The organism is Streptomyces sp. F63 (assembly GCF_018070345.1).
In the GTDB taxonomy this organism is placed as follows: Bacteria; Actinomycetota; Actinomycetes; order Streptomycetales; family Streptomycetaceae; genus Streptomyces.
In genome coordinates this window covers 283568-341238 of record NZ_JAGPXX010000001.1, presented here as the reverse complement: position 1 = coordinate 341238, position 57671 = coordinate 283568, and the positions used below count along the sequence as shown (strand labels likewise).

Annotated in this window: 46 protein-coding genes and 1 tRNA gene (2 of these 47 running past the window's edge); 25 read left to right on the top strand and 22 right to left on the bottom strand. The window is 73.0% G+C overall.

The annotated features are described in order from the left end of the window. Positions 1–95, bottom strand: partial view of an FHA domain-containing protein gene (locus tag KBZ10_RS01515; protein ID WP_030543652.1) — the 5' end (the start) only. 427 nt of this gene lie to the left of the window's left edge; only the first 95 of its 522 coding nucleotides appear in the window; its start codon is at positions 93–95; its stop codon lies off the left edge, out of view. Between the two features lie 10 nt (positions 96–105). Then, the gene (locus KBZ10_RS01510; protein ID WP_210985600.1) at positions 106–918 is read right to left on the bottom strand and encodes a DUF3662 and FHA domain-containing protein; all 813 of its coding nucleotides are present in this window, start codon (positions 916–918) and stop codon (positions 106–108) included. A 416-nt stretch (positions 919–1334) separates the two neighbouring features. On the opposite strand from KBZ10_RS01510, the gene KBZ10_RS01505 reads away from it, so the two are divergent. Continuing rightward, positions 1335–1418 (top strand) — tRNA-Leu (locus KBZ10_RS01505). Here the strand turns inward: KBZ10_RS01505 and KBZ10_RS01500 are convergent. Both KBZ10_RS01500 and KBZ10_RS01495 read right to left on the bottom strand, forming a co-directional pair. Further along, positions 1400–1816: a hypothetical protein gene (locus tag KBZ10_RS01500; RefSeq protein ID WP_210985599.1), complete on the bottom strand. Its 417-nt coding sequence runs from the start codon at positions 1814–1816 to the stop codon at positions 1400–1402. The two genes, KBZ10_RS01505 and KBZ10_RS01500, sit on opposite strands and share 19 nt — an antisense overlap. Before the next feature lie 527 nt (positions 1817–2343). Continuing rightward, positions 2344–2970: a response regulator transcription factor gene (locus KBZ10_RS01495; protein WP_210985598.1), complete on the bottom strand. Its 627-nt coding sequence runs from the start codon at positions 2968–2970 to the stop codon at positions 2344–2346. 309 nt (positions 2971–3279) lie between these two features. On the opposite strand from KBZ10_RS01495, the gene KBZ10_RS01490 reads away from it, so the two are divergent. From KBZ10_RS01490 to KBZ10_RS01475, 4 genes are all read left to right on the top strand, one after another. Then, positions 3280–3423: a hypothetical protein gene (locus KBZ10_RS01490; RefSeq protein ID WP_210985597.1), complete on the top strand. Its 144-nt coding sequence runs from the start codon at positions 3280–3282 to the stop codon at positions 3421–3423. A gap of 123 nt (positions 3424–3546) precedes the next feature. Then, positions 3547–4797: a helix-turn-helix domain-containing protein gene (locus KBZ10_RS01485; protein ID WP_210985596.1), complete on the top strand. Its 1251-nt coding sequence runs from the start codon at positions 3547–3549 to the stop codon at positions 4795–4797. Positions 4798–4854: 57 nt separating this feature from the next. Then, positions 4855–5634 carry a thioesterase II family protein gene (locus KBZ10_RS01480; RefSeq protein ID WP_210985595.1) on the top strand — a complete coding sequence of 260 codons (780 nt, stop codon included), beginning with the start codon at positions 4855–4857 and terminating at the stop codon, positions 5632–5634. Beyond that, the gene (locus tag KBZ10_RS01475) at positions 5631–6302 is read left to right on the top strand and encodes a 4'-phosphopantetheinyl transferase superfamily protein (RefSeq protein WP_210985594.1); all 672 of its coding nucleotides are present in this window, start codon (positions 5631–5633) and stop codon (positions 6300–6302) included. The genes KBZ10_RS01480 and KBZ10_RS01475 overlap by 4 nt, the downstream gene beginning before the upstream one ends. Positions 6303–6384: 82 nt before the next feature. Here the strand turns inward: KBZ10_RS01475 and KBZ10_RS01470 are convergent, their stop codons facing one another. The 5 genes from KBZ10_RS01470 to KBZ10_RS01450 all read right to left on the bottom strand — a co-directional run bounded on the left by KBZ10_RS01470 (position 6385) and on the right by KBZ10_RS01450 (position 12106). Further along, positions 6385–7008 (bottom strand): AAA family ATPase, encoded by a 624-nt coding sequence (locus KBZ10_RS01470; protein WP_307847113.1) that lies wholly within the window; start codon positions 7006–7008, stop codon positions 6385–6387. Continuing rightward, a complete protein-coding gene (locus tag KBZ10_RS01465; RefSeq protein ID WP_210985593.1) occupies positions 6990–7850 on the bottom strand; it encodes a nucleotidyltransferase domain-containing protein in 861 nt (286 codons plus the stop codon). The genes KBZ10_RS01470 and KBZ10_RS01465 overlap by 19 nt, the downstream gene beginning before the upstream one ends. A gap of 2 nt (positions 7851–7852) precedes the next feature. Then, complete coding sequence (locus tag KBZ10_RS01460) at positions 7853–10225, bottom strand: lantibiotic dehydratase (protein WP_210985592.1); 2373 nt, start codon at positions 10223–10225, stop codon at positions 7853–7855. Next, positions 10222–11049: a hypothetical protein gene (locus KBZ10_RS01455; RefSeq protein ID WP_210985591.1), complete on the bottom strand. Its 828-nt coding sequence runs from the start codon at positions 11047–11049 to the stop codon at positions 10222–10224. Before KBZ10_RS01455 ends, KBZ10_RS01460 begins: the two co-directional genes overlap by 4 nt. 241 nt (positions 11050–11290) lie before the next feature. Beyond that, positions 11291–12106 (bottom strand): endonuclease/exonuclease/phosphatase family protein, encoded by an 816-nt coding sequence (locus KBZ10_RS01450; protein WP_210985590.1) that lies wholly within the window; start codon positions 12104–12106, stop codon positions 11291–11293. A 29-nt stretch (positions 12107–12135) separates the two neighbouring features. Between KBZ10_RS01450 and KBZ10_RS01445 the strand changes: the two genes are divergently transcribed. Genes KBZ10_RS01445 through KBZ10_RS01420 form a run of 6 tightly spaced genes read left to right on the top strand, consistent with a single transcriptional unit; the run spans position 12136 to position 17985 of the window. Next, complete coding sequence (locus KBZ10_RS01445; protein WP_210985589.1) at positions 12136–13104, top strand: NAD-dependent epimerase/dehydratase family protein; 969 nt, start codon at positions 12136–12138, stop codon at positions 13102–13104. Beyond that, on the top strand, positions 13101–13904 hold the full coding sequence (locus KBZ10_RS01440) for an HAD family hydrolase (protein ID WP_210985588.1): 804 nt from the start codon (positions 13101–13103) through the stop codon (positions 13902–13904). The genes KBZ10_RS01445 and KBZ10_RS01440 overlap by 4 nt, the downstream gene beginning before the upstream one ends. Before the next feature lies 1 nt (position 13905). Further along, complete coding sequence (locus tag KBZ10_RS01435) at positions 13906–15054, top strand: hypothetical protein (RefSeq protein WP_210985587.1); 1149 nt, start codon at positions 13906–13908, stop codon at positions 15052–15054. Beyond that, the gene (locus tag KBZ10_RS01430) at positions 15051–15791 is read left to right on the top strand and encodes an SDR family NAD(P)-dependent oxidoreductase (protein WP_210985586.1); all 741 of its coding nucleotides are present in this window, start codon (positions 15051–15053) and stop codon (positions 15789–15791) included. Before KBZ10_RS01435 ends, KBZ10_RS01430 begins: the two co-directional genes overlap by 4 nt. After that, positions 15788–16723 (top strand): ACP S-malonyltransferase, encoded by a 936-nt coding sequence (locus tag KBZ10_RS01425; protein WP_210985585.1) that lies wholly within the window; start codon positions 15788–15790, stop codon positions 16721–16723. Before KBZ10_RS01430 ends, KBZ10_RS01425 begins: the two co-directional genes overlap by 4 nt. Further along, positions 16720–17985, top strand: coding sequence for a glycosyltransferase (locus KBZ10_RS01420; protein WP_210985584.1), 1266 nt, complete (start codon positions 16720–16722; stop codon positions 17983–17985). Before KBZ10_RS01425 ends, KBZ10_RS01420 begins: the two co-directional genes overlap by 4 nt. Positions 17986–18074: 89 nt before the next feature. Here the strand turns inward: KBZ10_RS01420 and KBZ10_RS01415 are convergent, their stop codons facing one another. From KBZ10_RS01415 to KBZ10_RS01380, 8 genes are read right to left on the bottom strand one after another with little or no spacing between them, the layout of a single operon-like run. Then, a complete protein-coding gene (locus KBZ10_RS01415; protein ID WP_210985583.1) occupies positions 18075–19388 on the bottom strand; it encodes a class I adenylate-forming enzyme family protein in 1314 nt (437 codons plus the stop codon). Further along, positions 19385–20200, bottom strand: a complete 816-nt coding sequence (locus KBZ10_RS01410; RefSeq protein ID WP_210985582.1) for a hypothetical protein — start codon at positions 20198–20200, stop codon at positions 19385–19387. The genes KBZ10_RS01415 and KBZ10_RS01410 overlap by 4 nt, the downstream gene beginning before the upstream one ends. Next, positions 20197–21618: a beta-ketoacyl synthase N-terminal-like domain-containing protein gene (locus KBZ10_RS01405; RefSeq protein ID WP_210985581.1), complete on the bottom strand. Its 1422-nt coding sequence runs from the start codon at positions 21616–21618 to the stop codon at positions 20197–20199. The genes KBZ10_RS01410 and KBZ10_RS01405 overlap by 4 nt, the downstream gene beginning before the upstream one ends. Beyond that, complete coding sequence (locus KBZ10_RS01400; protein ID WP_210985580.1) at positions 21611–22855, bottom strand: aspartate aminotransferase family protein; 1245 nt, start codon at positions 22853–22855, stop codon at positions 21611–21613. Before KBZ10_RS01400 ends, KBZ10_RS01405 begins: the two co-directional genes overlap by 8 nt. Continuing rightward, entirely contained in the window at positions 22852–23901 is a 1050-nt protein-coding gene (locus KBZ10_RS01395; protein WP_210985579.1) for a hypothetical protein, read from the bottom strand. Before KBZ10_RS01395 ends, KBZ10_RS01400 begins: the two co-directional genes overlap by 4 nt. After that, the gene (locus tag KBZ10_RS01390) at positions 23894–24136 is read right to left on the bottom strand and encodes a phosphopantetheine-binding protein (RefSeq protein ID WP_210985578.1); all 243 of its coding nucleotides are present in this window, start codon (positions 24134–24136) and stop codon (positions 23894–23896) included. The genes KBZ10_RS01395 and KBZ10_RS01390 overlap by 8 nt, the downstream gene beginning before the upstream one ends. Before the next feature lie 6 nt (positions 24137–24142). Further along, entirely contained in the window at positions 24143–25258 is a 1116-nt protein-coding gene (locus KBZ10_RS01385; protein WP_210985577.1) for a 3-dehydroquinate synthase II, read from the bottom strand. Next, positions 25251–26051, bottom strand: coding sequence for a class I fructose-bisphosphate aldolase (locus tag KBZ10_RS01380; RefSeq protein ID WP_210985576.1), 801 nt, complete (start codon positions 26049–26051; stop codon positions 25251–25253). Before KBZ10_RS01380 ends, KBZ10_RS01385 begins: the two co-directional genes overlap by 8 nt. Positions 26052–26190: 139 nt before the next feature. On the opposite strand from KBZ10_RS01380, the gene KBZ10_RS01375 reads away from it, so the two are divergent. Further along, entirely contained in the window at positions 26191–27192 is a 1002-nt protein-coding gene (locus tag KBZ10_RS01375; RefSeq protein WP_210985575.1) for a Gfo/Idh/MocA family oxidoreductase, read from the top strand. Positions 27193–27239: 47 nt separating this feature from the next. Here the strand turns inward: KBZ10_RS01375 and KBZ10_RS01370 are convergent, their stop codons facing one another. The 4 genes from KBZ10_RS01370 to KBZ10_RS01355 all read right to left on the bottom strand — a co-directional run bounded on the left by KBZ10_RS01370 (position 27240) and on the right by KBZ10_RS01355 (position 31895). Beyond that, a complete protein-coding gene (locus KBZ10_RS01370) occupies positions 27240–27677 on the bottom strand; it encodes a MaoC family dehydratase N-terminal domain-containing protein (protein WP_210985574.1) in 438 nt (145 codons plus the stop codon). A gap of 7 nt (positions 27678–27684) precedes the next feature. Beyond that, the gene (locus KBZ10_RS01365; RefSeq protein WP_210985573.1) at positions 27685–28704 is read right to left on the bottom strand and encodes a thioesterase domain-containing protein; all 1020 of its coding nucleotides are present in this window, start codon (positions 28702–28704) and stop codon (positions 27685–27687) included. Positions 28705–28711: 7 nt separating this feature from the next. Beyond that, positions 28712–31381, bottom strand: a complete 2670-nt coding sequence (locus KBZ10_RS01360; RefSeq protein WP_210985572.1) for an amino acid adenylation domain-containing protein — start codon at positions 31379–31381, stop codon at positions 28712–28714. A gap of 94 nt (positions 31382–31475) precedes the next feature. After that, entirely contained in the window at positions 31476–31895 is a 420-nt protein-coding gene (locus tag KBZ10_RS01355; RefSeq protein ID WP_210985571.1) for a phosphopantetheine-binding protein, read from the bottom strand. A 201-nt stretch (positions 31896–32096) separates the two neighbouring features. On the opposite strand from KBZ10_RS01355, the gene KBZ10_RS01350 reads away from it, so the two are divergent. The 11 genes from KBZ10_RS01350 (at position 32097) to KBZ10_RS01300 (ending at position 54656) form a co-directional block, all read left to right on the top strand. Further along, the gene (locus KBZ10_RS01350; RefSeq protein ID WP_210985570.1) at positions 32097–34202 is read left to right on the top strand and encodes a PhoX family phosphatase; all 2106 of its coding nucleotides are present in this window, start codon (positions 32097–32099) and stop codon (positions 34200–34202) included. An 18-nt stretch (positions 34203–34220) separates the two neighbouring features. Then, positions 34221–35189: an ABC transporter ATP-binding protein gene (locus KBZ10_RS01345; RefSeq protein WP_210985569.1), complete on the top strand. Its 969-nt coding sequence runs from the start codon at positions 34221–34223 to the stop codon at positions 35187–35189. Next, entirely contained in the window at positions 35182–35964 is a 783-nt protein-coding gene (locus tag KBZ10_RS01340; protein ID WP_210985568.1) for an ABC transporter permease, read from the top strand. The genes KBZ10_RS01345 and KBZ10_RS01340 overlap by 8 nt, the downstream gene beginning before the upstream one ends. Further along, on the top strand, positions 35951–36733 hold the full coding sequence (locus KBZ10_RS01335) for an ABC transporter permease (RefSeq protein ID WP_210985567.1): 783 nt from the start codon (positions 35951–35953) through the stop codon (positions 36731–36733). The genes KBZ10_RS01340 and KBZ10_RS01335 overlap by 14 nt, the downstream gene beginning before the upstream one ends. A 128-nt stretch (positions 36734–36861) precedes the next feature. After that, complete coding sequence (locus KBZ10_RS01330; protein WP_210985566.1) at positions 36862–40662, top strand: AMP-binding protein; 3801 nt, start codon at positions 36862–36864, stop codon at positions 40660–40662. After that, positions 40659–46028 (top strand): type I polyketide synthase, encoded by a 5370-nt coding sequence (locus KBZ10_RS01325; RefSeq protein ID WP_210985565.1) that lies wholly within the window; start codon positions 40659–40661, stop codon positions 46026–46028. Before KBZ10_RS01330 ends, KBZ10_RS01325 begins: the two co-directional genes overlap by 4 nt. A 50-nt stretch (positions 46029–46078) precedes the next feature. After that, positions 46079–47071 (top strand): LLM class flavin-dependent oxidoreductase, encoded by a 993-nt coding sequence (locus KBZ10_RS01320; RefSeq protein WP_210985564.1) that lies wholly within the window; start codon positions 46079–46081, stop codon positions 47069–47071. Positions 47072–47803: 732 nt separating this feature from the next. Further along, positions 47804–50239 carry a cation-translocating P-type ATPase gene (locus tag KBZ10_RS01315; protein ID WP_210985563.1) on the top strand — a complete coding sequence of 812 codons (2436 nt, stop codon included), beginning with the start codon at positions 47804–47806 and terminating at the stop codon, positions 50237–50239. Between the two features lie 331 nt (positions 50240–50570). Further along, positions 50571–51041 (top strand): hypothetical protein, encoded by a 471-nt coding sequence (locus KBZ10_RS01310; RefSeq protein WP_210985562.1) that lies wholly within the window; start codon positions 50571–50573, stop codon positions 51039–51041. 1108 nt (positions 51042–52149) lie between these two features. Next, a complete protein-coding gene (locus KBZ10_RS01305) occupies positions 52150–53343 on the top strand; it encodes a PLP-dependent cysteine synthase family protein (protein WP_210985561.1) in 1194 nt (397 codons plus the stop codon). 50 nt (positions 53344–53393) lie between these two features. Further along, a complete protein-coding gene (locus tag KBZ10_RS01300) occupies positions 53394–54656 on the top strand; it encodes an MFS transporter (protein ID WP_210985756.1) in 1263 nt (420 codons plus the stop codon). Positions 54657–54889: 233 nt separating this feature from the next. Here KBZ10_RS01300 and KBZ10_RS01295 read toward each other — a convergent pair whose 3' ends face one another. Then, on the bottom strand, positions 54890–56392 hold the full coding sequence (locus tag KBZ10_RS01295) for a SulP family inorganic anion transporter (protein WP_210985560.1): 1503 nt from the start codon (positions 56390–56392) through the stop codon (positions 54890–54892). A gap of 397 nt (positions 56393–56789) precedes the next feature. Between KBZ10_RS01295 and KBZ10_RS01290 the strand changes: the two genes are divergently transcribed. Together KBZ10_RS01290 and KBZ10_RS01285 are read left to right on the top strand one after the other, a co-directional pair. Next, on the top strand, positions 56790–57191 hold the full coding sequence (locus tag KBZ10_RS01290; RefSeq protein ID WP_210985559.1) for a MerR family transcriptional regulator: 402 nt from the start codon (positions 56790–56792) through the stop codon (positions 57189–57191). Between the two features lie 362 nt (positions 57192–57553). Further along, on the top strand, positions 57554–57671 hold the start of the coding sequence (locus KBZ10_RS01285) for a ribonuclease J (RefSeq protein ID WP_210985558.1). The gene runs 1568 nt beyond the window's last position; only the first 118 of its 1686 coding nucleotides appear in the window; the start codon lies at positions 57554–57556; the stop codon falls past the right edge of the window.

Here is a 57671-nt window from a genome sequence, read left to right as displayed (position 1 = left end):
AGATCGCTGCGGATGACCTGTACGGCCACGATGACGAACAGCCACAGTACGGCGAGAAAACCCAGCCGCATGACCGTCAGGGTCAGCTCTGACATTGCCCCCGCTTCACCCTTCGGCTTGCCGGTAAACGATGGTGGTACTGCCCACGACGATTCGCGAGCCGTCGCGGAGCGTAGCGCGGGTGGTGTGCTGCCCGTCCACCACGATGCCGTTGGTCGACCCGAGATCCTGGATCACCGTGGGCGTACCCGTGCGGATCTCGCAGTGCCGGCGGGAGACTCCGGGGTCGTCGATGCGGACGTCGGTCTCGGTGCTGCGGCCGAGAACGAGCGTCGGGCGGGAGATCTGGTGGCGGACGCCGTTGATCTCGATCCAGCGGCGGGTCTGCGCGCCGGGCAGCGGGCCCGCTCCGGGCAGCCGCGACACCGGCGCCGGGCCGGGCGGTGGTGACGTGGGCATCGGCGGCGGGCCGCCGGGCTGCGCCGGATAGCCGCCGGGGTGCGGTGCGGCGGCGGGGCGGCGGCCGGCGGGGGCCTGGGACTCGCTGGAGGCGAGGGTGCGGCTGCGGACCCGGTACAGGCCGGTGTCGAGGTCCTCGGCCCGCTCCAGGTGGACCTGGACGGAGCCCATGAAGGTGTAGCGCTGCTGCTTGGCGTAGTCGCGGACCATGCCGGAGAGCTCGTCGCCCAGTTGGCCGGAGTACGGGCTGAGGCGCTCGAAGTCCGGCGCGCTCAGTTCGACGATGAAGTCGTTGGGTACGACCGTCCGCTCGCGGTTCCAGATGGTCGCGTTGTTGTCGCACTCGCGCTGGAGCGCGCCGGCGATCTCGACCGGCTGCACCTCGGACTTGAACACCTTGGCGAAGGTGCCGTTCACAAGACCTTCGAGACGCTGCTCGAAGCGCTTCAGTACTCCCACTGGGCACCTCCTTCCCTGACCCGTGCCGCAACGCGCCGCTGGTACTGCCTACTGATCGTATCCACGAGCCGCAAACACGACTGGTTCCACATCCCGCCCCTGCCCGTCAGTGTCGCCGCTCACAGGATCGTAGAGGCGGCCACCTACAGTGTCCCGCAACCTGCGGCGTGCTCGGGCGGCCGGGGCCGGGAAACCCGGCGCCCGGCAGAAGATCGCAGGACGGATGGGGAGAGAGCGGACGGACGGGCGGCGGGACGCGGACGGCGCGGGACCGGCGCCGGGTCGCGCGGGGGCGGCGGAACGCGTGTGAACTCACCCTGCCCGGCGTGCTAATCTTCTGGATGTCGGAAGGCGCTCACACACCACCGCCCCGAGAGGGACTGGGAGATGTGAGAGGATCATTCGGCAGCACCCATGCGCGGGTGGCGGAATAGGCAGACGCGCTGGATTCAGGTTCCAGTGCCCGAAAGGGCGTGGGGGTTCAACTCCCCCCTCGCGCACGCATGGACACCGACGAAGGTGTCTTTGTAACACCGACGAAACGGTCGGCATCGTCATCACGATGCCGACCGTTTCGCTTTTCCCTGCAGGTCAGGCGGGGTGTGGGGTTGGGCAGGATCCGGTCGACCGAGCGCAGGGTGGTCAGGCCGGCGGCGGCCATCAGCGTGGGCAGGTACATGCGGGCCTCGACGGCGTCGACGAGCCAGGTCGCACGGGCCCGGCCCATCACCAGCGGCGGTGTGCCGGGGGTGCGCTTGGTGCGGGCGAGGAAGTTGGTGACGGTGTTCGTGCCCCGGGCATGGCTCGCGGGGCGGAAGAGGTAGCGGGCCTGGCTCGGACGGGATGCCCGGGCGGTGGCCTCCGTGAGGACCGGGGCCCAGGCGTTGCGGCACAGCACGATCCGCTTTCGTCGTCCTCGGACCGAGAGGGCGACCGTGCCGTTGGACGCTTCGCGGACGTCGTGGGTACGCAGCGTGATGATCTCGGGTGAGTCCAGGCCGCAGCCGAGACCGAGGGCGAGCAGGGTCAGGGAACCGTAGCGGAGTTCGTCCGTGGGCTGGGCGCGGGCGGCGGCGTACAGCTGGGCCTGCTCCGGCTTCGGGTAGGGGCGGGAGGGGTCGGAGCCGGTGTACGCCGGGGGTGCACCGGCCGTGAGCGGCTACACCACTTCAAGGGATGCCATCTGGAGCACCGCAGACGTGGCTCACCCAACGCCCGACGGCCTACACCTGCGGCAGCGGGGGAGGCCACGTCCGATCCTCGGAACCGAGTCACCGGCTTCCGCCCGTAGGGCGAGGCGCTGCGGGGAGTGCTGAACGTCCGGTGCTGGCCCGGCACCGCCAATGCCGCGCCGGCCCCCCCCGCAGTAGGCGGTACCCGAATCAGATCTTCGTCGGGCCGTGTTCCAGCATGCGTCGCAGGGGCTCAGAGCAAGTTGCGCTGCGCCGCCACGTAACCGGCCTGGAAGCGGCTGCGGGCGTCGAGGGAGTCCATGATCCGGGCGACCGTTCGACGGTACGTGCGCAGAGCCATGCCCATTTCGCGGGCGGCGGCCTCGTCCTTGGTGCCCAGGGTCAGCTGGCGGAGTACCTCGCGGGAGATCGGGTTGAGGGCTCCCGCGTCCGGGAGGACGGTGTCGTCCTCCGGCAGGTCCGAGGTGAGCGAGCGGACCAGGATGGGGGTGAAGGGCAGGCCGTGGCCTATCAGCGCCCCGTCGTCGTAGTCGGCCTGGTTGCAGGCGAGGATGACGATCGACCGATCGATGATCGCCATGCGCGGGTTGCGGCCCGAGGTCGAGTGGATCTCCAGGCCTTCCATCGCCAGCGTCGCCAGGGTGTGCTCCGGCAGCCGGTCCGTACCGCGTACCGCCGACGGCACGTACATCCTCACCGCGACATCGGAGTCGCCGGTGATGCTGCGTGCCGCCGCGGTGTCCACCTGCTGTTCGAGCTGCTCCTGGCGGGCCGGTTCGTGCCCGGGAAGCGACAGCAGCACCTCTTGGCGCGCGCCCTGGATGGCGCGGCGGATCTGCGACGGCCCGGCGAAGTTCATCCTCATTTCACATACCCCCATGCGTATGGCTCGTGCTTCGGCCGCGCGGAAGCCCCGGGCTCCCCCCTCAGGAGTCGGACAGCGCCGCCGCTGCCAGGGACCTTAAAGATCAATTGCCATGACTGTCAATCAATTGACAACGCTTGGCAAGGTCGAGAAGCTGTGGTTGGGTGGAGCCTGCCGCCGGGGGGAAGGGGCGTCGCGAGGACGACTCCGCGACATCCGAGGGGCGTGCGCGATGCTGCGCCGCAAGCTGGTGGCTGGTTAAGCAAAAGGGGAGGAAAATCCATAAATTTCCAGGTTTTCAAGATGATGGCGGTCGTGGGCGCGCTCTTCGCCGCCGTGCTCGGATACGCGGCGCAGGGCGGTCCCGGCGGTGACGGTGGCGGCGTCGCGGTAGCTGCCGTCGACGTGCTGCAGTCCACCTGCGCCGGTCAGATCGACTGGCCGTGACGGTGCTGCCCAGTTGGTGTCGACTTCCTCGGCGTATGCGATTAGGCAAGTCGAAGTGACTGAAAATTGACAGAAGGTGGACCGAATTGACAAAAGTGTCGCGCGCCCGGCAGCCTGGTCGTCATGTCTAGTCGCCCCGACCGCGTCCCGGAGCAGCCGATGTTCGGGCGCCGTCTCCGAGCACTTCGCGTGGCCCGCGGTCTCTCGCAGGCGCAGCTCGCCGGTTCGGAGATCTCGGCCGCCTATCTCTCCAGGCTGGAGTCCGGAGCGCGGCCTCCGACGCCGAGGGTACTGTCCTACCTCTGCACCCGGCTGGACGTGACGCCCTCGGCTTTCCGCGTCTCCGCGGGCGGCCCACTGGCACGGGCGCTCGCCACGGTCACCACAGTGGGCGAGTCTCCTCAGCTGGCCGCGGTCCTGGAGAACGCCCTTCTGCAGGAGCAGGACGGCGACGCCGTCCTGCGCTGGCAGGCCCAGTGGCTGCTGGCCCGCTGCTACCAGATGCAGGGCAGGGCGGCCGAGGGGCTCCGGCAGGTCCACGAGCTGACCGAGCTCAGCGACGAGATCGACCTGCCGGACCTCCGGGCCCGGTCCCGGATCAGGCTCGCCCGCATGCTGCGCGACTCGGGCGACCTCGCCCGCGCCCGCGACCATGCGAGCGAGGCCCTGGTGCTGGCCGAGCAGGAGGACCTGCCGCGCCGCGACCGGGTGGAGGCGCTGATGACCCTCATCTCGCTCGACGCCGAGAACGGGCAGCTCGTGCAGGCGCGCGAGCGTGCCGACCGCCTGGTCGACACGCTCAACGACGAGATCCCGGTACGGCTTCAGGTGGAGGCGCTGTGGACGGCCGCCACCGTCTGCGTGCGGCACGGCGACCGCCCTGCGGCCGACGAGACGATGAAGAAGGCGCTCGACCGGATGTCGAGCAACGATGATCCGGTGCTGTGGATGCGGGTCCGGCTCGCCGCCGCGTCGATGTACCTCCAGATGGATCCGCGGGACACCCTTCAGGCGCGACTGCGCCTGAAGGAGGCGGGGTCGGTGACGGACGTCATGGGACTGCCGCTCCTTCAGTACGAGTTGCTCGTCCTGGAGGCCCAACTCGCCTTTCACGAAGGCGACTTCATCGAAGCGCGGGAGATCAGCAACGAACTCGCCGAGCGGGGCGAAGGCCTCGGCATGCGGGAGCGCGTACGGCTGGGAATCCTCGACAACCAGCTGGCCATCATCGAGGGCAACCGGGCGGACGCCGTGGCCGGCATGGAACGCATCGCCAAGGAGGCGCAGGAGACCGGCAGCGTCGAACTGCAGGCCGAGGTGTGGCGCGCGCTTGCCGAAGCCCTGAAACTCGCCGAGGGCAAGGGCCACCGCTGAGCGATTCCCGGACGAGAAGCGCGTTCGCCCCCCCCCACAGAAGGGAATCCCCACAGCATGGCCCCGCCCGCACAACCGTTCACCACGGTGAACCGCCCGTGGCCGGTCGACGACCCGGCCGGACGGCTGTTCCTCTTCCACCACGCAGGCGGTTCCCACCTGTTCTTCCGGGACTGGAACGGTCTCTTTCCGGCTGACTGGGACGTCGTCCTCATGGAGGCGCCCGGCCGGGGTGTCGGCGGCGGCCGGAGCACGCACGCCGGTGACCTCCACGCCCTGGTCCGGCATTTCCGGCAGCAGATGGAGCCCTATCTGCAGGCTCCGTATGCCTTCTTCGGACACAGCATGGGCGGACTCGTGGCGACCGAACTGGCACGGCGGCTACGGGCCGCCGGCGGCACCGGCCCCTGTTGGCTCGGACTGTCCGCGTGGGCCGCGGACGAGGTGCTCCCCGGCGGGCCCGGCCGTCATCTGCTGGGCGACGAGGAACTGCGCTCCCTGCTCGGCGCCGTGGGCGGAACCCCCGCGGAGATCCTGGAGAGCCCTACCCTGTGGCGGCTGTTCTCCCCGGTGATACGAAACGACTTTCAGCTCATCGACGGCTGTGATCCCGCCTGCTACGCGCCGCTGGAGGACCTGCCCCAGTCGCTCTTCGGAGGGGAGGAGGACGCCCTGCTGCCCCGCGACGCGCTGGTCGCACTGGCCGACCGCCTGCCCCGTCTGACCGGTCTGCACCTCCACCCCGGCGACCACTTCTACCTGCGCCCACGCCGCCAGGAGGTGGCCCGGCAGATCACCGCCGACCTGACCGGCGTACTGCGGGCCGTCGCCGCGTGATCGAGCGGATCCTGCCCCGGTCGGTGGCCTGCGCGGACACCACGCGCGACGAGGAGCCGGAGGCGTTCCTCTTTCCGGAGGAGGAGGCGGCCATCGCCCGTGCCGTCGCCAAGCGCCGCCGCGAGTACGCCGCGGGCCGGCACTGCGCCAGGCTGGCGCTGCGCGAGATCGGCCACCCCGACGCCCCGTTGCTGTCCGCGGAGAGGGGCGGACCGCGCTGGCCCGTCGGTGTCGCCGGGAGCATCACGCACTGCGACGGTTACCGCGCCGCTGCCGTCGCCCCCCTCGACGCGGTCGCCTCCCTCGGCATCGACGCCGAGCCCAACCAGCCGGTGGAGGCGCACATCCGCGAGTTCGTCCTCCTCCCGGCCGAGCAAGCGGCGCTGCGCGCCCTGACCCGCCGCAGTCCAGAGATCCACTGGGACCGGCTGATGTTCAGCGCGAAGGAGTCGGTTTACAAGACCTGGCACCCGCTCGCCCGTCGCTGGCTCGGTTTTCACGACGCCCAGATCGACTTCACCGAAGACGGCGGGTTCCGCGTACGGCTCCTGGTCGAGGGACCGCTCCACCGAGGGCGGTCCCTGACCGGTTTCGACGGGCGCTGGATGCACGCCGACGGCCTGCTGATCACGTCGGTCGTGCTGCCGGCCTCCCGTCGAGGACGGTGACCGGGCCGTTCGCCGCCGTGCCGCCGCCCTCCCCACGACCACGCAGGAGGGGCCGGGGCCGCCGCTGCGGCCCCGGCCCCGATCACGACAGCGTCGTAAGCGGTGGGACGGCGTCCGGCCGGGGGACGTGCTCCTTCAGGGATGCTTCGCGAGCGCGGCCGAGGATGCGGGTCACGGTCTCGTCCACGGAGAGCGCCCTGTTGTCCAGCCACAGGCCGGAGCCCCCCAGCTCCCCGCGCATCTCCTCCTCCAGGTGCAGCCAGTCGCCCAGGACCTGCTTGCCGCGTGCCGCGTCCCGGTGCAGGGCGACGGCGGAGCCGGGCGCCAGCACCACCAGCCGCAGAGGGACGGCCGGAAGCAGCGACCGGTACAGATCGAGCCGGGCCGTCGAAGTGACCACGTAGTCGACGACGACCTCGAAGCCCGCCTCCCGGAAGGAGGCGGCCAGCAGACACTGGTGCCGGATGTTCAGCTCGATCTGTCGCTCCGCCTCCTCGTCGTGCTCCGGGCGGGGCGGTACGGCCCCGCTGACGATCAGCCGCTGCAGCCGGTCGCCCTCAATGTGCACGCCGAGGGGGGCCGTCTCGGCGAGTGCGCGGGCCACGGTGCTCTTGCCCGCGCCGGGGATGCCGGTGACCAGCCAGACCGGCGGGGCCCCGCCGGCGGCGGAACCGGCCGGGGGGCCGCTCACACGTCCTTCGTCCACGACGCCAATTCGTCGTGGACCTCTGCCAGGCCGTCGACGGCCGCCTGCAGTACGCGCGGTTCGGTGGAGAGGCCGGTCAGCGCCGCTTCGACACGGGCCCGGTAGTCGCGGGGGACACGGGGCATCTCCGCGGCCTCGGCCAAGGCGCCCTTCTCGTTCAGGACGAAGCGGCCGTTGTGGGCGAAGACCACTTGGTTCATACAGACCACGGCCCGGTACAGCAGACCGGTGACCTGGACCAGGTCGCCGCGGCGGGCCGGGGAGTGGGCGTTGTGCAGGGAGAAGCCGGCCTCCCAGCCGAACTGGTTCACCGTCGCTTCCAGGAGGGATTCCGGGTACGGCGAAACGAGCGCGCGCAGGTCGGCGAGCCGGCCCTGCGGGTCATGGAGGGGCAGGTTGTGGCAGACCTCGCCCGCGTAGATCGTCGACACGAAGCCGTGGGGATGTCCCGGCTGATAGGCGGTGGTGACGATGCCCTGGGCGGCGTCCCGGACCACCTTCTCCACGCGGGCCTGGTCGCGTAGCAGGATGTCGGTCTTGATTCCGTCCACGACCAGCCACACGCCGCCGTTGATCCACGGCCCCCACTCGCCGTACGAGCCGTGCCCGGCCGGCTCACCGTGGTCGTCCAGGTCCGCGGCGGCGGCCAGGACCAGCTCGAAGTCGGGCCGCGTGGCGGGGTCGTAGTAGAGGCCGATGTCGATGTCCGAGTCCGGGCGGGCCACTCCGCGGGCCCGGGAGCCGCCGAGGGCGATGCCCGTGACGCCGGGCAGCGCGGCCAGCCTGTCCCTGATGCGGCCGAGGGTGGAAGCCGGCTCGGGCAGTTCGGGCGCAATGGGCATTGTCAGTTCTCCTGTCGTGACAGGCGGCCGTGGGTGTCGACGGCCACGGTACGCAATTCCGCTGTGAACCTGGCTCCGGTACGGTCCTGGAGCCAGGCCTCCTCGAGATCGGGCAACATCTCGGTGAGTCCGATGCCGGCTTCGGGGTCCTCCGCCGTCTTGCGGATGATCTTGGCGAGCATGTTGACCAGAGCGATCGACCTGAAGTCGGCGAACGCCGGTTTGTCCTCGGCCGGGGACTTGTAGAAGACGCGTTCCGGCAGCCCCTGCTCGGCACGCCAGGCCCGTGCGGCCCGGAACCGTTCGGGCTCCGACTTGACGGTGGCCCAGGAGAGGTCGGCGGCCTTGAACGACCAGGACTCGCGCGCGACCACCATCTTGCCGACGGAGACCCGGGGCCGGTGCGGTGCGGAGGCCAGCGGCTTGAAGGCGTTCACCGAAGCCGCTGAGAGGAGCTCGCCCATCATCTCCATCAGGTCGGCGCTGAACGTCTCGCTCCGGGACCGTACGACCAGTCGGCCCTCATCCCGGTGGACGAAGAGGTCGGCCAGTGCCAGCATCCTTCCGGGCGCCTGCACCGCACCGTCCCGCAGCGACCAGTATGTGTAGGCGGGGGCGAGCAGCGTCGAGGGCGGAGCCAGTCGTGAGGTGACCGCCGGCCAGTCCTTCGGCGGGACGAGGTAGATGCGCCGGGAGCCGTGGTCGGCGCTGTCGGCCGCGAGGAGCGAGGCGGGCACGTCGTGCTGTTCGACGAAGAGCCGGCTCTCCAACGAGTTGAAGGCGGTGTGCAGTTCGCCCAGCACCCACTGGTACTCCCCGCGTGCCACCGCCTCGGCGTCGGCGGCGGCGATCATCAGGTCGGGGGCGTGGTGCACGGCTGTGGCCCAGGGCACCGGAGCGGCCGGGAACTCGTTGCGGACCCGGTCGGCGATCTCCGCCGCGGTCACCTGATGGCGGCGTGCGCCGTTCGGGATCCGGAGGATCCGTGCCCAGCGCTCCTGGAAGTCCGCGATGGCGGACTTCACCGGTCCCGGCAACTGCCGGATGGAGAAGAACAGGTGGGGCGTGGCCATGCTGACCATGTTGTGCAGGGGCATGGCCGGGTCCCCAGTGCGTTCGGACCAGCGGTCGTGGAACCCTGCGAACAGAGAGCCGTAGCCGTCGGCGATCCGGTTCACCAGCCAGCGGGCGCTGTCCAGCATCAGGCCCAGCGGCGGTGCGAGTTCGTCCAGCAGCGGTCCGCCGAGAGCGGCGCGCACGTCGCGGACGGTGTCCTCGTACACCAGGGTTCGTCCGGCGTACGTGGCGCCGGCGCGGCGGACGGAGGAACCGCCGGTGATCTCCTCGAAGGCGGCGTTGAGCTCGTCCATCGCGGCGGCGAGCGCTTCGCCGTCCCCGGCGGCGTCGGCGATCGCGTCGCGCGCGTCGGTCAGCCGCTTCAAGGTCGTCAGGGCGTCGGTGCGCAGCTCCAGGTCACCGACGAGCTCCAGCTTCTTGGCCAGGGTCTGCTCGGGGAACGCCTCGATCGGGCCCACCAGGTCGATCACCAGCAGTCCGCGGTCGCGCAGGGAGTCCAGGACGGCGAACACCTCCGGCTCCGACTCCAGGCCCGGCAGGCCCGACCAGAGCAGTTCCTGGGCGATCTCCCGGGCGGTGCGTACGCCGTCGCACAGGCCGACGACCTCGGCCTCCTCCTCGGTCAGGCCCAGCGGGGGCCTGCCGGGACGGTGCAACAGCTGGCCGTCGAGCCGGTTGGAGGGCACCGTGCGCGGTGCCAGCCAGGGCGGCATCCGCGGGTCCTCGGACAGGGTCCGCGCCACGGAGTCGATCGCCCAGGACTCGAAGTAGACCGTTCGGCGGGCGAGCAGGCCGGGACCATGGCGGACTTCCAGGCCGATCGCGGCGGACGGCTTCCACTCGCCCCAGCCCACCGGCCCGAAGAATCCGATGGTGTCGTTCTTCAGGGAGTACCGCTGGACGTAACTGGTGATGGCCATCTCGTGGTTGCGGCCGCGGACGTTGCGCGGTTCGCCGGCCGCCGCCTTGTTCAGGCAGTCCGTCACCAGCTTGCGGTTCTGCCAGGTCACGGCCTCCCGGAAGAGCGGCTCCCGCGCGGTGGCCCGGACGGCGGCGGAGAGCCGCCCGGCAGCCTCGTCGAACGCGGCCAGGTAGGCCTCGTGCGCGTGTGCGCCGGGCTTGGTGCCGGCGGCGTTGCGGAGGTCGGCCGCGGCGGCGAGCGCGGGATCGGTCAGCGCGAGCACCCGGTCGGCGGGGAACCCCGCGCTGCGCAGGACGACGTCGTGCCACAGCTGCCAGCCCGTCGTGCCCAGCGGTACGAGGTGGTCGTCCGGGCTCCGGTCGTCGTGCCCCGTCATCGCACGGCCTCCCGTTCCAGCAGGGCTGTCACCGTGTCGGCCACGGCCTGGTCGTCCAGCAGCGCGGCGCGGGTCACGTCGAAGGCGCGAGTGGCGGCGCCGAACCGGGCGGGAACCGTCTGCTGCCGCGACACGATCACCTCCACGGGTCCGCGGGCGGCCGCCCGCGCCGGTACGGAGTCCTCGACCCGGCCGGTGGTGGCCAGGTAGCCGAGGAAGGTGTCGAGTCGCTCGCTCAGCTGCCGTCCGTACTCCGGCTTCATGCCGGCGGCCAGGCAGGCCGCCGCCGCCACCCGCTCGTATTCGGCGCCGAGCACGCGGGCGAGCGCGGTGAGTCCGTCCGGTCCTGCGCCCGCGGCCGCCGAGAGCGTGTGGTCACCGAGGTCGCGGGCCCGCTCCAGCTCGGCGTCCGGCAGGAAGCCCTCGAAGGAACGCAGGGCGGTCGTGTAGTAGTCGTGGATCAGTCCGGCGTCCGCGGCGTCCGGGTCGAACATGACCAGCAGCGGCCGCGGCATCCCCCGTTCCTGGAGGGCATCGGCCAGAGCGCAGGCCAGGGCGGACCCCGAGCAGTAGCCGATCACGGCCGCCACCCCCGTCCCCTGTGCCGCGGCGTACGAGGCCCACTCCCGCACCAGCTCCTGCGGGTCGCCGTCTCCGGCGGAGCCGGTCGTGAACGTGCGGGGCTCCCACAGCGTCCAGTCCCCGGTGAGGCGGGGCGCCAGCTCGCCGAACCCGGCGGTTGCCCGTCCCGGCCCGAAGTCGACTGCGAGCACCGTGGTGCCGCCCTCCGCCGGCCCCAGACGGCGCCAGTTGCTCCAAGTCATCGGTCACCTCATGCGCGAATGCCGGATGTCGGTGATTCCGGCGTCAGAGCATGGTGCGGTCGGACCGCGGTCGGCGCCGAGGATCTGGCAAGAACTTGCCGGGTCCGCCCCGGCCGTCGGGTGGCATGAAGTGGCCAGCGCCTGTTTTGCCTGGTCGGGGGCTGCCTAATGTGCCGCTACCCCCGGCAAGCCGGGGCGCCGTTGCCCTCCAGTGAAAGGCGCGTTCCCCTTGACGGACACGTCATGCGAAACCCACCGCCACCCCGCAGTGGTCAGAGGGGTGGAGGCCGTCCGCGTCCGGCGAGTCGCCCAGCAGCCGGGGCCCGGGCCGGGGCACGAGCCCGTCGGCCGGCCGGTACAGCAGATAGTCCAGCCGCCAGGTCGGACCGGGCATCGGCATGGTGAGCGCGTCCGGCGCGCCGCCGGCCTCGATCCAGGAGTCGGCCAGCACGCCGTCGGCCAGCAGCCCCTTCATCGGCGCCCCGTCGGAAGGGCAGTTGAAGTCCCCGCAGAGCAGCAGCGGCCGGTCCGCCGGGGCCGCGGCGGCGAGCCGGCCGATCTCGCCGATCACGGCCGCCCGCACCTCTTCCGGTCCGACCGGCACGTGCACCACCCACAACCGCACGACGTCCAGCACGACCTCCAGGACCGTGGAGTGGCCGCCGAAGGCGCCCGTCATCGACCGCAGCGGTAGTTCGGCCCGGCTCAGCACGGGTCTGCGGCTGAGGACCGCGAGGGAGCCCATCGTCCCGTCCGCTCCGGAGAGCACGACCTCCCGGTGGCCGAGCCGACGTGCCAGCTCGTGGGCGCGGCTCTCGGCCGCGCCGGGCGAGGAGAGCACCTCCTGGAGTGCCACGAGGTCCGGGGAGACGGCGGCCAGCTCGCGGTGCAGGCCCTCGCGCCGCCGCTCCCAGACCTGCGGCTCGTCCAGCAGGCCGAGCACGGGCGACCCCTCGACGACACCGCGCAGCACACCCCGCTCACGCCAGTACCGAGCGGGCAGACCGGTGCCCCAGATGTTGTACGTCGCCACGCGGAACCCGTTGCCCAACCCCATGATCCACACCTTAACGAAGGGAAAACCCCATGTCCCAGCGAGCTCTCGTCACGGGTGCCGGCGGTTTCATCGGCAGCCACCTCGTGACCTATCTGCGCCGACAGGGCTGGTGGGTGCGCGGCGTCGACCAGAAGCGGCCCGAATTCGGTGAGACAGACGCCGACGAGTTCCTCGTCGGCGACCTCCGCGACCCGGCGGTCGCCACCGCCGCCTGCGAGGGGATCGACGAGGTCTACGCCCTCGCCGCCGACATGGGCGGCATGGGCTTCATCTCCCGGGACCCCGCGACGATCCTGCACAACAACGCACTCATCAACCTCAACACCATCCGCGCCGCGCAGCAGGCCGGGGTCGGCCGCTACTTCCTGGCCTCCTCCGCCTGCATCTACCCCGAGCACATCCAGGACACCCCGGACGCCACGGCGCTGCGCGAAGCCGACGCCTTCCCGGCCAATCCGCAGGACTCCTACGGCTGGGAGAAGCTGATGGCGGAGCTGCTGTGCCGCTACTACCACGAGCAGTACGGCATGGAGGTCCGCGTCGCCCGCTACCACAACATCTACGGCCCCGAGGGGACGTACGACGGCGGCCGGGAGAAGGCTCCGGCGGCGATGTGCCGCAAGGTCGCGCTCGCCCCGGCCGGCGGCGCGGTCGAGGTCTGGGGCGACGGCAGCCAGACGCGCTCCTTCTGCTACGTGGACGACTGTGTCGAGGGCACCTACCGGCTCATGCGCAGTGACCACCGCGAGCCGCTGAACATCGGATCCGACCGCCTCGTCACCATCGACGAACTGGCCCGCCTGGTGTTCGCGGCCGCCGGCCGCGACGACCTCGGCATCGAGCACGTCGACGGCCCCCAGGGGGTCCGCGGCCGCAACTCCGACAACACGGAGCTGCGCCGGGTCCTGGGCTGGGAGCCGGCGGTCTCGCTGGAGAAGGGCCTGCTGGAGACCTACCGGTGGATCGCAGAAGAGCTCGCCGCCCGGGGTGCCGCGTGACGACGACCGCCCAGAGGGTCCGGCGGATCGCCCTGTTCGACCTGGACGGCACCCTGATCCGCCCCGGCTCCGCCCTGCAGCGCATGCACATGGACGCGATGGCCGCCGCCATCGCCCACGCGACGGGCCGCCAGGACGCCTTCGCGTACCGCGGTGCCGAGCTCTTCTACCGGGGCGTGAACCTGGCCGGCTTCACCGACGCGGGAACCGTGCGGACCGCCCTGCGGCTCGCCGGAGCCATCGAGGACGAGATCGCCGAGCGACTGCCCGAGGTCGTCGCGGACATGGTCGGGCGGCTCGAACGGTCCCCGCTGCCCGGGGCGGGCAGCGCGGCCGGTGATCTGCTCCCGGGCGCCCGCGAGCTCCTCCGGGCCTTGGCCGAGGCCGGTTTCGCCCTCGGCGCCAGCACCGGCAACGCCCGTGCGGTCGCCGCGTGGAAGCTGCGCGCGGCCGGCCTGTCCGGTCTGCTCGACGACGGCGGTTTCGGCGACACCGCGACCGAACGCGAGGACGTGGCACGTGCCGGAGCGGCGAGCCTGACCCCGCCCGGTTCGGTACCTGCGGGCGTGCTCGTCGGGGACACCGTCCGCGACGTCACCGCCGCCCATGCGGCCGGCCTCAGCTGCCTGGCCGTCACCACCGGTGCCGCCACCGCCCGGGAACTCCTGGCGGCCGGGGCCGAGGACGTCCTGCCCGGTCTCGACGGCGGTGGCGCTCTGGACAGCGTGATCCGCCTGTCCGGCCCCGGAGCGGTCGGCCGCTCCGAGGCACACCTCCCCCTCTCCCACGCAAGGACCTGACATGACCACCGCTGACCGGCCCCGCCACATCGACATCGTGATGACCACGATCGGCGACAGCGCGGCCTTCTTCGACGCCTACCGGGGCCTGATCGCCCGGCACGGCGGCGACGAGCGCATCCGGCTCGTCGTCGTCCCGGACCGCAAGACCCCCCGGGCCTTCTTCGACGTTTGTGAGCGGGCCCGCGCGGAGGGCCTGGACGTCCTGAGCCCCACCGTGGCGGAGCAGGACGCGCTGCTTGCCCGGCTCGGCGCGCCCACGCTGGTCCCGTACGACTCCGACAACCGCCGCAACATCGGCTACCTGCTGTCCTGGGCGGCGGGAGCGGACCTGCTGATCTCCGTGGACGACGACAACTTCCCCCACGGCGAGGACTTCTTCTCCGAGCACCTGAAGGTCGTCGCCGGCGAGCGCCCGTACCGCACGGTCGAGGGGGAGTCCGGCTGGTGGAACCCCTGCGAGCTGCTCGACGTGTCCCCGATGCGGGTCTACCCCCGCGGCTACCCCTACCGGCACCGCGTCCCGGACCGGGCCACCGTGACCACCGGGCTCGCCGACGTACGCGTCAACGCCGGCCTGTGGCTCGGCGACCCCGACGTCGACGCGATCACCCGGATCGCGGTGGGCCCCGAGGTCCGCGCGCTCACCGGGCCGGAGGCGGTCCTCGCCCCCGGCACCTGGGCGCCCGTCAACTCCCAGAACACCGCCGTCCACCGCGACGCCGTCCCCGCGTACTACTTCCCGCGGATGGGCTACCGCGCCACCGGCCAGGTGATCGACCGCTACGCGGACATCTTCAGCGGGTACTTCGTGCAGGCCTGTGCCAAGCACCTCGGCCACGCCGTCCGCTTCGGCACCCCGCTGGCCGTGCACGAGCGCAACGACCACAACCTGCTGCGCGACCTCCAGCAGGAGCTTCCGGCCATCGCCGTCCTGGACGACGTGCTGGCTTGGCTGCAGGGCGCCAAGCTCGATGGCACCACCTACCACGAGGCCTACCGCTCGCTCTCGCACCAGCTGCAGGACGCGGTGGAGACCATGACCGGTCCGGTGTGGAACCAGGAACTGCGCGGATTCGTGCACCAGATGGCCCATCTGATGCGCCAGTGGCTGACCGTCCTGGACCGATCGGCCGACCTCGCGCCGTGACGACCACGAGAACGGTACTGGTGACCGGGGCCACCGGCGCGATCGGCCGCGCCGTCGCCGCCGCGCTGAGCGGCCCCGGCACCACCCTCGTGCTGCACTGCCACCGCGACCGGGAGGCGGCCGAGGCACTGGGGCGCGAACTGCGGCCCGGGGTCGCCCGGGTCGAGACGGTCCGTGCCGACCTGGGCGACCCCGAGGCCGTCACCGGCCTCCTGCGCACCCTCGAGGAGACCACCGGCCTGCCGGACGTCCTGGTCAGCAACGCGGCCGTGCTGCGGCCCGGGGCCGCGCACCGCATCCGCCTGGAGGACTGGGAACGCACGCTCGCGGTGAACCTGACCGCCGCGATGCTGCTGGCCCGCGGCACGCTGCCGGAGATGACGCGGCGCGGCCGGGGCCGGATCGTGTTCACCACCTCCGTCGCCGGGCTCACCGGCTGGCCGTTCCAGGCGGCGTACGCCTCGTCCAAGGCGGGCCTGATCGGACTGACCAAGACCATCGCCCGCGAGGCCGCGCGCTTCGGGGTCACCGCCAACGCGGTGGCCCCGGGCTACGTCCCGTCCGAGATGAGCGCGGCGGGTGGCGACCGGGCGCGAGAGGCGATCCTCGCCCAGACCCCGATGCGGCGGGCCGGTACGCCGCAGGAGGTGGCGGCGGCGGTCGCCTTCCTCTGCTCCGACCGAGCCTCGTACCTGACCGGCCAGGTCCTGGCCGTCGACGGAGGGATGAGCCTGTGACGTACGCGTTGCTGTTCCCGGGCCAGGGGGCGCAGTTCCCCGGCATGGCCCAGCGGTGGTACGAGAAGCACGAAGAGGTCCGGGAGCTGTTCGACCGGGCCGGCGAACGCACGGGACTGCCGCTGCGCACCCTGTGCTTCGGCACCTCCCGTGAGGACCAGGCCCGCACCGACTGGACCCAGCCCTGTGTGCTGACCGCGTCGCTGGCGGGCCTGTTCGCGCTGCGCGCGTTCCTCGCCGAACGGGGCACCGACCTCGCTCCGGCGGCCGTGGCCGGGCACAGCCTGGGCCACTTCACCGCTCTGGTCGCGGCGGACGTGCTCGACGCCGACACCGCCCTCGACCTGGTGCACCGGCGCGGCGAGATCATGTCCACGGCCGCTCACCGGTACCCGGGCGCGATGGCCTCCGTGATCGGCCTCGGCCTCGACCGGGTCCGGCAGATCGTCGCGGACCGCCCCGGGGGCGCCGTCGCCGTCGCCGCCGTCAACGGGCCCGACCAGATCGTCGTCTCCGGTGAGCGGGACGCGCTGGCGCGGGTGCTGGAGGAGGCCGGGCGCGCGGGCGCGGAACGGGTGGTGCCGCTGGCCATCGGAATCGCCGCCCACTCCGCCCTGATGGCCGAGGCCGAAGAGGAGTTCGCTCAGGAGATCGGCCGGCTGCGCCTGGCCGGGCCCACCGTGCCCGTGGCGCTGAACACCACGGGCGCCCTGACCCTCGACCCCGCCGAGATCAGGGCGGACCTGCTCGTCCACATGACCCGGCCGGTCCTGTGGTGGGACGGCGTCCGAGCGCTGTGCGCGGCGGGGGTGCGCCGTCTGCTCGACGTCGGCCCCGGCCGGACCCTCGGCAAGGTGCTGCGCCGCGATCTGCCCGGCGGCGAGGTCCTCGCCAACGACAAGACCCAAGGGCCGGAGGCTCTGCTGACATGACGATCCGTACGCTGTTCTTCCCCTGGTCCGCCGGCGGCGGCGCCGGGTACACCGGCCGCGGACTGGCCGCCGCCGACCGTCTCGACGAGCGCTTCTCCTGCGCCTTCGGGCCCTCGGCGGTGACCCGGATGGTGGCCGAGGCCGGCTATTCGGTGGTGGGCACGCCGTCGCCCGGCGGCCCGCCGCAGAAGGTTCCGGCGTTCCTCCCGTTCACCGACGTCGAGCGCGTCTTCGCGGCCACCGCCCGTTACTACCGCAAGAGCGTCCTGGCCGATCACCTGGCCCGCGACCTCGCCGCCATCGACGCCTACCGTCCGCACATCGTCGTCACCGACATGCAGCCCACCGCGGTCCTCGCCGCCCGCCTGCGCGGCCTGCCGGTCGTCTCGCTCGCCGACACGGACTTCCTCTACGACACCCCGCACCCCTGGATGCCGTGGAACACCGCCGATCCGAAGAAGCTGCTGCCGCACCCGGATGCGATCGAGGCCATCGGCGAACTCGCCTCCGAACACGGCCTCGCCCCCGTCCGCCATGTACGGGACCTGCTGTGGGGCGACCGGACGGTCGTGCCGAGCTCGCCGGAGGTGGAGCCGGCGCCCATCGCGCCCGACGGCCGGAGCGAGGCCGTCTTCGTGGGCCCGCTCTACTGGGACCCGCCGGGCCCGCCGTTCCAGCCGGAGCGCAAGGCGGGAACCCACCACGTCTACGTCACCATCGGCAGCGGCGGCATGGTCACCGAGCGGGCGTTGCGCGAGGTGCTGAAGGCCCTGGACCGGCCGGACTTCACCGTCTTTCTGTCGGCGGGCTTCGCCGCCTCCGACTGGGTGCGGGAACACCGCAACGTCCAGGTCGGCGGGTTCACCGGGATCACCGGACCGATCGGCTGGGCCGACCTCGTCCTCAGCCACGGCGGCTACTCCACCGTTCTGGCCTCCCTCGAACAGGGCAGGCCGCAGGTCGTGCTGCCGTTCATGTCCGAGCAGGAGGCGAACGGCCGGTATTTCGTCGAGCGGCACGGCGCCGGACTGGTGGCCCGCACCACGGAGGTCGACCCCGTGGACGGCACCCTCACCTACGTCAACCGGCACGGGGGCCGCACCTCCGACCCGGTCGTCCCGGCCGTGGAGATCGCCCGCACCGTGGACGAGGTGCTGGGCGACGGCGGATTCGCGGAGCGGGCCGGGTACGCCCGGGAGGCCCTGGCCCGGGACAGGGCCGCCGGTGACCTGTCGGAGGTCTTCGCCTCCGTCCTGCGCTGACGTCCCGCCCCGCGGGGGCGGCGCGACGAGAGCGGGTGACCCCGACCGGGTCACCCGCTCTCGTGCGTGTACCGCTGCCCGCCCCGGGCTCAGAGCACCAGGCCCAGCAGTTCCGAGCGGAGCACCTTGCCGGCCGCGCTGCGTGGCAGCGCCTCCATCTCGTACACCGCCTGCGGGATCTTGTAGGGCGCCAGCGCGGCCGCCAGGTGTCGGTGCAGTGCCTGGCGGTTGAGCACCCCGTCGACCTCCACGAACAGGCACAGGCGTGTGGCGCCCGGCACCGAGGAGTCACCGACCAGCGCGCACTCGCGGACGGCCGGATGAGCGCGTGCCGCGGTCTCCACCTCGGTGGCGGAGACCTTGTTCCCGGCGACGTTGAGGACGCCGCCCACCCGGCCGAGCAGGGAGAGGTGCCCGTCCGCGTCCACGGCGCCCAGGTCGCCGGTGCGGCGCGGACCGTCCAGGATCTCGGCCCGCCCGTCGGCGTGGAGGAGCCGGGCGGGGGCACCGGGCACCGTCACGACGACCTCGCCGCCGTCGGCGACGCCGTGCCGGGCCGACTCCACGGAGACGCGAACGCCGTCCACCGCCGGTCCGACCGAGCCCGGGCGGTCCGCGGTGCCGACGGTGAGCATCCCGTACTCGGACGTACCGAAGTGCTCGACGAGCCGCCAGCCGACGCCGCGCTCCCACGCCGACCGGTGGTCGGGGGTGAGCGGAGACCCCGCCGACACGCACAGGCGCGGGACGTGGTGCGCCGGCAGCCCGGCCGCGTACCACTGGTAGAGCAGTGGTACGGAGAGCAGGACGTCCACCCGGTGGGTGTCCACGGCCGCCGCGAGCGCCCGGGGGCCGGTGCGCCGGGGCACGCCCACGTAGGTGGCCCCGGCCGTCAGGGCCGTGACGATGCCGCCGCACACGGCATAGCTGTGGTGCGGCGGCGTGGTGCACAGAACGGTCTCGCCCCGGCGCAGGCCCAGGGCGGCGGCGAAGGCGGCGGAGTTGGCCGCCACCGCCGCCCAGGGGCGCTCGACGCACTTGGGCGGCCCGTCCACCCCGGACGTGGTCAGCCCGAGGCCGGGCGTGGCGGTCGGCGGCGCGCCCCGGAAGAGGGCGCGGGCCCGCTCGTGCTCCGCGGGGCGACCCTCCGCGTCGAGCAGCAGCAGACCCGTACCGCAGGTGGCGGAGGCCACGAGGGCCACGGCCACCGCCACCGGGTCGTCGGCCACCAGGTCCCGACGGCCGGAGCCGCCTTCCGCCCGCCACCGCTCCGCCTGCTGCCGGGCGCGCCGGGCCAGTTCGGCGTAGGTGAGGGAGGTCCCCGCCGACACCACTGCCGGGCGGCCGGGGGCGGTGGCGGCCACGTCTTCGACCCGCGCGGTCAGCTCGGCGGCGGAGTTCACAGCACCACCACCGCGTCGTGGCGTCCGTCTCCGCCGGGGCGGGAGACCACGAGGGCGGGCCCGTCCGCCCCGGCGAGGGTCCGCAGGAGTCCCGGCGCCGCGTGCAGGACGGCGGCGGCGTGCCGGCGGGCCAGCCGTTCCACCTCGGCCGCGTCCACGCCGCGGTGGACGTCGCCGAACGCGCGCGCCCGTTCCGCGGTCTCCTCCCGGCCGGAGGGGGCCGGGCCGCCAGGGCGGAGCACCAGCGCGGTGGCCCGGCCCTTCGGCAGGGTCTCGCCGTCCGGCAGTTCCGGACCGTCGACGCACGTCACGGCGGCGAACGGGGTCAGCGCCTCGTACTCCGCGACGATCACCTCCGCGGTACGGCCGGTGCGGATCCGCCGCATCGCGTGGGTCAGCGCCTGGAATTCCGCGTCCGGGCCCATGAGCGTGGATCCCGCCCCGCCGATCCCCAGCGCCAGTGCGGCGCCAGATACCAGCGAGTGCGGCGAGTAGAAGAGGAACTGCTCGGGATCGAGCCACTTGGGGCCCGCCTCGCGCAGCTGCTCGTGCATCATCTCGGCCACGTGCGAGGTGCCGTACCAGGTGGCTGCCGCGATCTCGGTCTCGGCGGGGTCCGCGAGGCCGCCGGCGCGCTCCACGGCGCGCGCGATCGTGGCGGTGAAGAGACCGGACAGTTCCCTGGTCAGGGCCGGGGCGTGCTCCCAGCCCGCCCGGCCCCGGCTGCGCTCGCGCCAGTGCGGGGTGAGGTCGAATCCGGCGGTGGCGCTCCCGGCGATGCGGGCGGTGCGCACCGGGCTGATGACGGTCATGCTCGCTCCCATACGAGTGCAGTGTTGACGCCGCCCAGACCGCAGGAGACGGACAGCGCGTACCGGGCCGGGAACTCGCGCGGTTCGCGGACGACGTCGAGGTCGGCGAACAGGTCGTCGACGGGCTCCGCGCCGGTCGTCGGAGTGAGCGTGCCGTGGGCCAGCGACAGCAGGCAGACCTGTGACTCGATGATCCCGGCGGCCCCCTGGCAGTGCCACAGCACGCCCTTGGAGCTGTTCAGGGGCAGTCGGGGCAGCCGGTCCCCGAAGACGGCGCGCAGGGCCTCGACCTCGGCCACGTCACCGAGCTTGGTGCCGGGGCCGTGCAGGTTGACGAACGACACCTGTGCGGCGTCGATGCCGGCGTCGGCGATCGCCCGGCGCACGGCCACCTCGATGCCGTGTGCCTCGGGGGCGGCCAGATGCGTGGTCAGGCTCGACGCTCCGTAACCCACCAGCCGGCCGTGTACCGGGCGGCCCGCGCCCGTACCGGTCCGGCGCAGGAGCAGGGCGGCGGCCGCCTCCGAGACGGCGATGCCGCGCCGTTCGGAGCTGAAGGGACGGCAGCCGTGCGGGCTGAGCGTGCGCAGGGCGGCCAGGCCGTGGAAGCCCGACTCGGAGACGGTGTCGACACCGATCACCAGCACCTCGTCGGCCTCGCCGGCGCGCAACAGGTCCCACGCGTGTCCCAGCGCCACCGCACCGGAGGCCGAGGCGCTGCCGATGACGGTGGCCGAGCCGCCGAGTCCGAGGGCGGCCGCGGCCCGGCGGGCGAGAGTGCCCACGAAGGCCGAGCCCGTGGGCGGCGGCCCCGCTTCCAGGGCCTTGGCCAGTGCGTTGCCCCCGGTGTCGGTGGTGCCGACCACCAGGTGGACCCGGGTGCGGTCCTGGACCTGGGCGTCGCCGAGGGCTTCTTCGGCGGCGGCGTACAGCAGGGTGAACAGCCGGTCCGGCGAGGTGATCTCCTCGTCCCACGAGCCGGGGACCACCCCGACCTGGTGTCTGCCCGCCGGCCCGTAGGGCACCGGCACCCGGTGCGCGCGGCCCGCCAGCAGCGACTGCCACAGCTCACCGGCACCGTGGCCGGTGGGGCCGACGACGCCGAGTCCGGCGACCTCGACCGCCGCCGTCCCGTCCGGGACCGGGGCGCACGCGCTGGAGGCCTCCTCGCCGGTGCCCGGGCCGACCGCTTCGGCGATGGCCCGCGCGAGCGCGGCGACGGAGACGCCCGGGGCGAAGAGCACCTCGTCGTCGATCGCCACGCCGGTCTCCTGCTGGAGTTCGGCGGTGAGCGCGATCAGCGCCACCGAGTCCAGTCCCAGGCTCTTCAGCGGCTCCTCGTCGGTGAGCCCGTCCACGTCCGCTGGCACGGTCCGGGTGGCCAGCGCCGCCCGGACCAGTGCCGTGGCGTCAGCCATGGCGCACGGCGGCCTCTGCCGCCCGGAATCCGGCCGCCGTGGCGTCGAGGGCCTTCCTGATGTCCTCCTCGGTCATGGCCCCGCACACGTACCAGTGGTGGTTGGGGTGGAGCAGTACGCCGCGGCGCACGGTCTCCGTGTAGAAGGCGTCCTGGATGCGGGCGCGCAGACCGTCGTCGGGGTGGGTGAAGCGCAGGAACGGCATCTGCGGCACGCCCACCACCTCCGCGTCGAGCACGGAAGCCGCGACCTGGGCGCGCAGCCCCTCCTGGAACTGCTCGCCGAGGACTTCCACGTGCTTGAGGACGGTCGTGTCGCGCAGCCGGGTGATGGTGGCGACGGCCGCGGCCATCTCGGCGCCGTTGACATGGAAGGTGGAGCCGATGTGCACCTCGCCGACGGCGCGCATGACCCGCTCGGTACCGACCAGCGCGGAGATCGGGTAGCCGTTCGCCATGGCCTTGCTGAAGGTCACGAGATCGGCCGCGACGCCGTACTTCTCCTGTGCGCCGCCCAGGCTCATCCGGAAGCCGGAGCGCATCTCGTCCAGGACGAACAGCGCCCCATGCTCGTGCGCGAGGTCGGCGGCCGCCTGCAGGAAGCCCTCGGCCGGCGGTTCCACCTCGAACGGCATCATCAGGAGGCAGGCGATCTCGCCCGGGTGGGCTTCGAACTCCGCCCTCAGGCTGTCCAGGTCGTTGTAGGTGAAGGTGCTGACCACCTGCTGCGCCTCTTCCGGGACCCCGCCCGGACGGTTGGCGCACCAGTCGTGCCAGCCGTTGTAGCCCCACCGGATCACCCGTTGCCGACCGGTGTGCGCCCGGCTGACCCGGACCGCCGCGCTGGTCGCGTCCGACCCGCTCTTGAGCAGGAACACCCTCTCGGCGCCCGGTATGACGGAGGTGAGCAGCTCGGCGAGCTCGACCTGCACCCGCTTGCGCAGGGTGACGGCGAACCCCTCCCGGATCTCCTTGCCGACGGCCTCGGAGACCACCGGGTCGGCGTGGCCGAGGATGATCGTGCCGTAGGCCAGGATGAAGTCGAGGTACTCGTTGCCGTCGACGTCCCACACGTACGCGCCGGCGGCGCGCTCGGCGAAGACGGGGTACTCGCCGTCCACGAGCCGGTCGCGCTGCAGGACGTAGCCGGAGTACGCCAGCGTGGCGTCGACCCGGGCGGCCCGGGCCAGCAGGTCCTTCGATCCGCTCAGCGCGAGCGGAGGAGCGGTGTCGCTCATCGGTTGTCTCCCTCGGAGGTCACGGTGGTGGGCGGAGCCACTGCGTCGGCGAAGCACCAGTCGCGCATCCGCTCGACGCGGTGCCACAGCCGGTCGTCGGGCCGGCCCGGCGGATCCTGGACGAGCCCCAGCTCGGCGTGGGCGGTGCTCACGAGCCGGGCGAGGGCGGTACGGACGGAGTCGAAGGCGGGCAGCACCGGCCCGTAGAACGAGGAGTCCTCCGCCTGCTCGCCGGCGAACCGGTGGGCGCCCAGCAGCGCCATGCCCAGGCGCTGGGCCGCGGCGGCCGCCGATCTCGAGGCGTCCGCGACGGCCGGTGCCGTGTCCTGGACCGACAGGGAGGTCAGGAACAGCGCGGGCTGCAGCTCGCCCAGGACCAGGACGTGCAGCGCGCGGGCCATCGGCCCGTTCAGGCCTTCGCGCTCCCACCGCGCGGCGAAGCCGTCCAGGGCCGCCAGGTCGTCGGCGGTCCAGCGGGCCATCGGCTCCAGGAGCGTGGTGCGCAGCGACTCCGCGGTGTCGCCCGGGGCGTCGAAGTGGACGGTGGCGAACCGGCAGGCGCCGCGCCTCACCTCCGGCGTGATCTCGATGTGCCGGAGGTAGCCGTCCTCGGCCGGCGCGTCGGTGTCGAGGGCCGTGAGCCGAGACCCGGCACGCCCGATGACCAGCACCATGTGGTCCAGGAAGTGCCGCTTGCCCTCGAACTCGTCCCCGGGCCAGTAGAAACGGTCGGGCATCAGGACGACCGGAGTCCCGTCCGCGACCAGGCGCTCCAGCTCTGCCCAGTGCTCGCGTCCGTCGACGGCGTTGCGCCACTGCAGACGGCCGGACCGGAACCGGCCCGGCGCGCGCCGGGCGCCGCTCAGGTCGAGCGGCAGGGCCAGGGCACGGGCCACGTCCAGCGGGCCGAAGCCCTCGGCCCGCAGGACCGATTCGGCACATCGCAGCAGGCAGCTGAGGCCGTCCAGCGGGCCGGTGCGCCAGCCCAGCGACAGCTCCGGGTCGAAGACCGGCCGGGCCGGGGCGGCCTGGACCCGGTCAGTCATGGATCCGGGTCGCGATGGTGCCCGCCAGGTCGCTCACGGTCCCGTACCGGCCGAGGTCGAAGTCCGTGTCCTCGAACTCGGCGTCGTCGGTCCGCTCAAAGCTGGTCAACAGGTAGACGAGGTCGATGGAGTCCACTCCCAGGTCGGCCAGGCCGATCTCCGGGGTGACCGTCTCGGTGACCGAGTCGCGCTGCTCGAGCAGTTCGATGACCCGGTCGAGAATGGTGGCGCTCATGGGGCGTCAGACCTCCACAATCATTTCGGAAACGGAGATGCCCACGTGCCGGCCCGGCTTGGCGGCGACCGCCATCATCCGGTCGCCCGGCATGATCGTGGTGCAGTTGCGGACCTTGCCCTCGGCGTCGAAGAGCCGCACGTGCCAGTCGTCCTGCACGATGGTGTTGATCGTGGAGTCGCCGATCCGGCACTCGATCAGACGCAGCGGCCGGACCTCGCTCTTGACCCGGCCGACCACGACCGGGCGGGCCCGGCCGGAGGTGTTGACCGCGAGCACCGGCTCGCTGGCGCGCAGGTCCGTGATGTAGGCGGTGCGGCCGCCCGGTGTCCACAGGTAGGAATGCGAGGCGCCCGCGTTGACCCGGAAGGGACGCAGGTTCATGTACGGCAGGTAGTGCACCTCGGCGCAGACCAGCAGGCCGCCCGAGGAGGTCGACCCGACGAGCATGCCCTCGTCCGGCTCGAAAAGGTCCGCCGTGTCCACGCAGCCCCGCACGCCCATGCCGATGGAGCGCACGTCGGTGACCTCGGCGGCCACCAGGTCCAGCTGCTCCGTGTGGAACGCGGCGAAGGCGTTGCCGAGCGCGGCCACGTCCCCCGGGGAGTCGACGCGGAGCAGCATGGCCTCCGGGCCGTGCTGGAGGACACCGCGGGTCACCAGGGCGTCGCCCAGGGACCGCACCCGCTTGATGACGGTGGTCCTGTGGTGCTGGGCCTCGGCGATGATCAGTTCGAGCGGGATGTTGGTCTCGTCGGAGAAGCTCACGACGAGCACGTCCACCAGGCCCAGCGCGGCGACCGCGGCGTTCATGCTGTCGCCGTCGTCGACCTCGATCCACAGGCCGCGCCGCCAGGCCGGGGGGAGCCGGCCCAGCGCGTCGAGGTCCTTGGCGATCACGGTCAGCGGGAGCTGGGCGTCCAGCCCCTCCAGCTCGGCCGGGTCCCGGACGAGCACCGCGGTGCGCACCCGCCCCGGCAGCGGGGTCGACGGGACCTGGCCGGGGCTCAGGAGCACGCCCTCGGCGGGCGTCTGCAGGACGTGGGTGAGACGGTCGTGAGTGGACTCGCCGAGGTGGGAGAGGTCGCACCAGATCGGAATGGCGCCGCTGGCGTTAGACATGGGTCGGTACATCCTCGGAGTAGGAGAGCAGGAGGGAATCGGAGTGGACGGTCGCCCGCAGCTCGGTGAGCGCACGCTGCGGGTCGTCGTGCTGGAAGACGTTGCGGCCGACGCAGACGCCCGCGGCACCGGCCCGCAGGGCGCCGGTAACGGTGTCGCGCAAGGAGTCCTCGTCGCCGTTGCGCTCGCCACCGGCGACGACCACGGGGACGAAGCAGCCGTCGACGACGGACTCGAAGGACTCCCTGCTTCCGGTGTACTGCACCTTGACGACGTCGGCGCCGAGTTCGGCGGCGACCCGGGCGCCGTGCGCGACCTTGCCCGGGTCGGCCACCGGGTCCGCGCCGCGTACGTACACCATCGTCAGCAGGGGCATGTCCCACTGCGAGCACTGGCCGGCGATCGCGGCCAGGTCGGTGAGCATCGCCTTCTCCTCGGCCGTGCCGAAGGTGACCTGGACGGAGACCGCGTCGGCACCGAGCCGGACCGCCTCGGCGACCGTGCCGGTCAGGGTCTTGTCGTAGCCGCGGCCGGACAGGTCGGTGCCTGCGGAGAGGTGCATGACCAGGTTCGTGCGGACCGCCAGTTCGGCCGGTATGCGTTGGAGGACGCCCCGATGGGCGATGACGGCGTCCGGCTCGCCGGCCAGGAGCGTCGGAAGCGCCTTGTGAAGGTCGGTGATCCCCCGGATCGGTCCGAGGGACACGGGCTGGTCGATGGGCAGCATGACGCTGCGCCCGGAGAACGGAGAGAACAGCCTACGCAGTCTGCGCTCTTTTCCGCTGACGATCATGTCCACACTCCTGCAAGATCTGTCCCGGCGTTGGCTGAATGGAGCAACAGCTTCTGCCTGGTCACGCGGTGGTCGAGCGGGCTGGCAGTTAGCTGCCAGGGCGCGGTGGACCGTCAGGGCGGCCGCGCACGCTTTCGGGATGACACAGATCGCAGTACTGGGTGCGGGGCGCATCGGTTCCCTGCACGCCGCCAACCTCCTGGCCGCCGATCCTGACCTCGACCTGGTGGTCCACGATGCCGACACGGGCGCCGCCGAGGCCCTCGCCGGCCGGATCGGAGCCCGGGTGGCGCACGGCGTCGCGGACGCGCTCGCGGTCCGCGACGGCATGGTGGTCGCCACTCCCTCGCACACCCATCCCGAACTGATAGCCGAGGGGGCCGAGCGCGGCCTCGCGGTCTTCTGCGAGAAGCCGGTCGCCACCACGCTCGCCGAGGCCCACCGGGTCACGACACTGGTGCGGCGGACCGGCGCCCGTGTGCAGATCGGCTTCCAGCGGCGGCGCGACCCCGGCTACGTCCGGCTGCGCGCGGCCGTCGCCGCGGGCGACCTGGGCGATGTCCTGATGGTGCGGGCCACCGCCTTCGACAGGGAACCGCCGCCCGCGTCCTACCTCGCCGTCTCGGGCGGAATGGCCGCCGACTGCGTCGTGCACGACCTGGACGCCGTGCCGTGGCTCGCCGGCCGGCGGATCACCGAGGTGTACGCGGACGGGGCCGTGCTCACTGAGGGGCCCTACGCGGAGCTGGGCGACCACGACGTATTGACCGTGCTGCTCACGCTGGAGGACGGGGCCCGCGGAGTGCTGACCGCGAGCCGGACCGATCCGCACGGCTACGACCATCGCGTCGAGCTGCTCGGTACGAAGGGCTCCGCCGCCGCCGGGCTGACGGACCGCACCCCGCTGGCCCTGCTGGACGGTGCTCGGCGGGCACCGGCCCCGGAGGACGGCTACGAGGGGTTCCTGGACCGGTTCGCGCCCGCCTACGCGGCAGAGATGGCCGACTTCCTCCGCCTGTGCCGGGGGAGCGGCGAGAACCCCTGCCTGCCCGAGGCCGCGCTGGACGCGATGCGCGCGGTGGCCGCCGTGCGGGTCTCGCTGCGCGAGGGCCGGCGGGTCGCCCTGGACGAGATCGACTGAGGCCGTCCCGCGCCGCACGCGACCTCCTCGCGTGCGGCGGCGGACCGTCAGGCACCGCCCATCACGACGGTGTTGCGCACCAGGGCCACCGGTTCGTCCCCTGCCCGCATCGCCACCTCCGTGACCAGCAGTTCGTTCGCCCCGACCTGCTCGATCGAGGACACCCGGACCGAGCAGGTGAGCAGGTCCCCCGCGTACACCGGACGGTGCGCGGTGATCCGCGACTCGCGGTGGCGCAGCGACGCGGGGTCCGCCCCGAGATCCGGGTCGTCGAAGAGGACCCGCTCCGCCCGCAGCGCCAGCACACCGGTGTACGTCGGCACGGCGAGTACCGCGGGATGACCGAGCCGGGCCGCGGCCGCCGCGGACCGGCAGGCGGGATGGCTCTCCCCGACCGCGTCGGCGAACGCGACCAGCTCGGCCTCCGTCACGCGGTGGACGTGGAGGGGCCGGATCTCGCGGCCGGCGTAGGACCGGTTCAGCACCGCGCCCTCATTCCCGGCCGGCCAGCAGTTCCCGCAGGGCGGCGGCGAGCGCCGTGGCCCCTTCGAGTTCCATCACCCCGAAGTGGCCGCCCTCCAGGACACGGGTCCGGATCCCGCCCGCGTACGGAGTCCAGCCCAGGTCCGACTCCTCTCCGCAGCAGAAGAGCACCATTTCGCCCGGGTACGGCACGGGCGAGAAGGACCGCACGGCTTCGAGGTTCGCCCAGACCGTGTCGAAGATGTCGCCGAGGCGCTCCACCGGGAAGCCGGCGCTGAGGACGTCCCTCTCCACGCACAGCCGGTGCAAGGTGCGCACCGCCGTGTCCCGGTCCGCACCGCGCAGTACCGAACCGTCCACTTCGGAGCGGTCGGCCTTCAGCACGATCCGCACCACCTCGTCCCACGGGTCGAAGTGGGCGGGGTACCGCACGTCGGTGTCGACGACCGCGAGGAAGGGCTGCTCCCCGGTCCGCTCGAACAGCAGCCGGGCACACGCGTGGGCGAGTATGCCGCCCATCGAGTAGCCCAGCAGCCGGTACGGCCCCTCGGGCCGGAGCCGGACGATCTCCTCGACGTAGGAGGCGGCCATCTCCTCGATGTCCGCCACGGCCGACGAACCGTCGCCGAGCCCGATCGACTGCAGCCCGTACACCGGCTGCTCGTCGCCCAGGGCCTGGGCCAGGGCGACGTAGCGGGACACGTTCCCACCGATCGGATGCAGGCAGAACAGGGGTGGCAGGTCGCCCGTGGCGTCGATCGGGACGAGCACGGCCGGCCCGGGCGTCGCGCTGCCCCGCAGCAGCATGGCCAGGTCCGCCACCGTGGGGCTGCGGACCAGCTCGGACAGCGGGATGTCGTACCCGAAGGCGCTGTTCAGACGTGCCAGGAGCCGGACGGCGGCGAAGGAGGTCCCGCCGACGCGGAAGAAGCTGTCGTGCACGCCGAAGTCGGAGTGTCCGAGCAGCTCGCTCCAGATCGCGCCCAGTTCGGCCTCGACACCGCTGCGGGGCCGGAATGTCGATGTCATGCCGCTGCTACTTCCTCTCGACGACGTAGGCCACCAGCTGCCGCCCGCCCGTGGTGTCGGGACGGGGCACCACGACCGCGTCCTTCACCCGCGGATGGCGCCGCAGGACCGCTCCGATCTCCTCCAGTTCGATCCGGTGACCGCGCACCTTGACCTGGCCGTCGGCGCGGCCCAGGAACTCGAAGGTGCCGTCCAGACGCATCCGGACCAGGTCACCGGTCCGGTACAGCTCCCCGCCGGGGAAGCGTTCGGCGGTCAGCTCGGCACGGCCCAGGTAGCCCAGGGCCACTCCGAGACCCCCGATGCACAGTTCGCCGACGACTCCGGCCGGCTGGGCGTGCAGCCCGTCGTCCATCACGAAGGCCGTGGTGTTGGCGATGGGCCGGCCGATCGGGACGGACTCGCCCGGTGCGCCGGGGGTGACCGGCGCGCAGAGGGACCACACGGTCGTCTCCGTGGGGCCGTACATGTTCCACACGGCGTCGGCCACCTCGCACAGGCCGTCGGCCAGGTCCCGGCTCACGGCCTCGCCGCCGCACAGGGCCCGGCGGATGCGGGGGTTGCCGGTCAGCTCGGGCACCAGGTGCAGCCAGGTGATGGGCGTCGCCTGAACGGTGGTGACCCCCTGCTCGCGGATCAGCGCCGCCAGTGCCTCGGGGTCGCGGGCGTCCTGCGGGCTCGCGATCACCACCCGGGCCCCCACCACCAGCGGCAGGAAGAGCTCCAGGACCGCGATGTCGAACGACGGGCTGGTGAGCGCCAGCATGACGTCGTCGCCGGTCAGACCCGGTTCGACAGCCATCGAGGCGAGGAAGTTGACCACGGCCCGGTGCGGCACGAGCACGCCCTTCGGCAGGCCCGTCGAACCCGACGTATAGATCACGTACGCGGGGTCCTCCTCGCTCGTCGCCCGTGTCGTGGCAGGTGCGTCCGGCCCGGCCAGTGCCTCCTCGACGACCGCCACCGGCAGGTCGGTGTCCGGCAGGGACATCACGCCCTGCTCCGTGGTGACCACGAGGGAGGCCCCCGAGTCGGCGAGGACGAACTCCGCGCGCTTGCGGGGGTAGCCGGGATCCACCGGAAGGTAGGCGGCGCCGGCCTTCCAGGCGGCAAGCATCGACAGCAGCATGTCCACCGAGCGGTCCAGGTACAGGGCCACCACGTCGCCCCGGACCACTCCCTCGTCGGCCATGGCCGACGCCATCCGGGCAGCCGCCCGGTCGAGCTCGGCGTAGGTCAGGTCGCGACCCGCCGCGCTCACGGCGACGGCGTCCGGACGCTCGGCGACCTGCCGCTCGAACAGATCGAGCACCCCGTCGACCGCGGTGACTTCTACGGCGGGGGGCGCGCAGAGGGCGGACGTCCGCTTCATCTCCTCGTCTCCGGCCAGCTGCAGCCGGTCCACGGCGGTCTCGGGTGCCCGGAGGGCGTGCCGCAGCAGCTCGCGGACGTGGCCGAGCAGCAGTTCGGCCGTTTCCGGTGCGAAGACGTCGGTCGCGCAGATGACCGTGAGCCGGGTGGTCTCGTCGTCGGCGCTGTCGACCGCGACCAGTTCGAGGTCGACGGCCGAGGACACCGCGCCGACCTGGACCGGTGCCACACGAACGCCGGGCAGTACCAGACCGTCACCGGAGGAGCCGTGGTTGAAGACCGTCTGGAAGACCGGGGCGTACGTCGGGTTCCGCTCGGGCTGCAGGGCCGCGACGAGCTTGGCGAACGGCAGCTTGCGGTGCTGCAGGCCTTCGGTGACGGTGCCGCGCACTCGGCGCAGCAGGTCGGCGAAGGAGAGACCCGGCTCCAGCCGTATCCGGATCGGCAGCGCGTTCATGAACAGGCCGATCAAACCGGCCAGTTCCGGGGCGTCCCGGCCCGACACCGGCATGCCCACCACCAGGTCCTCCTGCCCGCTGTGCCGGTGGAGGGCCGCCGCCCATGCGGACAGCAGCACCATCGTGGGGGAGACCCGGTGCCGGCGTGCGAAGGCCGACAGCGCGGCCTTGTCAGCGGCCTCCAGGGTGCCGACCGCCTGGTGTGCGCGGTAGGACAGACGGGACGGACGGGCCTTGTCGAGGGGCATGCCGAGCATCGGCGGGGCGTCCCGGAGCGCCTCGCGCCAGTAGGCCAGCGACGGATCCCAGTCCGTGGCGGCCTCCTCCTCCACCCAGGCGCCGTAGTCCGTCGGCAGTGGCTCCGGGGTCCAGTCGCGGCCTTCGGCCAGGGCCGTGTACGCCTCGCCCAGCTCCCGGGTGAGCACCCCCACCGACCAGCCGTCGCCGACGATGTGGTGCAGGGTCATGATGATCAGGTGGTGCTCGGGAGTCACCTCGTAGAGGGTGGAGCGCAACAGTCCCGGCGCCGCGAGGTCGAAGGGCCGGCGCACGTCCCGCGCGGCGTGCTCCAGCGCCTCCTGCGCCGAGGCGACCGACAGGACGGCCGGCTCCGGGACGTATCCGTCGTGCACCACCGCGTGCGGCACCCCCTCCACGCTGCGCACCGCGCTGCGCAGGGGAGCGTGACGGTCGGCCAGGGCGGCGAGCGCACCCTTGAGGGCCTTCTCGTCCAGCGGGCCGTGCGTCTCGTAGCCGATCACGATGTGGTCCACGCTCGTGCCCGGATTCAGCTGCTCCATCAGCCAGATCCGTTCCTGCCCGAGGGACAGCCTGCGCTGTGTGCTCATCGGACGGTCCTGCCTTCCTGCCCGGGCCGGACGGGCCGCTCGTGGGATCGGTGCGCCGACCCGCGTCGCCGGTCACGGCTGCGGGCCGACGGCGTCATCGGGAAGCCTCCGCCGCGTGCAGCGCTTCCCGTATCTGGGCGGCCAGCGCCTCGACGGTGGGACGCTCGAAGAAGGCGCGTGACGACAGGGCCACGCCGTGGACGTCGCGCAGCCGGGCGACCACGCGCACCAGGTGGAACGAGTTCCCGCCCAGCCGGAAGAAGTGGTCCTTGGCCCCGATGTCCTCCTGGCCCAGCACCTCGCTCCAGACCGAGGCCACGGAGCGCTCGAGCTCGTCGCGCGGCGCGACCGCGGGGCCGGCCGCGGACCCGCTCGTCAGCGGCTCGGGGAGTGCCTTGGCGTCGACCTTCTTGTTCGGCGTCAGGGGCAGTTCGTCGAGTTCGACGATCTGCGTGGGCACCATGTAATGCGGAAGATGTTGTTCGAGATAAGTGCGCAGATCTGCTTCCAGCACGGGACCTTTCCTTTCGTGCGGACCGGGGGATCTGGCCATCGTGGGTCCGGGCCCGGAGCCTCCCGCAGCCGTGGCCACAAGTTGCCGCCCTCGTTGACCACCCCTGTGACCTGGCCTTCCATGGGGACTCCGGCACTGCCCTTCTCGCAGTCCGCCGACGACACCCACTTTCGTGCCTCGTGAGGGAGAGCTGCCTTGGCCATGGGAGAACCACGTTTCCTGCCGCTCCTGGGGGAGCACCGCGGGCGTTCCGCGATGACCTGTCTGTACCGGTGCGGCAACGCCTGCGCCCACCCCGCACCCAACGCGTCGGGCAACCCGTACTTCGGTGACGTGGTGGCCGAGGGGATGAGCCGCCGCGGTGCCCTGCGCGGCGCGGGCGCCCTGGTCCTCGGAGCCGCGGCGGGCGGCCTCGCGGCCGGTCCCGCCGCGGCCGCTGCCGGGGCCGGTGCGACGGCCGGCCGCGCGGGGGCGGGGTCCGCGGGCGCGGGAACCCGCGCTCCGTCGTTCGCGCCGGTGGCCCCCACCCGTGAGGACGCGGTCAAGGTCCCGGAGGGTTACGAGCACGCCGTCGTCGTCTCCTGGGGCGATCCCGTCACCCCCGGCAGTCGGCCGCTCGACCCGAACCGGCTCACCGCCGCCGCGCAGGCCCGGACCTTCGGCTACAACAACGACTACGTCGCCGTGCTCCCGCTGCCCGGCGACGACCGCGGTGACCGCGGTGACCGCGCCCTGCTGGTGTGCAACCACGAGTACACCAACCCCGAACTGATGTTCCCCGGTTTCACCAGTCTGGACGCGCTCTCCGAGGAGGAGGTCCGGGCGACCGTCGAGGCCTCCGGCATGTCCGTCGTGGAGATCCGGCGGGACCGCGGGACCGGCCGCTGGCGACTGGCCCGCGAGGGCGCCCGCCGCCACAACCGCCGGGTCACCCGCTTCACCACCCGCTTCGCCGTCACCGGCCCGGCCGCCGGACACCCGCTGCTGCGCACCGCCGAGGACCCCCGCGGACGCACCGTGTGGGGAACCCTCGCCAACTGCGCCGGCGGCGTCACGCCGTGGGGCACCGTGCTGTCGGGCGAGGAGAACTTCAACTACTGCTTCAGTAACGGCGCCCAGGCCCCCGAGGAGCTCAAGACCAGACTGGCCCGCTACGGCGTCGACGTGAAGTCGCCCATGACCACGCGCGGCTGGTCCCGAGTGGACGAACGCCTCGATCTCGCCGAGCACCCGAACGAGGTGCACCGCTTCGGCTGGATCGTCGAGCTCGACCCATACGACCCCGAGGCCACGCCGCGCAAGCACACCGCGCTGGGCCGCATCAAGCACGAGGGCGCCACCGTCACCATCGCCCCCGACGGACGCGTCGTCGTCTACATGGGCGACGACGACCGGTTCGAATACCTCTACAAGTTCGTCTCCGACCGCACGTACGACCCCGGGCTCTCGGCCCGCGCCCGCGCGCACAACAGGACACTCCTGGAGTCGGGTTCCCTGTACGCCGCCGAACTCTCGGCGAGCAGCGCCGGTGAGATCGACGGCAGCGGGGCCCTGCCCTCCGACGGCTCCTTCGACGGCCGGGGCCGTTGGATCCCGCTGGTGGAGAACGGCCGGTCCATGGTCTCCGGCATGACCCTCGAAGAGGTGCTGATCTACACCCGTGAAGCCGCCGACCGTGCCGGGGCGACCAAGATGGACCGCCCCGAGGACGTCGAGGCCAGCCCGATCACCGGCAAGGTGTACGCCTCGCTGACCAACAACACCCGTCGCGGAGCCGCCGGTTACCCCGGTGCGGACGAGGCCAACCCCCGAACCGTCAACAAGCACGGCCACATCCTGGAGATCACCGAGGACGGCGGGGACCACGGTGCCGACGCCTTCGGCTGGACCCTGCCGATCGTCTGCGGCGACCCCTCCGATCCCACCACGCACTTCATGGGCCGGGACAAGAGCGGCGTCTCGCCGATCTCCTCGCCGGACAACCTCACCTTCGACCGGTCCGGAAACCTCTGGATCGCCACCGACTCGGCGCACGCCCTGGACGCCAACGACGGCCTGTACGCCACCGCGCTGTCCGGCCCCGAGGCCGGTCGCGTGCGCCGGTTCCTCAGCGCCCCGGTGGGTGCCGAGGTGTGCGGCCCGTACATCACGCCCGACGGCCGCACCGTCTTCGCCGCCATCCAGCACCCCGGCGAGGTCGACGGCTCCAGCTACGAGAAGCCCGCCTCCACGTGGCCGGACGGCGGGGTGCCGCGCCCCTCCGTCGTCTGCGCCTGGCGCACCGACGGCCGTCCGGCCGGGCACTGAGCACAGGGAGACAAGGACATGTCCCGACCCACCGTGGAGATCGAGAACCTCGGCAGGGTGTTCCGCGAGAAGGGCAAGGAGGTCACCGCGCTGCGCGAGGTCTCCTTCCACGTCGACGAGGGCGAGGTGGTCGGCCTGCTCGGCGGCAACGGCGCCGGCAAGACGACCCTCACCCAGATCATCAGCACGCTCCTGCTGCCCACCAGCGGCACCGTCCGGGTCTTCGGCCACGACGTCGTGCGGGACGTGAACGCCGTCCGGCGCAGCACCGTCGCCGTCTTCGGCGGTGACCGGGGCCTGTACCGGCGGCTCACCGGGCGGGAGAACCTCGTCTTCTTCACCATGCTCGGCGGCCACGGCCGCCGCGGACTTGCCGCACGGGTGGACGGGGCATTGGCCGAGGCGGGCCTCTCCGAAGCCGCCGACCGGCCCGTGCAGACGTACTCCAAGGGCATGAAGCAGCGCCTCCACCTGGCCATCGGCCTGGTGGCACGGCCCCGGCTGCTGCTGCTCGACGAGCCCACGGTCGGCCTCGACCCGGTCGAGGCCGAGCGGGTCCGCACCGTCGTCGCCGGACTGCGCGACGAGGGCGTGTCCGTCCTCCTCACCAGCCACTACCTGCTCGACATCGAGCGGCTCGCGGGGCGGGTGGTCCTCCTCGACGGCGGCCGGGTCATCGACTCGATGACCGTCCCCGAATTCGCGAAGACCGCCGGATACATCGCCACCGTCACGGTGCGCGGCCGGGGTCCCGCGCCCGCCCGCGACGCGGCCGCCGGCGACGGGGACTGCCTCGTCGTCGACGAGGTCACCACCGACGGGCCCGTCTGGACCGCCCGGCTCAGGGTCCGCGACTGGGGCGCCGAGGCGCTCGGCCGACTCAGCGGCCTGGTCGACAGCAGCGAGATCCTCGTCATGGACGTGGCACCGCTCCGCCTGGAGGACGCCTACGCCTGCTTCGAACTCGGGGGGACGCGCCATGGCTAGCCGCATCGCGGGTACCGCCTGGGTCCTGTGGACCTGTGCCCGGATGCAGATCCGGGAGATGAGCGGCAACCACCTCGGCCTCGTCATCGGTGTCGTCCAGCCCGTCGTGCTCATCCTGGTCACGGTCGGGTCACGGTCCGACCAGTCGGCCGAGACCGTGACCCGATGGACGATCGGCGTGCTCCTCACCTCGCTGTGGGCCAGCACCGTCTGGGTGGCGGGGGGCATCCTCCGCCTCGAACTCCACTACGGCACACTCGCCGCCAGCGTCACCAGCGTGCGCCCGGGCTTCCTCGTCCTCCTCGGCAAATGCCTCGGTGCCACCCTGCGGGGAGTCGCCGTCATCGCCGCGTCCGTGACCGTGACCCTCCTCCTCACCGGTGTGCGGATCACCCTCGCCCATCCCGGGTGGCTGCTTCTCGGCAGTGCCGTCACCGTCGTCTCCGGGGCGGCACTCGGCATGTTGCTGGCCTGTGTGCTGCTGCTCACCCAGTACGGCTTCCAGGTGTCCGCGGCCCTCATGTACCCGGTGTTCCTGCTGGGCGGTCTCCTCGTCCCCTCCGACCTGCTCCCCGGCTCCGTCAGCTGGATCTCCACGCTGATCAGCCTGAGCTGGGCGCAGGAGTTCCTGGCCGGCGCGGCCGCCGGGCACGTCGACCTCGGTGCGCTCGGCATGCTCACCGCGCTGACCGCTGGCTACTTCGCCCTGGCCATCGCCTCGTTCGTCCGGGTCGTGGACCGCGCACGCAAGGAGGGGACCCTTGAACTGGTCTGAGACGCTGTGGCGGTTCTCCGTGGTGGCACGCTTCGGCTGGTGGGAGTTCCGGGTCGAGAACCCGCCCGTGATCGTCTTGACGGCCCTGCTCCCGCGCGCCGTCCTGCAGTGCCTGTTCTTCACCGTGCTGGGCAGGGTCATCGGCCTCGCCGATCCGGCCTTCGCGTTCATCGGCTCCCTCGCCGTCATCCTGACCCTGTCGGGAGCGGTGGCGGTGATGGACGTCCCCATGCTCGACAAATGGTCCGGCACCTTCTACCGGATCCGCGGCGGACGGCTCCCCGCCTTCCCCGTCTTCCTCGTGCGCTCCCTGCCCTACACCGGGCTCGGACTCCTCTACTGCGTCGTCGCCATGGTCGTCGTGGCACCCCTGACCGGGCTCACCGGCACCCTGCCCGCGCTGCTGCCCTGGCTGCCGGTCTACCTCCTGATGGCGTGGACGACCAGCGCGGCCGGGCTGGCCGGCGCCGCCCTGGCCGTCGGGCGGCGCGCCGACGGCCTCGCGGGCAACCTGCTCGCCTACCTGGTGCTCCTTGCCAGCGGGGTGCTGCTCCCGCCCGGCCGCCTGCCCTGGGTCGACGCACTCGGCACCGTCCTGCCCGTGCGCAACGGACTGCTCGCCGTCCGGAGCGGCATGGCCGGGGAACCCTGGGCCGGTCACCTGCTCGCCGAGGCGGCGGTCGGCGCCGCCTGGCTGCTGCTGGCCTGGCTGGTCGTCGCCTGGCAGGTGCGCCGTGCCCGGGCCGGCGGCGGTGACGACTTCGCCTGACGGCCCGGCCGACCGCCGTACCCGGCCGGTCGCCCGGCTGCCCGACCGGACCGCCCCGGTAGCGCCCGGGCCGTCCCACCCGCCCCCTTGTCCCGGCTTGCTCATCCGAGACTTCCTACGGAGGAAGCGTGCAGAACACCTCGCGGATCGAGGCTGTGCTCGCCGCCCACCCGGGCATCGACCGTGCCGCTGTGGTCACCGTCCCGGGCCGTTCCGGCGGTGCGCCGGAAACCGTCGCCGCGCTCGTGGCGGCCGGCCCGACCGTGCCGCTCGCCGAGCTGCGCGACCACCTGTCCGACCATCTGCCCGCCGCGGAACACCCCCAGGGGTTCCGCTGGCTGCCCGAGCTGCCGCAGGCACCGGCCGGAGACGACGGGGAGGAGCTCGTCCGCTCGCTCGCCGCGTGGTGGCGGCGCGCCCCGGACACCCCGCCGGCCCTGACCGCGGCCACCCCGCTCGCCCGGGTGTGGTGGGGCGAACTCGGCCGTGACACCGACCTGTCGGACAGCGGGCACGGCTTCCTGACTCTCGGCGGGCACTCGCTGCTCGCCGTGCGCCTGCGCGCCAGGATCGCCGAGGAACTGGGGGTCGACGTACCGCTCCGGCTGCTGCTGGCCGAGAACGCCTCCCTGGAGCGACTGGAGGCGTACGTGGCCGACGCGCCCCGTACCGCCCGCCCCGCCGAACCGGAACCGGCGCCGCACCTCGTGACCGGCCCGGGCGGAGACCGTGCCCCCGGCCCTGAGACCGGCCCCCTGACCCCGGCGCAGCGGCGGCTGCACCTGCTCAGCCACGTGATGCCGGACCCCTCCGCCTACAACGTGGTCGGGTCCCTGCGCCTGGCCGGGCGGCCCGACCGCGCCCGGCTGGACGCGGCCCTCGCCGCGGTGGTCCGGCGCCACGACCTGCTGCGCGCCGAGGTCGGCGGCCCGGCCCACGGCGAGGCCCGTCTGGTGTACGACCGGCCGGTCACCCCCGTGTGGCAGACCGCGACCGGCCCCGAGGCCGACGCGGACGCGTTCGTACGGAGGATCGCCCGTCAGACCATCCCCCTGGACCGGGCGCCGCTGTTCCGCGCGGGGCTGCTGGAGTGCACCGACAGCGACGCCGTCTACCTGGTGCTCTCCGTCCACCACATGGTCTGCGACCAGCACAGCGTCGACCTGATGTTCGCCGGCCTGGCCGCCGCCTACGCCGGTGCCGCTCCACCGGGAGAGGCCCCCCGCTTCGCCGACCACGCGCGCCGCGCGGTCGCCGACCCCGACGCCGTCCGCGGCTGGCCGGAGGACCTGGAGTTCTGGCGGCGCCACCTGGACGGTATGCCCGCCCGGAGCGGACTGCCCTTCGCCCCCCAGCCCTCCACCGTCCCCGACTCCACCGGCTCCGGCGCCGTCCTCCGCTTCGACGCCCGGACCTCCGACCGGATCGACGCCCTGCTGCGCACGCACCGCGCCACCCCGGCCACCCTCCTGCTGGCCTGCGTGGGTCTGGTCCTGTCGGTCTGGACTTCCCGCGAGAGCGTCGTCCTGGGCATGCCGGCCTCGGTGCGCCGCGGCCACCGGGACGAGGACCTCTTCGGGTTCCTGCTCACCACGCTGCCCGTCCGGCTCGACGTGGGCGACCAGACCGATGCCGCCGGCCTGCTGCGGCACGCGGCGGAGCGCCACCTGGAGGCCTACGAACACGGGGCGCCGCCCTTCGACGTCCTGGCGGACGCCCTGGGACTGGCCGGCGACCCCACGCGCAACCCCCTCTTCCAGGTGTGGGTCAACGACGTCACCCGCACCCCGCCGCCCCCGCGCTTCGGGGACCTGGAGGCCACGCGTCATCAGCCGCCCGGTCACGCCGCCCTGTTCGACCTGAACTTCTACCTGCGTCGGGAGGACGGCTACCGCCTGGAGCTCGTCCACGCCACCGACCGAGTGGCGGGGGACGTCGCCCGTGAGGTCCTCGACCAGGTCGGGCACGCGCTGACCCGTCTGCTGGAGGAGCCGGACGCAGCCCTCGGACCGCTCGGGCCCGTCCCGGACCCGGCCCCCGCCCTCCCCGCGCACCCGGCCGCACGGCCGCTGGTGGACAGTGTCCGGGCCAGGGCGGCCGACACGCCCGACGCGGTGGCCGTGGAGCAGGACGGCGCTCCGGTCATGACCTACCGGGAACTCGTCGACCGGGTGGACGCCCTCACGGCCCGGCTGGTGTCGGCCGGAGCCGCCGGCGGTGCCGTGGTGGACGTGGCCTCGCGCCGCACGCCCCAACTGCCCGTCGCCCTGCTGGCGACCTGGGCGGCGGGCGCCGTACCCGCCCTGTCGGACGCCGCTCTGCCCGCCGCCCGGCTGCGCGAACAGCGGGACGCGGTCCGGCCCTGCCTGCTCCTGGACAGTGCCACGGCCGAAGCGGTCCCTCGTCCGGTGGCCGGCCCGACGCCGGGGGGGCGGCTGCCCGACGCGAGCCACATCCTGTTCACCTCGGGCACCAGCGGGCACCCGGCCGCCGTGGTGGCCGGCCGCGGGGTCCTCGAAGCCTCCCTCGACCGGTACGCGGAGGAGTTCGCGCCGGGGGCCGCCGACCGGGTCGCGCTGCTGGCCGGGCCGGGCCACGACCCCCTGCTGCGCGACCTGTTCGTACCGCTGCGCGCGGGCGGCACGCTCGTGGTGCCGCCCGACGGCGTCTTCCGGTCGCCCGACCGGCTCGTCCGCTTCCTGGACGAGAGCCGGATCACCGTCCTGCACGCCACCCCGGCCCTCCTCGAACTCGTCACCGCGGCCGGCGGCCCGGCGGCCCGGCTCGACGCGCTGCGGCTGGTGGTCTGCGGTGGCGCCCCCCTGACGGCGGGGCTCGTACGCCGGCTCCGCCGTCTCACCGGCGCCCGGATCGTCAACGCCTACGGCGCCACGGAGACCCCGCAGATCGCCTCCGGCGCCACCGTCGCCGAACTCGGCCAGGAGCCCGATCCGTCCCTGCCCGACACCGCGGTCCTCCCGGTGGGCGACGGGTTCGGCGGCAACCGGCTCCTCGTCCTCGACGAGGCGGGCCGCCCGGTGGAACCGGGGCGCCGGGGCGGCGTCGTGGTCGAGGGGCCGAGGGTGGCCCTGGGGTACCTGGACGACGGCGAGCGCGGCGACGCGTTCACGGCCGGGACGGGACCCGGCGTCCGCCGGTTCCACACCGGTGACCTGGGACGGCGCGATCCGGCGGGCCGGGTCCACATCGAAGGCCGCGCGGACCGGCAGTTCCTCGTCGACGGCTTCCGGGTGGCCCCGGAGGAGATCGAGGCCGCCGCCCTGAGCCACGACTCCGTCGCCCGTGCGCTGGCCACCTTCGAGGCCAACGCCGTCGGCGGCGTGCTGACCCTCCACGTGGTGCCGCACGGCGCCGCCCTCCCGGACCCCGACGGGCTGCGCACCCACCTGCGCCGCCTGCTGCCCGCCCACGCAGTCCCCGCCGTCGTACGCGTGGTGGACCGGCTCGGCATGGACCACAACCACAAGGTCTCCGCCGCCGGCAGCACCGCCCTGCCCACCGCCACCGCCACCGCGGCCGTCGACACCGCCGGGCAGGACGGCGGGCGCCTCGCCGCGCTCGCCCGCGAGGTGCTCGGCCGGGACCTGGGACCCGACGAGAACTTCTTCGACGCCGGGCTGACCTCGATCGGCCTCGTGCGGCTGCACGGGCTGCTGCGGGAGCGGCTGGGCCTTGACGTACCGGTGACCGAGCTGTTCGCCCGTCCCACTCTGAGCCGCCTCGCCGCAGTCCTCGACGCCCCTGCCGACGGACGCTCAGGGGGCGCGGACCGGAGGGCGGACCGTACCGCCGCCCGCATTCCGGGCCCGGGTCGCTCCATCACGGCCCCGCCCGGGGCCGGGTCCGCCGCCCGGCGCCGACTCGACATCCGACGACACCTTTACCAGGACACTGGGGAAAACTCATGAACGAACTGCCCGACCCCATAGCCATCATCGGCCTCGCCGGCCGGTTCCCCGGAGCCCGGAGCGCCGACGAGTTCTGGCGCAACCTCATGGCGGGGACCGACTCTGTCGAACCGCTCGACGACGACGCGCTGCGCGCCAACGGCGTGACCGAGGCCGCCCTGACCGACCCCGACTACGTCAAGGCGGTCGCCCAGGCCGCCGACCTCGACCGTTTCGACGCCGGGCTCTTCGGCTTCACCCCGCGGGACGCCGAGATCGCCGACCCGCAGATCAGGTTGTTCCTGGAGACGGCACACGCGGCGCTGGAGAATGCCGGGCACGTCCCCGGCTCACTGCCCGACGTCGGCGTCTTCGGCTCGGTCGGGACCAACACCTACCAGGGGCGGCTGGCGGACCCGGACGACGGGCGGGCGCGCAGCACCACGGGCATGTCCCGAGGCGCCCTCAACAACGCCGACTCCGCCGCCACCCTCGTCTCGTACAAGCTCGGTCTGCACGGCCCGAGCATGACCGTGCAGACGGCCTGCTCCAGTTCCCTCGTCGCCGTGCACCTCGCCGCCCAGTCCCTCCGCGCGGGCGAGTGCGAACTCGCCCTGGCCGGCGGCGCGGACGTGGAACTCCCCCTTGGCCACGGCCACTACTGGTCCGAAGGCGGACCGCTCACCAAGGACGGCCGCTGCCGTCCGTTCGACGCCGACGCCTCCGGGACGGTCTTCGGCAGCGGCGCCGGAGTGGTCGTCCTGCGCCGGCTCTCCGACGCGCTGGCCGACGGCGACCGCGTCCTGGCGGTGTTGCGGTCCACCGCCGTCAACAACGACGGCGCCGAGAAGGTCGGCTACACCGCGCCCAGCGTGACGGGGCAGGTCGCCGTCATCGCCGAGGCGATCAGCATGGCCGGTATCGACGCGGGCGACATCTCCCTCGTCGAGAGCCACGGCACCGGCACCGTGCTCGGTGACCCGATCGAAGTCACCGCCCTCAACGAGGCGTTCCGGATGTTCTCCGAGGATCCGGAGCCGGGCGGCTGCGCCTTGACCTCCGTCAAGGGCAACGTGGGCCACCTCGGCCACGCCGCCGGTGTCACCTCCCTGATCAAGGTGGTGCTCTCGCTGGTCAACGAGCGCATTCCGGGCAACGTCAACCTCGACCGGCCCAACCCCAAGCTGGAGCTGGACGGCTCCCCCTTCCGGCTGCCCGTCGAAGCCCAGGACTGGCCGAGCACGCCCGGAAGGCCCCGCTTCGCCGGCGTCAGCTCGCTCGGCATCGGCGGCACCAACGTCCACGCCGTGCTGGAGGAGGCGCCACCGCGCCCGCTGCCGCGGCACGACGGCAGCCCCCGCCTGGTGGTGTGGTCGGCCCGCACCCCGCAGGCGGCCGACACCTACCGGGAACGCCTGGCGGACCACTTCGCGGCCGTCGGCGAGGGCGAGTTCGCGGCCAGCGTCGACACCCTCCAGCGCGGCCGCACGGCCCACCCGGTCCGCGGCGCCGCGGTAGCCACCGGCGCTGCCGAGGCGGTGGCCGTCCTCACCGACCCCCGGTCCGCCGCGGTCGTCGGCACCTCCCGCGACCGGCCGGGCGCGATCGCCTTCCTCTTCCCCGGCCAGGGCAGTCAGCACGCGGGCATGGCCCACGACCTCTACGACCACGAGCCGTCCTTCGCCGCCCCGTTCGACGAGGTGCTGAACCTCTTCCAGGCCGAGGGCCTGCCCCTGCGGCAGTGGTGGCGCGAGGCGGCCCGGGACGCCGACCTGCAGAGCACCCTCAAGGCCCAGCCGCTGCTGTTCGCCGTCGAATACGCCCTCGCCCGGATGTGGATGTCCTGGGGTGTCCGTCCCACGGCACTGCTCGGCCACAGCATCGGTGAAGTGACCGCGGCAGCCGTCGCCGACGTGCTGTCCCTGTCCGACGCCGTCCGCGCGGTGGCCGTCCGGGCCCGTGCCATGGAGGCGCAGCCCGCGGGCGCCATGCTCGCGGTGGCCGCCTCCGCGGACCGGGTGCGGCAGCTGATGACCGAAGGCGTCACGATCGCCGTCGTCAACGGCCCCGAACAGGTCGTGGTGGCCGGCGGCACGGAGGACCTGCACGCCTTCGCGGCAGCCGCGCGCGAGGCCGGTCTGACCTCCCGCCGGATCAACACCTCCCACGCCTTCCACAGCCCCGGCATGGCCGAGGCCGCCGACGCGTACCACCGCGCCGTGGCACAGATGGAGCTGCGGCCGCCGCGCATTCCGGTCCACTCCGCCGCCACCGGGGCCCTGATGACGGACGCCCAGGCCACCGATCCCGCCTTCTGGTCCGGCCAGCTCACCGCTCCCGTCCACTTCGGCGCCGCCCTCGACACCCTGCTCGCCGAGCAGGACCGGCTGCTGCTCGAGGTCGGTCCCGGCCGTACGCTCACCGCCCTCGCCAGGCGCCACCCCGCGGTGCAGGACGGCGGCCACGTCCTCGCCGCCACCCTGCCGCAGCGGCGCGTGCAGTCCCCGGGCGACCGCCGGTCGGTCCTGAACGCACTGGCCACCGTGTGGACCGACGGACACGACGTCGCCTGGGACGGGGTGAACGGCGGAACGCCGTGGCTGCGCACCGAGGTGCCCGGATACCCGTACCAGCGCGAGCGTTACTGGGTGGAGCCGAACGCCGTCCGGCCGAGCGCCACCGAGCCGGCCGCCGTGCCGGCCGCCCTCCCGGCCGGGCCGGCCGAGCCGCAGGTCGTCAGCCCCTTCTCGATCGCGCGGTGGACCGAGGAGCCGCCGTCCGCCGCCCGGCCGGAACCGGCGCGGGGGACCCGCGGGGGCACCCACGCCGTCGTCCTGCTGCCCGCCGACCGCACCGCCTCGGTCGACCTGCTCGCCCGTCTGAGCCAGGCGGGACTGCGCGTCGTCCCGGTCTGGGCCGGAGAGGGCTTCGGTGAGGTGGCCGGCGGGTTCACCGTCCGCCCGGCGCACGCCGAGGACCTACGGTCCCTGCTCGGTACCCTGGCCGATCGGCAGACCGTGCCGGAACTGGTCGTGCACGGCTGGACGCTGGGCGCCGCCTCGGCCGCCGACGTGGAGCAGGCCCTCGAACTCGGTTTCCACACCGTCACCGAGCTCGTCCGGCAGGCCGGCCGGGCGCTGGGGGGCTCCGTCCAGCCCGCGCTCACGGTCGTCACCGAGCGGTCCGTGGACGTCTCCGGCGACGAGCCCGTCGAGGCCGCGCACGCCATGCTGACGGGCCTGGTGCGCACCCTGGCCAAGGAGAACCCACGGGCGGCCGCGCGCCTGATCGACCTCGGCACCGGGGTGGGAGAGGAGGAGACCGTCCAGGAGCTGCGCCGCTGGCCCGACAGCGGACTGGTCGCCCTGCGGGGGGACCGCCGTTGGCTTCCGGTGGAGACCCCCTACCGGCCCGAGCCCCTGGAGGCGAATCCGCTCCGCCGGGGCGGTGTCTATCTGATCACCGGCGGCCTCGGCGGCCTCGGCCTGTCCGTCGCCAAGGGGCTGGCGAGCAGCGGCCTGCGTCCGCGACTGGTGCTGCTCGGCCGGGGCGGTGTGCTCGCCCGGGCCGCCCGGGAGGAACTGGAGCAGTTCGGCGCCGTGGTCCTGGCACGGTCCTGTGACGTCACCGACACCGCCGCGCTGACGACCGTGGTGGACGAGGTCACCGAGGAACACGGCCCGGTGCACGGCGTGTTCCACCTGGCCGGGATCGCCGGCGACGCCATGGTCCAGTTCTCCGACCGGGACCGTGCGCAGCGCACGCTCGCCCCCAAGGTGGCCGGCACCCTCGCGCTGCGCGAGGTCTTCGAGGGACGTCGCACTCTCGACTTCTTCGTCGGGTTCTCCAGCCGCGCCGCGCTCGACGGACTCGTGGGCAGCGGCGACTACGCGGCGGGTAACGCCTTCCTCGACGCCTGGGTCCGCTCCGCCCGGATCAACGCCGACCGGCTGCTGAGCATCAACTGGCCGTCGTGGACCGATGTGGGCATGGCCGTCGAGGGCCTGGCCGACGACGAACGCCGCAGGGTCGCGGAGAAGGGCGGCGTCCACTGGTCGGTCGACGTCAGCGCCGAGGCCTTCCCCGTCCTGGACGAGCACCGGATGGACGGTACCCCCGTCATGCCGGGCACGGCGTACCTGGACCTGGCCATCGGGGCGTACCGCTCCGAGGTGCTGGGCGGCGCAGAGGGATCCGTACGCGTGTCGGACGCCGTCTTCCTCCGCCCGCTCGCCGTTCCGGCCGTCCGCCGCCTGGAGATCGCGTTCGCGCCGGACCCGGCGGGCGGACACGCGTTCACCATCACCTCGACGCCGGTGGGAGGACCGGGCGCGGTACTGAAGCATGTGACCGGGCGGATCGGCCCGGCCACCGCCGAACGGCGCCGGGTGGACCTGCGGGCGCTGCTGGCCTCCGTACCGGACAGCAGTCCGTCCGCGTTGAAGTCCGGTCGGCTGGCCTTCGCCCTGGGGCCCCGCTGGCACACCGTCGAGGAGGTCCGCACCACCTCCGCCGACCGGGAGCTGCGCGTGGTCGCGCTGGCCCTGCCCGAGGAGTTCGCTGCCGAGGCGGGACAGCACGCCGTACACCCGACGCTGCTGGACGCCGCTACCGCCTATGCCCGCGACATCGAGCGCGAGGACCCGCACCTGCCGTTCCTCTACCGCGAGCTGACCGTCCACGAGGAGTTGCCGCCGAAGCTGTTCAGCAAGGTGCGCCGCAAGAACTCGGCACGGGACACGATCGCGGCGGACATCGAACTGATCGCGCCTGACGGCCGGGTCGTGGCCGAGATCACCGGGTTCATGATGCGTAGGATCACCGGGGACGTACTGGGCGGCGCCGACACGCAGGAAGCGGCGGCACCGGCCGGTCCGCGCCCGGAGGGCATCCCCCCGCAGACGGGGCTCGACCTGCTCTTCGAGCTGTTGGGCGGCCACACTCCGCGGCAGGTGGCCGTGCGGCCGTTCCGGGAGGAGGCGCCCCTGCCCCTCGGGGACACGGTGACGACGGTTCCGGGCGGAGGTTCGCCGACCGCCACGAGCGCGGCCGCGGAGCCGCCGGCCGAGTGGGCCGCGGTGGCGGCGGCGAGCGGGGGCGAGACCCCCGCGCCTGCCTCGGACCCCGGCCTCGCCGCGGCCCCGTCCGCTGCTCGCGCGGCGAGCGTCGACGACCGGGTGGCCGCCCTGTGGTCGGCCATGCTCGGCATCGGGAACGTCGCTCCGGACGACGACTTCTTCGAGCTCGGCGGGAACTCGCTCACGGCCGTGGAACTGATGTCGCACCTGCGGGCGGAATTCGGTATCGACCTGAGCATCGCAGCGATGTTCGACTTCCCGACGCCGCGCACGCTGGCGGAGGAACTGCGCCGACTCGGTTCGAGCTGACACGAGTCGCCCTGTCATTCCGTGCTCTGGAGAAGAGGTAGTCAGAAAAAGTGGTCACCCTGTACACGACCTTCCCATCGGCGGCCGGTCGCACCCCGTGGGAATTCAGAGAGCGCCTGATCCAGGAGGCCAAATGGGCCGAGGCGGCCGGCATCCGCGGCATGCTCGTCTACAGCGACAACACCCTTCTCGACCCGTGGGCCGCCGCGCAGCTCCTCATCGAGAACACCGTGCGGTTCGTGCCGCTCGTGGCCGTCAACCCGGTGTACATGCACCCGTTCAGCGTGGCCCGGATGATCAGCAGCATCGGCTTCCTCCAGGAGCGCCAGGTCGACCTGAACTACGTCATCGGCGGATTCCCCCGGCACCTGCGGGAGCTCGGCTGCGGACTCGACCACGACCGGCGCTACGACCGGCTCACGGAATACGCGGAGATCGTTCAGCAGCTCTTGGACGGCGACCGCCCGGTCTCCTACGAGGGCGAGTTCTACCGACTGAGTCACGCGACCGTCACTCCGCCGCTCGAACCCGGTCTGAAGCCAGGTGTGTTCGTCTCCGGCACCTCCGACGCCTGTCGCACGGCTCAGCAGCGGCTCGGGGTCACCCGGTTGGCCTATCCCCGTGAGATCGGCGCATACGGAGAGGGAACGCCGCTCGTCGACAGTGGCTTCCGCCTCGGCATCATCGCCCGCGATACCGCCGAGGAGGCCTGGGCCGTCGCCCACGCGCGGTTCCCCTCCGACCCGCTGGGCGAGGAGGTGCACGAGATCGCGGCCGAGACCGTCGAATCGCAGTGGCACCTCGGCCTTTCCCGAGACGCGTTCCAGTCGCACGCGCCCAAGGACACCTACTGGCTTTATCCGTTCCGCGCCTACAAGACCTTCTGCCCCTACCTCGTCGGCACTTACGAACAGGTGGGCAAGCTGCTCGCGCGCTACCTGGCACTCGGAGTCTCGACCCTCATCCTGGACGAGATCACCGAAGAGGCGGACCTGCACCACTCGATGCGCGCGCTGCGCCACGCTCAAGGGGAAACCTCGTGACCCCGCTGTCCCGTCCCCAGCGGGTTCACCAACCAACTCGAAGGGTTGAGCGCCATTCACGGGCTGCAAAACGTTCGGTTCTTCCCCTGGCTCGTCGCACCGTCCCGCCGACCTGAGCCCTTCACTTCCTGCGGGGCAAAGGGGAACCTCGTCGCGGAGTGGTTCGACGGCCCACACTGGAGCCTGTCCGACTGATCGTCCACGTTAGCCCAGGCGAGGACGGGCGGTGAGAGGCTGCCTCCGCTGACCAGCTTGGTGGGAAATGATCTCCGTGGTCGCGGGAAACGATCTTCGGCCGCGTGATTTTAGCGCTGATCAGGGCATTTCGTCGGTGCCCCACGCACGAGGTATCGGTAACGGGCCTCTCCGAGTGACGAAAGTCGCTGGGAGAGGCCCGTTCCGCGTTCCGGAGGCGGTTCACGGACGCCCGGACGCGACGCACCTCATGAGGCGGTGTCCGCGGACGCGTGCACCGGAGAGCCGTCCGCGTCGGCATGCGGTGACGTGTGCGAAGGCGATCGCCGGGACCGGTCCACGGGGGATGCACGCCCGGGGGGATGAACGGAGTGCGGCCCCGGCGGGTCACCGGCCCGGAAACGCGCGTGGCCGTCCCACACTGGGACGTCGCCGGACAAAGAGGGGCCACGGGCGGTACGCGGCGCACGGCACCGGACCTTTCCCGGCGGCCCTCCGGCCGGCGCCGCCGACGAGCACGAGGAAGAAAGGCCGGCCATGTCCCGACCGGCACGTGAGCGCCGTGACGCCGCACGGCACCCGGCCGGCGACCGCGGCGGAACCGGATCCGTCGTGCTGGAGGTCGGCGGTCTGCACTGGGCCTCGCAGCAGAGCACGGTGACCGCCGTCCTGGAACGCCGGCCCGGCGTGCTGAAGGTGGAGACCAACCCCGTCGCGCAGACGGCCACCGTCGTCTTCGACCGGGAACGCACATCAGTGGCCGAGTTGCGGCGCTGGGTGACCGAGTGCGGATACCACTGTGCCGGGCTGTCCGTCCCCTCCCACATCTGCGATCCGCTGATCGATCCCGGACGGACTCCCGTGGAGCGCGTCGCGGGCGGAGCCGGCGCGCGCGAGGCGCCCGCCGGTGCCGAGGGGCGGCCCCGCCCCCCGCAGGAGGTGATGGGCCACGGTGGCCGCGGCGAGATCTCCATGGAGGCCATGGTCGCGGGGATGCGCCACCGCTTCCTGGTGGCGCTGCTGTTCTCGGTCCCCATCGTGATCTGGTCCCCGATCGGTGAGGACGTCTTCGGCCTGCACGCCCCGGTGCCGTTCGGGCTGCGCCAGGACGTGTGGGCGCTGCTGCTGAGCCTGCCGGTGATCTTCTACTCGTGCACGGTCTTCTTCGGCGGCGCCGTACGGGCCCTGCGGGCGCGGACCCTGGACATGATGGTCCTGGTCGCGGTCGCCGTCGGCGCCGGCTGGCTGTACTCGCTGATCGTCACGCTGACCGGCGGCGGCGAGGTCTTCTACGAGGCGGCCACCGTCCTGGCGGCCTTCGTGCTGCTGGGGCACTGGTTCGAGATGCGCGCCCGGGGCGGCGCCAACGACGCCATCCGCACCCTGCTGGATCTCGCGCCGCCCAAGGCGCTCGTGGTCCGGGACGGTGAGCCGGTGGAGATCCCGACGGCCGAGGTCGTGGTGGGGGATCTGCTGCTGGTCCGCCCCGGTGCCAGGATCGCTGCCGACGGCACCGTGGAGGAGGGCGAGAGCGAGGTCGACGAGTCGACGGTCACCGGTGAGAGCCTGCCGGTGCACAAGGCCCCCGGCTCGGCGGTCGTCGGCGCCACCGTCAACGTCAACGGCACGCTGCGCGTGCGGGCCGGCCGCGTCGGTTCCGACACCGCGCTGGCCCAGATCGTCCAGCTCGTGCAGGAGGCGCAGAACTCCAAGGCGCCCGGCCAGCGGCTGGCCGACCGGGCCGCCTTCTGGCTCGTCCTCCTCGCGCTGACCGGCGGCCTGACGACTCTGGGCGTCTGGCTGCTGGCCACCGACCGGACCTTCGGCGCCGCGATGCTCTTCGCGATCACCGTCGTGGTCATCACCTGTCCGGACGCCCTCGGTCTGGCCACTCCCACGGCGATCATGGTGGGCACCGGACTGGGGGCGGGCCGCGGCGCGCTGTTCAAGAACGCCGCGGCCCTGGAGGTCTCCGCCGGGATCCGGACCGTGGTCATGGACAAGACCGGCACCCTGACCAAGGGCGAACCGGAGGTCACCGACGTCGTCACCGCACCGGGGCCCGGGGAGGGAGGCGAGGAGGAGCTGCTCCGGCTCGTCGCGGCGGTGGAACGGGAGTCCGAGCACCCCCTGGCGGAAGCCGTCGTCCGTCACGCCGAGAGCCGGGACGTGGCGCCCGCGAGCGCCCGTGGCTTCGAGAACGTGCCGGGCCACGGAGCGACCGCCGTCGTGGACGGTCACCGGGTCGCGGTCGGCAACCGCCGCCTGGCCGAACGGGAAGGCGTCGATCTGGCCCCGGTGGCCGCCCGGCGGGAGGAACTGGCCGCCACCGGCCGCACCGTCGTCATCGCCTGCGTCGACGGCCGGGTGGCGGGGCTGATCGGCATCGCCGACGCGCCCCGGGAGACCTCGGCGGCCGCCGTGCGCGAACTGCACGCCCTGGGCGTCGAGGTGGTGATGCTCACCGGCGACAACCGGGCCACGGCCGAACGGATCGCGCGGCGACTCGGCATCGACACCGTCATCGCGGAGGTACTCCCCGGGGACAAGGCCGCGAAGATCGCCGAGTTGCAGCGCGGTGGCCGGAAGGTCGCCATGGTCGGCGACGGCGTCAACGACGCGCCCGCTCTCGCCCGGGCCGATCTCGGCATCGCCATCGGCGCGGGCACCGACGTGGCCATCGAGACCGCAGACCTGGTACTGATGCGCTCCGACCCCCTCGACGTGCCCACCGCCCTGCGCATCGGCCGCGGAACCCTGCGCAAGATGCGGCAGAACCTGGGCTGGGCCATCGGCTACAACGCCGTGGCCCTGCCGATCGCGGCGGGGGTCTTCGAGCCGGCCTTCGGCCTGGTGCTCCGGCCGGAGATCGCCGCGCTGTCCATGTCCGGCTCCAGCGTCATCGTCGCTCTCAACGCCCTGGCCCTGAAACGGCTGCGGCTGCCGGGGGACGGAGGACGGGCCGGCGGCTGATCCGTACCGGCCGCACCGGGGGCGGGGGCACGAGGAGGCCCGCCGGCCCGGTGGCGGCCGGGGAGCGAAGGCCTGGTGGCGGCCGGACCGCCCGTTCCGGCGGGCACGGGCGGGGACGGATCCCGGACGACCAGGGTGGCTGCTCACCGGTTCCGTGTGCCCGGTGCGGCGCGCTCCACCGGACGGGCCCCGCGGCCCCGCGGCCGGGAACACCAGCGGGCTCTCCGGCGGACCGCCGGAAGGACCGGGCCCACCGCCGGTGAAGGGTCGCCACTCGGCCGTTCACCGGAAGAGTGCGGTACCGGAGCGGTCAACTCGCTAGGATCACGGCATGATTACGGCTCGGCCACCTTTCGCCGCGCAGCGCTTCCGTTCCTGGACGGAACCGCTGCGCGTGCTGTGGCTGGCCGTGCTGGTGTTCGGCGTGGTGTACGTCCACGCGGTGAGCGCGGACGGCGTAACGGGCCACCTTCCGGCACCGGCACCCACGTTCGCCGCGACGGGACTCGCGGATCCTGCGAGCCCCGCGAGCGGGACGGGGCCCGGAACCGGCGGGGTGACCGAGGAGGCCTCGCCGGAGCGCCACGGCGGGGGTCACGGCAGCGACCCCTCCCATCCGGCGCCGGAGTGCCTGCCCGGACAGCCGCAGCAGAGCCCCGGGCCGGCGGCTCCGTGCGCTCCTTCGCCCGCCGGTGACCGGGCCGTCCCGGCCGCGGCGCCGGGCGAGCTCTCCCCGGGCGATCCGGCGGCCGCCGGGCGGCTGCCGGCGGACGCCCGTAGACAGGCCGTTCTGCGGATCTAGGATCCGGCGTCCTGCCGGCCGGTCACGCCGCAGCCCTGCTTCGCCGCAATCCCGCGGCCCGGACGATTCCCGGCCACAGGGTCCGCGCGTTCCGGCCACCGGCGCCCGGTTTCTCGTCGACTCTGCTCCCACCCTCCCTCGACCGGGCGGGTGGGCACACCGTGGCGTCGCACCCCGAGCCGCCCCCATCGCCCGTACGCCCCTTCCGGACGCGTGTCCGGAAGGCGGCCGCTCCGCGGAGGACCCGTGCCGAACCGCTTCCGCAGCCCCCGGATCTCCTCACCCCGTGTCCCCGCCGTTCCGCCCCGGCCGTACCGGCTTCTCTCGCTGGTGCTGGGCGGGCTGCTGCTGACCGCCTTCGACTGCACGGCGCTTCTGCACGGCCCCGGCCACGCATACGGCACAGCGGCCGGCGCCGTGTTCGGCCACACCCACAGCCCGCACCATCCCCCGGATCATCACGGCACGCACGACCGCGGTGCGCAGGAAGCCGGGCGCACGGGGACGGAACCGGCCGAGCCGGCGCCCCCGGGCGATTCCTGTTCCCCGCCGGCCCCCGCCGGTGTGTTCCAGAACCGTCCGCTGTCACCGTCTCCCGGTGAGGACACCGCGGCTGACCTGCCGGCGGTGTCCGAGGAGACCGAGCCCGGCCGTACGGTGCCGCGGTCGGCCGCGCCGGGGATCCGGAGACCGCTCTCCGGCCGGTCCACGCTCCGCCTCGTCTGCCGGTGGCGCGTATAGGAGCCGCTCCGGCCTCCCCGCCGGGACAGCGGCGTCCGGCACCACACCGCTCCGCGTGCTGCGGGGCGCCCGCGTACACGCGGTACGCGGGCGGCCCTCCGCTGTGCGGTGCGCGGCACCGGACGCCGTGGCCCGGTCCGAGGCGAACGGCCGGGCCGGGTCCCGGACGCGGCGCGCGGCGCCGGGCGGACCCCGGACCGCCCGGCAGCCGTGGGAGACCCGGCTGCCCTGTGCCGTCGGCCGGCCCCCGGGCTCGCCCGGACCGCGGAGGCGGCGTAGCGAGTGCCCGGCGTACCGAGTGCCCGGCGTACCGAATCAGCGACGTACCGAATCAGCGACGTACCCACCATCGACCGAGAGCGGGAAGATGACCCCCCCGACCACCGATCCGACACCCCCCACCGGCTCCGCCCTTCCCGGGCTGGTCGGCAACACCCCTGTGCTCCGCGTGTCCCAACCGCTCGCTCCGGCGGGACGCGGCTTCTGGGCGAAACTCGAAGGCTTCAACCCCGGCGGCATCAAGGACCGTCCCGCACTGCACATGGTGGAACGGGCCCGCGCCCGCGGTGATCTGCGGCCCGGCGGCCGGATCATCGAATCCACGAGCGGCACCCTCGGCCTGGGGCTGGCCCTGGCCGGGATGGTCCACCGCCATCCGGTCACGCTGGTCACCGACCCGGGGCTGGAAACGTCCATGACCCGGCTGCTGACCGCCTACGGCGCCCAGGTCAACGTCGTCTCGGAGCCCCACCCCACCGGCGGCTGGCAGCAGGCCCGCCGCGACCGGGTCGCCCGGCTCATGGAGCGGTACCCCGGTTCCTGGTGCCCGGACCAGTACAACAACCCGGACAACACCACCGCCTACACCCCGCTCGCGCTGGAACTCGCCTCCCAACTGGGCCATATCGACGTCCTGGTGTGCAGCGTGGGCACCGGAGGCCACTCCGCCGGAGTGTCCCGGACGCTGCGGCACCTCTTCCCGGGGATCCGGCTCGTCGGCGTCGACACCATCGGCTCGACGATCTTCGGCCAGCCCGCCCGCCCCCGTCTGATGCGCGGCCTGGGCTCCAGCATCTACCCCCGCAACGTCGCCTACGGGAGCTTCGCCGAGGTGCACTGGGTGGCACCCGCCGAGGCGGTGTGGGCCTGCCGGCGGCTCGCGGCCTCGCACTACGCCACCGGCGGTTGGAGCGTGGGGGCGGTCGCCCTGGTCGCCGGCTGGCTGGCCCGCACCCTGCCCGCGGACACGAGGATCGCGGCGGTCTTCCCCGACGGCCCGCAGCGTTACCTCGGAACCGTCTACGACGACGACTACTGCGCCGCACACGGGCTCCTGGAGAACCCGCCGGCCGCCGAACCGGAGGTGATCGGGCGGCTGAACGAGAAAGAAGTCACCCACTGGACGCGGTGCACCACCGTGGCAGACCCGCTCACGCTCGGCGCCGGGGAACCGCGGAACGCGGAAGCGGAGGCACCGCGGGCCGCCGCGGACCGGACCGGCGCACCCGATGCCGGCGCCGTGGCCGGCGCAGGGTCCGGAACCGGGGAGGCGGGCCGGTGAAGACGGTCTTCAGGCAGACGCGGTCGTACAAGCGCAGCGTCCAGTTGCTGATGGTGAACCAGTTCACCATCAACCTCGGCTTCTACATGCTGATGCCGTACCTGGCCGGGCATCTCTCCGGCACGCTCGGGCTGGCCGGGTGGATCGTCGGACTCGTCCTGGGCGTACGGAACTTCAGCCAGCAGGGCATGTTCCTGGTCGGCGGGACGCTGGCCGACCGGCTCGGCTGCAAACCGCTGATCGTCGCCGGCTGCGTGCTGCGCACGGCCGGGTTCGCGATGCTGGGGCTGGTCGACTCGCTCCCGGCACTGCTGGCCGCCTCGGCGGCCACCGGGCTGGCGGGCGCGCTGTTCAATCCGGCGGTCCGGGCCTACCTCGCCGCCGACGCGGGAGAACGCCGTGTGGAGGCGTTCGCGCTGTTCAACGTCTACTACCAGGCCGGCATTCTGCTCGGCCCACTGGTGGGGATGGTCCTGACCGGGGTGGACTTCCGCGTCACCTGCCTGGTGTCGGCAGGGATCTTCGCCGTACTGAGCATCGTGCAGATCCGCGGCCTGCCCGCGCGCCGGGCCGGGGACTCCGGCGGCACGGAGACCGAGGCGGCGGGGAAGCGGCGGGAGAGCGTCCTGTCCCAGTGGCGCGGCGTGGTGGCCAACCGGCCGTTCCTGCTGTTCTCCGGGGCGATGATCGGCTTCTACGTCCTGCAGTTCCAGGTCTACCTCGCGCTGCCGATGGAGATCCGCCGCCTCGGCGGCGACGGGAACTCCGGCACGGCTGCGGTGGCGCTGCTCTTCGCCGTCTCCGGGCTGAGCACGATCCTCTTCCAGACGAGGGTGACCACCTGGTGCAGGGCCCGGATGGAACCGGGCCGCGCTCTCACCCTGGGACTGCTCGTCATGGGCGCCGCCTTCACGCCGCTGCTGGCCGGCACGGCCGTTCCCGTGCCGGCGGGCGGTGCGGCGTTGTGGCTGCTGGCCGCGGTGCCACCGACCCTGGCCGCGCTGCTGCTGGCCCTCGGCACGATGATCGCCTACCCGTTCGAGATGGACACCATCGTCAGGCTGTCCGGTGACCGCCTCGTCGCCACGCACTACGGGCTGTTCAACACCATCTGCGGTGTCGGCATCACGCTGGGGAATCTCCTCATCGGTGCCGCGCTGGACGCCGCCCGGGCGGCGGGGGTGTCCGCGCTGCCGTGGACGGCGCTGCTCGTCCTGGGACTGGCCTGCTCCGGAGCCCTCTACGGGCTGCACCGCACCGGCCGTCTGGCCCGGTCCGTGCCGCGGGCGCGGCCCCGGCCCGCGACGGCCTGAACCGCCGTCCGCGCACCTGGGGGCGGGCGGCCGCGCCGCCCGCCCCTGTGCGTCCCCGCTCGGGCGTCCGCCCTGGTCACGATCGCGGCGGCGGGGTGACCGGCCCACAGTGAGCTGCCCACCGGACCGTGCGGGCCACCGCGGTCAAGGGGCCGCGCGGCCCACCACCGCTGGTTCCCGGGCGAGGACCGCGGTCAGCGCCGCGGCGGGACGGGGACGGGCGCGTCAGTGGCTCAGTGGCCGGCGGTGAGCCGGCCGGCGAGCTTGCTGTGCATGTCGGCGCTCGGCTTGTTGAGGCCGATGATGGTGACCTTCTTGCCGCGCTGGGCGTACTTGGTCTCGATGGCGTCCAGGGCGGCGACGGAGGAGGCGTCCCAGATGTGGGCGTCGGTGAGATCGATGACGACGTCGTCCGGGTCGTCCTTGTAGGCGAACTGGTGGACGAGGTCGTTGGAGGAGGCGAAGAAGAGCTCGCCGGTGACCGCGTAGACCACCTGGTTGCCGTCCGGGTCGACCACGCCGGAGACCTCGGCGAGGTGGGCGACGCGCTTGGCGAAGATCACCATGGCCGTGACGCAGCCCACGACGACGCCGATGGCCAGGTTGTGGGTGGCGACGACCACGGCGACGGTCACGGCCATCACGACCGTCTCGCCCAGTGGCATCCGCCGCAGCGTCCCGGGCTGGACGGAGTGCCAGTCGAAGGTGGCGGCCGAGACGAGAATCATCACGGCGACCAGGGCGGCCATCGGGACATCGGAAACGACGGGCCCGAAGACCACGACCAGGATCAGCAGGAACATACCGGCCAGGAAGGTGGAGAGCCGGGTGCGGGCCCCGGAGGTCTTCACGTTGATCATCGTCTGGCCGATCATGGCGCAGCCGCCCATGCCGCCGAAGAAGCCGGTGACCACGTTGGCGATGCCCTGGCCGATGGACTCCCGCGTCTTGTTGGAGTGGGTGTCGGTGATGTCGTCGACCAGCTTGGCGGTCATCAGCGACTCCATCAGCCCGACCAGCGCGAAGGCGAGGGAGTAGGGGGCGATGACGGTGAGCGTCTCCAGAGTCAGCGGCACCTCGGGCAGGCCCGGCACCGGCAGCGAGGAGGGCAGCTCGCCCTTGCCGCCGACCGTCGGAACGGCGAGACCGGCGCCGACGGTGATCAGCGTGAGGATGACGATGGAGACCAGCGGGGCCGGAACGGCCTTCGTCAGGCGTGGGAAGAGCACCATCAGCGCCAGGCCGCCGGCGACCAGTGGGTAGACGACCCAGGGCACGTTCCGCAGTTCCGGGACCTGGGCCAGGAAGATCAGGATCGCAAGGGCGTTGACGAAGCCGACCATCACCGAGCGCGGGACGAAGCGCATCAGCTTGGCCACGCCGACCGCGCCGAGGGCGATCTGCACGAGACCGCCGAGGATCACCGCGGCGATCAGGTGACCCAGGCCGTACTCGTGGTTGAGCGGGGCGATGACCAGGGCGATCGCACCGGTCGCTGCCGAGATCATGGCCTTGCGGCCGCCCACGACGGAGATCACCACGGCCATGGTGAAGGAGGCGAACAGGCCGATGGCGGGGTCGACCCCGGCGATGATCGAGAAGGAGATGGCCTCCGGGATCAGGGCCAGGGCGACCACGAGGCCGGCCAGCACCTCGGTGCGGAACACCTTCGGGGAGGCGAGCCAGTCGGGCCGGGACAAGCGAAGCTTGGGCACCGCGGAAAGCGAGAGGGACATGCAACCGTTTCTGTTCGGGCGCAGGACTCCAACCGCTGGATGCCCACGCGTACTCTGCTCCGCACCCGGTGCGGAATCCCGGCGGGCCGGCCTCGTCGAGGGGGCCCTGCCGGCACAGGGGGTGGCGGCCGTCGTGGCCGCCGGTCGGGCATCATGGCCCGGAAGTCCGCGGGTGCCGGCGGCGCCCGGTCGGGGCCACGGTCCGGCGGGGCCGACCGGTCGCAGCCGTACAGCGCGGGCGGCCGCGGGGAAACCCTACCCTGACGTGAGGGCAGGGTGTGCGTCAGGGCTGTGAAGTGCAGGCAAACAAGCGCTCGGATCATGTGATTCCGGACACGTGGGCTGGATTGATGCCAACGTCCGAAGCGGCGAGACGGCAGAGGGAGCAGGCGCGGCGATGGCGGAGCGGCAGATGCAGATCGGTGAGGTGGCCGAGCGGACCGGGTTGTCCCTCCGCACGATCCGCCACTACGAAGACGTCGGTCTGGTCAGTCCCTCCGCCCGCAGCAAGGGCGGCTTCCGCCTCTACACCGCTGCCGATGCCGAACGCCTCATGGTCGTCCGCCGGATGAAGCCGCTGGACTTCTCCCTGGAGGAGATGCGGGATCTGCTGGAGATCACCGACCGCCTCTCGGGCGCCGGTGATCCGCCGGCGGACGGAGAGCGGGAGCGGCTGCGCGAGCGGCTGAACGCCTATCGCGAGGTGGCCGATGCCCGCTGCGAGACCCTGCGGGCCCATTTGATGGCCGCCGAGGACTTCGCCGCCACGCTCCGCCGGCGGCTCGAGGCGCACGGCTGACGGCTTGGCGGAGCGGCCGGGGCATCCGCGGGCGCCGGCCCGGCCCGGCGCCACACGGCCGGCGTCATGGCGCCTCGGGAGCCCTCGCCGGTGCGGAGCCGCTCACGACTGCGTCTCTCGGGCGGCCCGGCCGGACCCGCTTTCCCGGCAGGGGCGTTGCCGTCCCGGCAGGTGCGGCGGCCGCGTTTCCGCGGAGAGCCCGGACGGATACCGTCCGGGGCCCGGACCGGCCTGCCGCGGTGCCGCCTCCCCGGCCGTCCCGGCCGCCGCGCGTCCCGGGCCTACCCGATCGGGCGGTGCCGGGGCGTCCGCGCGGTGGGGGCGGGGAGCCGACTCCGGGACTCTCCGGTAGCGTCCGGACAATGAGTCATCCCCATCCCGAATTGAAAGCCGCTCCTCCGCTGCCCGAGGGCGGGCTCAGGGTGGTCGCTCTGGGCGGCCTGGGCGAGATCGGCCGGAACATGACGGTCTTCGAGCACG

Coding starts and splice junctions, on each gene's coding strand:
- KBZ10_RS01445 (WP_210985589.1), top strand. CDS start 12,136: ATGTCCCAGCGAGCTCTCGTCACGGGTGCCGGCGGTTTCATCGGCAGC.
- KBZ10_RS01295 (WP_210985560.1), bottom strand. CDS start 56,392: ATGTCCCTCTCGCTTTCCGCGGTGCCCAAGCTTCGCTTGTCCCGGCCC.
- KBZ10_RS01400 (WP_210985580.1), bottom strand. CDS start 22,855: ATGAGCGACACCGCTCCTCCGCTCGCGCTGAGCGGATCGAAGGACCTG.
- KBZ10_RS01340 (WP_210985568.1), top strand. CDS start 35,182: ATGGCTAGCCGCATCGCGGGTACCGCCTGGGTCCTGTGGACCTGTGCC.
- KBZ10_RS01420 (WP_210985584.1), top strand. CDS start 16,720: ATGACGATCCGTACGCTGTTCTTCCCCTGGTCCGCCGGCGGCGGCGCC.
- KBZ10_RS01315 (WP_210985563.1), top strand. CDS start 47,804: ATGTCCCGACCGGCACGTGAGCGCCGTGACGCCGCACGGCACCCGGCC.
- KBZ10_RS01480 (WP_210985595.1), top strand. CDS start 4,855: ATGGCCCCGCCCGCACAACCGTTCACCACGGTGAACCGCCCGTGGCCG.
- KBZ10_RS01450 (WP_210985590.1), bottom strand. CDS start 12,106: ATGGGGTTGGGCAACGGGTTCCGCGTGGCGACGTACAACATCTGGGGC.
- KBZ10_RS01375 (WP_210985575.1), top strand. CDS start 26,191: ATGACACAGATCGCAGTACTGGGTGCGGGGCGCATCGGTTCCCTGCAC.
- KBZ10_RS01360 (WP_210985572.1), bottom strand. CDS start 31,381: ATGAGCACACAGCGCAGGCTGTCCCTCGGGCAGGAACGGATCTGGCTG.
- KBZ10_RS01455 (WP_210985591.1), bottom strand. CDS start 11,049: ATGACTTGGAGCAACTGGCGCCGTCTGGGGCCGGCGGAGGGCGGCACC.
- KBZ10_RS01395 (WP_210985579.1), bottom strand. CDS start 23,901: ATGACTGACCGGGTCCAGGCCGCCCCGGCCCGGCCGGTCTTCGACCCG.
- KBZ10_RS01405 (WP_210985581.1), bottom strand. CDS start 21,618: ATGGCTGACGCCACGGCACTGGTCCGGGCGGCGCTGGCCACCCGGACC.
- KBZ10_RS01325 (WP_210985565.1), top strand. CDS start 40,659: ATGAACGAACTGCCCGACCCCATAGCCATCATCGGCCTCGCCGGCCGG.
- KBZ10_RS01350 (WP_210985570.1), top strand. CDS start 32,097: ATGGGAGAACCACGTTTCCTGCCGCTCCTGGGGGAGCACCGCGGGCGT.
- KBZ10_RS01385 (WP_210985577.1), bottom strand. CDS start 25,258: ATGTCTAACGCCAGCGGCGCCATTCCGATCTGGTGCGACCTCTCCCAC.
- KBZ10_RS01300 (WP_210985756.1), top strand. CDS start 53,394: ATGGTGAACCAGTTCACCATCAACCTCGGCTTCTACATGCTGATGCCG.
- KBZ10_RS01390 (WP_210985578.1), bottom strand. CDS start 24,136: ATGAGCGCCACCATTCTCGACCGGGTCATCGAACTGCTCGAGCAGCGC.
- KBZ10_RS01490 (WP_210985597.1), top strand. CDS start 3,280: ATGATGGCGGTCGTGGGCGCGCTCTTCGCCGCCGTGCTCGGATACGCG.
- KBZ10_RS01410 (WP_210985582.1), bottom strand. CDS start 20,200: ATGACCGTCATCAGCCCGGTGCGCACCGCCCGCATCGCCGGGAGCGCC.
- KBZ10_RS01290 (WP_210985559.1), top strand. CDS start 56,790: ATGGCGGAGCGGCAGATGCAGATCGGTGAGGTGGCCGAGCGGACCGGG.
- KBZ10_RS01495 (WP_210985598.1), bottom strand. CDS start 2,970: ATGAACTTCGCCGGGCCGTCGCAGATCCGCCGCGCCATCCAGGGCGCG.
- KBZ10_RS01435 (WP_210985587.1), top strand. CDS start 13,906: ATGACCACCGCTGACCGGCCCCGCCACATCGACATCGTGATGACCACG.
- KBZ10_RS01305 (WP_210985561.1), top strand. CDS start 52,150: ATGACCCCCCCGACCACCGATCCGACACCCCCCACCGGCTCCGCCCTT.
- KBZ10_RS01365 (WP_210985573.1), bottom strand. CDS start 28,704: ATGACATCGACATTCCGGCCCCGCAGCGGTGTCGAGGCCGAACTGGGC.
- KBZ10_RS01345 (WP_210985569.1), top strand. CDS start 34,221: ATGTCCCGACCCACCGTGGAGATCGAGAACCTCGGCAGGGTGTTCCGC.
- KBZ10_RS01465 (WP_210985593.1), bottom strand. CDS start 7,850: ATGCCCATTGCGCCCGAACTGCCCGAGCCGGCTTCCACCCTCGGCCGC.
- KBZ10_RS01310 (WP_210985562.1), top strand. CDS start 50,571: ATGATTACGGCTCGGCCACCTTTCGCCGCGCAGCGCTTCCGTTCCTGG.
- KBZ10_RS01485 (WP_210985596.1), top strand. CDS start 3,547: ATGTCTAGTCGCCCCGACCGCGTCCCGGAGCAGCCGATGTTCGGGCGC.
- KBZ10_RS01460 (WP_210985592.1), bottom strand. CDS start 10,225: ATGACGGGGCACGACGACCGGAGCCCGGACGACCACCTCGTACCGCTG.
- KBZ10_RS01380 (WP_210985576.1), bottom strand. CDS start 26,051: ATGATCGTCAGCGGAAAAGAGCGCAGACTGCGTAGGCTGTTCTCTCCG.